The organism is Pseudomonas nitroreducens (genome assembly GCF_010994165.1).
GTDB classification, from domain to species: domain Bacteria; phylum Pseudomonadota; class Gammaproteobacteria; order Pseudomonadales; family Pseudomonadaceae; genus Pseudomonas; species Pseudomonas nitroreducens.
In genome coordinates this window covers 787,735-843,773 of the sequence record NZ_WMBX01000001.1, presented here as the reverse complement: position 1 = coordinate 843,773, position 56,039 = coordinate 787,735, and the positions used below count along the sequence as shown (strand labels likewise).

General features: G+C 65.2%; 55 protein-coding genes (2 of these 55 only partly in view). 3 read left to right on the top strand and 52 right to left on the bottom strand.

Annotated elements, in window-relative coordinates:
* The 16 genes from flhA to GJV37_RS03945 form a co-directional block, all read right to left on the bottom strand.
* Positions 1 to 86: the 5' end (the start) of a flagellar biosynthesis protein FlhA gene (gene flhA, locus GJV37_RS04020; RefSeq protein ID WP_084357438.1), read on the bottom strand. Its footprint begins 2,038 nt before the window's first position; 86 of the gene's 2,124 nt are visible here — the first part of the coding sequence; its start codon is at positions 84 to 86; the stop codon falls past the left edge of the window.
* A 141-nt stretch (positions 87 to 227) separates the two neighbouring features.
* Complete coding sequence (locus GJV37_RS04015; protein WP_193452162.1) at positions 228 to 1,502, bottom strand: TPM domain-containing protein; 1,275 nt, start codon at positions 1,500 to 1,502, stop codon at positions 228 to 230.
* Positions 1,502 to 1,933 (bottom strand): hypothetical protein, encoded by a 432-nt coding sequence (locus GJV37_RS04010; RefSeq protein WP_193452161.1) that lies wholly within the window; start codon positions 1,931 to 1,933, stop codon positions 1,502 to 1,504. Before GJV37_RS04010 ends, GJV37_RS04015 begins: the two co-directional genes overlap by 1 nt.
* Before the next feature lie 81 nt (positions 1,934 to 2,014).
* The gene (locus GJV37_RS04005) at positions 2,015 to 3,226 is read right to left on the bottom strand and encodes a TPM domain-containing protein (RefSeq protein WP_193452160.1); all 1,212 of its coding nucleotides are present in this window, start codon (positions 3,224 to 3,226) and stop codon (positions 2,015 to 2,017) included.
* 105 nt (positions 3,227 to 3,331) lie between these two features.
* On the bottom strand, positions 3,332 to 4,468 hold the full coding sequence (gene flhB, locus GJV37_RS04000; RefSeq protein ID WP_024764965.1) for a flagellar biosynthesis protein FlhB: 1,137 nt from the start codon (positions 4,466 to 4,468) through the stop codon (positions 3,332 to 3,334).
* Positions 4,468 to 5,244 (bottom strand): flagellar biosynthetic protein FliR, encoded by a 777-nt coding sequence (gene fliR / locus GJV37_RS03995; protein WP_024764964.1) that lies wholly within the window; start codon positions 5,242 to 5,244, stop codon positions 4,468 to 4,470. The genes flhB and fliR overlap by 1 nt, the downstream gene beginning before the upstream one ends.
* Complete coding sequence (fliQ, locus tag GJV37_RS03990) at positions 5,244 to 5,513, bottom strand: flagellar biosynthesis protein FliQ (RefSeq protein WP_024764963.1); 270 nt, start codon at positions 5,511 to 5,513, stop codon at positions 5,244 to 5,246. The genes fliR and fliQ overlap by 1 nt, the downstream gene beginning before the upstream one ends.
* 34 nt (positions 5,514 to 5,547) lie before the next feature.
* Positions 5,548 to 6,315 carry a flagellar type III secretion system pore protein FliP gene (gene fliP / locus GJV37_RS03985; protein WP_371914056.1) on the bottom strand — a complete coding sequence of 256 codons (768 nt, stop codon included), beginning with the start codon at positions 6,313 to 6,315 and terminating at the stop codon, positions 5,548 to 5,550.
* A gap of 20 nt (positions 6,316 to 6,335) precedes the next feature.
* Positions 6,336 to 6,815 carry a flagellar biosynthetic protein FliO gene (gene fliO, locus GJV37_RS03980; protein ID WP_193452159.1) on the bottom strand — a complete coding sequence of 160 codons (480 nt, stop codon included), beginning with the start codon at positions 6,813 to 6,815 and terminating at the stop codon, positions 6,336 to 6,338.
* A gap of 1 nt (position 6,816) precedes the next feature.
* On the bottom strand, positions 6,817 to 7,284 hold the full coding sequence (fliN, locus tag GJV37_RS03975) for a flagellar motor switch protein FliN (protein WP_024764960.1): 468 nt from the start codon (positions 7,282 to 7,284) through the stop codon (positions 6,817 to 6,819).
* Positions 7,285 to 7,306: 22 nt separating this feature from the next.
* The gene (gene fliM, locus GJV37_RS03970) at positions 7,307 to 8,278 is read right to left on the bottom strand and encodes a flagellar motor switch protein FliM (RefSeq protein ID WP_024764959.1); all 972 of its coding nucleotides are present in this window, start codon (positions 8,276 to 8,278) and stop codon (positions 7,307 to 7,309) included.
* Positions 8,279 to 8,287: 9 nt separating this feature from the next.
* The gene (gene fliL / locus GJV37_RS03965; protein WP_024764958.1) at positions 8,288 to 8,806 is read right to left on the bottom strand and encodes a flagellar basal body-associated protein FliL; all 519 of its coding nucleotides are present in this window, start codon (positions 8,804 to 8,806) and stop codon (positions 8,288 to 8,290) included.
* A gap of 368 nt (positions 8,807 to 9,174) precedes the next feature.
* Positions 9,175 to 10,482, bottom strand: a complete 1,308-nt coding sequence (locus GJV37_RS03960; protein WP_170858314.1) for a flagellar hook-length control protein FliK — start codon at positions 10,480 to 10,482, stop codon at positions 9,175 to 9,177.
* 65 nt (positions 10,483 to 10,547) lie between these two features.
* Entirely contained in the window at positions 10,548 to 10,889 is a 342-nt protein-coding gene (locus tag GJV37_RS03955) for an Hpt domain-containing protein (protein WP_170858313.1), read from the bottom strand.
* Positions 10,890 to 10,944: 55 nt separating this feature from the next.
* A complete protein-coding gene (locus GJV37_RS03950; RefSeq protein ID WP_065086100.1) occupies positions 10,945 to 12,642 on the bottom strand; it encodes a SpoIIE family protein phosphatase in 1,698 nt (565 codons plus the stop codon).
* Positions 12,643 to 12,670: 28 nt separating this feature from the next.
* A complete protein-coding gene (locus tag GJV37_RS03945; RefSeq protein ID WP_024764954.1) occupies positions 12,671 to 12,976 on the bottom strand; it encodes an STAS domain-containing protein in 306 nt (101 codons plus the stop codon).
* A 249-nt stretch (positions 12,977 to 13,225) separates the two neighbouring features.
* On the opposite strand from GJV37_RS03945, the gene GJV37_RS03940 reads away from it, so the two are divergent.
* From GJV37_RS03940 to GJV37_RS03930, 3 genes are all read left to right on the top strand, one after another.
* On the top strand, positions 13,226 to 13,942 hold the full coding sequence (locus tag GJV37_RS03940) for a TorF family putative porin (RefSeq protein WP_170858312.1): 717 nt from the start codon (positions 13,226 to 13,228) through the stop codon (positions 13,940 to 13,942).
* 305 nt (positions 13,943 to 14,247) lie between these two features.
* Entirely contained in the window at positions 14,248 to 15,051 is an 804-nt protein-coding gene (locus GJV37_RS03935; RefSeq protein ID WP_170858311.1) for an AraC family transcriptional regulator, read from the top strand.
* Positions 15,052 to 15,100: 49 nt separating this feature from the next.
* Positions 15,101 to 15,721 carry a LysE family translocator gene (locus GJV37_RS03930; RefSeq protein WP_193452158.1) on the top strand — a complete coding sequence of 207 codons (621 nt, stop codon included), beginning with the start codon at positions 15,101 to 15,103 and terminating at the stop codon, positions 15,719 to 15,721.
* Here the strand turns inward: GJV37_RS03930 and GJV37_RS03925 are convergent.
* The 36 genes from GJV37_RS03925 to rfbG form a co-directional block, all read right to left on the bottom strand.
* Positions 15,718 to 16,371 (bottom strand): DUF1345 domain-containing protein, encoded by a 654-nt coding sequence (locus GJV37_RS03925; protein WP_196912671.1) that lies wholly within the window; start codon positions 16,369 to 16,371, stop codon positions 15,718 to 15,720. The two genes, GJV37_RS03930 and GJV37_RS03925, sit on opposite strands and share 4 nt — an antisense overlap.
* Complete coding sequence (locus GJV37_RS03920; protein ID WP_193452157.1) at positions 16,359 to 17,195, bottom strand: aminoglycoside phosphotransferase family protein; 837 nt, start codon at positions 17,193 to 17,195, stop codon at positions 16,359 to 16,361. The genes GJV37_RS03925 and GJV37_RS03920 overlap by 13 nt, the downstream gene beginning before the upstream one ends.
* Positions 17,196 to 17,241: 46 nt before the next feature.
* Entirely contained in the window at positions 17,242 to 17,577 is a 336-nt protein-coding gene (locus GJV37_RS03915) for a Rieske (2Fe-2S) protein (protein ID WP_024764949.1), read from the bottom strand.
* Positions 17,574 to 17,888, bottom strand: coding sequence for a YciI family protein (locus tag GJV37_RS03910; protein ID WP_024764948.1), 315 nt, complete (start codon positions 17,886 to 17,888; stop codon positions 17,574 to 17,576). Before GJV37_RS03910 ends, GJV37_RS03915 begins: the two co-directional genes overlap by 4 nt.
* The gene (locus tag GJV37_RS03905; RefSeq protein WP_024764947.1) at positions 17,885 to 18,757 is read right to left on the bottom strand and encodes a dioxygenase family protein; all 873 of its coding nucleotides are present in this window, start codon (positions 18,755 to 18,757) and stop codon (positions 17,885 to 17,887) included. Before GJV37_RS03905 ends, GJV37_RS03910 begins: the two co-directional genes overlap by 4 nt.
* 39 nt (positions 18,758 to 18,796) lie before the next feature.
* On the bottom strand, positions 18,797 to 19,864 hold the full coding sequence (locus tag GJV37_RS03900; RefSeq protein ID WP_024764946.1) for a maleylacetate reductase: 1,068 nt from the start codon (positions 19,862 to 19,864) through the stop codon (positions 18,797 to 18,799).
* 8 nt (positions 19,865 to 19,872) lie between these two features.
* On the bottom strand, positions 19,873 to 21,336 hold the full coding sequence (locus tag GJV37_RS03895) for an aldehyde dehydrogenase family protein (RefSeq protein WP_024764945.1): 1,464 nt from the start codon (positions 21,334 to 21,336) through the stop codon (positions 19,873 to 19,875).
* 99 nt (positions 21,337 to 21,435) lie between these two features.
* Complete coding sequence (locus GJV37_RS03890; protein WP_193452156.1) at positions 21,436 to 22,455, bottom strand: hydroxyquinol 1,2-dioxygenase; 1,020 nt, start codon at positions 22,453 to 22,455, stop codon at positions 21,436 to 21,438.
* Between the two features lie 41 nt (positions 22,456 to 22,496).
* Positions 22,497 to 22,991, bottom strand: coding sequence for a cupin domain-containing protein (locus GJV37_RS03885; RefSeq protein ID WP_193452155.1), 495 nt, complete (start codon positions 22,989 to 22,991; stop codon positions 22,497 to 22,499).
* A 134-nt stretch (positions 22,992 to 23,125) separates the two neighbouring features.
* On the bottom strand, positions 23,126 to 24,064 hold the full coding sequence (locus tag GJV37_RS03880; RefSeq protein ID WP_084357447.1) for a LysR family transcriptional regulator: 939 nt from the start codon (positions 24,062 to 24,064) through the stop codon (positions 23,126 to 23,128).
* A gap of 264 nt (positions 24,065 to 24,328) precedes the next feature.
* The gene (locus tag GJV37_RS03875; protein WP_193452154.1) at positions 24,329 to 25,666 is read right to left on the bottom strand and encodes an outer membrane beta-barrel protein; all 1,338 of its coding nucleotides are present in this window, start codon (positions 25,664 to 25,666) and stop codon (positions 24,329 to 24,331) included.
* A 192-nt stretch (positions 25,667 to 25,858) separates the two neighbouring features.
* Complete coding sequence (gene fliJ / locus GJV37_RS03870) at positions 25,859 to 26,302, bottom strand: flagellar export protein FliJ (RefSeq protein ID WP_084357449.1); 444 nt, start codon at positions 26,300 to 26,302, stop codon at positions 25,859 to 25,861.
* A 136-nt stretch (positions 26,303 to 26,438) separates the two neighbouring features.
* A complete protein-coding gene (gene fliI / locus GJV37_RS03865) occupies positions 26,439 to 27,794 on the bottom strand; it encodes a flagellar protein export ATPase FliI (RefSeq protein WP_024764939.1) in 1,356 nt (451 codons plus the stop codon).
* Positions 27,784 to 28,572 carry a flagellar assembly protein FliH gene (gene fliH, locus GJV37_RS03860; RefSeq protein ID WP_024764938.1) on the bottom strand — a complete coding sequence of 263 codons (789 nt, stop codon included), beginning with the start codon at positions 28,570 to 28,572 and terminating at the stop codon, positions 27,784 to 27,786. The genes fliI and fliH overlap by 11 nt, the downstream gene beginning before the upstream one ends.
* Before the next feature lies 1 nt (position 28,573).
* Complete coding sequence (gene fliG, locus GJV37_RS03855; RefSeq protein WP_193452153.1) at positions 28,574 to 29,590, bottom strand: flagellar motor switch protein FliG; 1,017 nt, start codon at positions 29,588 to 29,590, stop codon at positions 28,574 to 28,576.
* The gene (gene fliF / locus GJV37_RS03850; RefSeq protein ID WP_193452152.1) at positions 29,583 to 31,373 is read right to left on the bottom strand and encodes a flagellar basal-body MS-ring/collar protein FliF; all 1,791 of its coding nucleotides are present in this window, start codon (positions 31,371 to 31,373) and stop codon (positions 29,583 to 29,585) included. Before fliF ends, fliG begins: the two co-directional genes overlap by 8 nt.
* Before the next feature lie 19 nt (positions 31,374 to 31,392).
* Positions 31,393 to 31,725, bottom strand: a complete 333-nt coding sequence (gene fliE, locus GJV37_RS03845; protein WP_024764936.1) for a flagellar hook-basal body complex protein FliE — start codon at positions 31,723 to 31,725, stop codon at positions 31,393 to 31,395.
* Between the two features lie 341 nt (positions 31,726 to 32,066).
* Complete coding sequence (locus GJV37_RS03840) at positions 32,067 to 32,399, bottom strand: endonuclease domain-containing protein (RefSeq protein ID WP_193452151.1); 333 nt, start codon at positions 32,397 to 32,399, stop codon at positions 32,067 to 32,069.
* Between the two features lie 147 nt (positions 32,400 to 32,546).
* Positions 32,547 to 33,962, bottom strand: a complete 1,416-nt coding sequence (fleR, locus tag GJV37_RS03835) for a sigma-54-dependent response regulator transcription factor FleR (RefSeq protein ID WP_193452150.1) — start codon at positions 33,960 to 33,962, stop codon at positions 32,547 to 32,549.
* A 5-nt stretch (positions 33,963 to 33,967) separates the two neighbouring features.
* A complete protein-coding gene (locus GJV37_RS03830) occupies positions 33,968 to 35,188 on the bottom strand; it encodes a sensor histidine kinase (RefSeq protein WP_193452149.1) in 1,221 nt (406 codons plus the stop codon).
* A 122-nt stretch (positions 35,189 to 35,310) separates the two neighbouring features.
* Positions 35,311 to 36,786 (bottom strand): sigma-54 dependent transcriptional regulator, encoded by a 1,476-nt coding sequence (locus tag GJV37_RS03825; protein WP_065086323.1) that lies wholly within the window; start codon positions 36,784 to 36,786, stop codon positions 35,311 to 35,313.
* Between the two features lie 269 nt (positions 36,787 to 37,055).
* Positions 37,056 to 37,352: a flagellar protein FliT gene (fliT, locus tag GJV37_RS03820; protein WP_024764931.1), complete on the bottom strand. Its 297-nt coding sequence runs from the start codon at positions 37,350 to 37,352 to the stop codon at positions 37,056 to 37,058.
* Between the two features lie 26 nt (positions 37,353 to 37,378).
* Positions 37,379 to 37,759, bottom strand: coding sequence for a flagellar export chaperone FliS (gene fliS / locus GJV37_RS03815; protein WP_065086324.1), 381 nt, complete (start codon positions 37,757 to 37,759; stop codon positions 37,379 to 37,381).
* Between the two features lie 137 nt (positions 37,760 to 37,896).
* Positions 37,897 to 39,303, bottom strand: coding sequence for a flagellar filament capping protein FliD (gene fliD / locus GJV37_RS03810; RefSeq protein WP_170858304.1), 1,407 nt, complete (start codon positions 39,301 to 39,303; stop codon positions 37,897 to 37,899).
* A gap of 85 nt (positions 39,304 to 39,388) precedes the next feature.
* Complete coding sequence (locus tag GJV37_RS03805) at positions 39,389 to 39,727, bottom strand: flagellar protein FlaG (RefSeq protein ID WP_170858303.1); 339 nt, start codon at positions 39,725 to 39,727, stop codon at positions 39,389 to 39,391.
* 78 nt (positions 39,728 to 39,805) lie between these two features.
* Positions 39,806 to 40,939 carry a flagellin N-terminal helical domain-containing protein gene (locus tag GJV37_RS03800; RefSeq protein ID WP_170858302.1) on the bottom strand — a complete coding sequence of 378 codons (1,134 nt, stop codon included), beginning with the start codon at positions 40,937 to 40,939 and terminating at the stop codon, positions 39,806 to 39,808.
* 284 nt (positions 40,940 to 41,223) lie between these two features.
* On the bottom strand, positions 41,224 to 45,519 hold the full coding sequence (locus GJV37_RS03795) for a glycosyltransferase (protein WP_170858301.1): 4,296 nt from the start codon (positions 45,517 to 45,519) through the stop codon (positions 41,224 to 41,226).
* 56 nt (positions 45,520 to 45,575) lie between these two features.
* Positions 45,576 to 46,619, bottom strand: coding sequence for an NAD-dependent epimerase/dehydratase family protein (locus tag GJV37_RS03790; RefSeq protein ID WP_240967215.1), 1,044 nt, complete (start codon positions 46,617 to 46,619; stop codon positions 45,576 to 45,578).
* A 48-nt stretch (positions 46,620 to 46,667) separates the two neighbouring features.
* On the bottom strand, positions 46,668 to 47,315 hold the full coding sequence (locus GJV37_RS03785) for an HAD family hydrolase (RefSeq protein WP_193452148.1): 648 nt from the start codon (positions 47,313 to 47,315) through the stop codon (positions 46,668 to 46,670).
* Between the two features lie 33 nt (positions 47,316 to 47,348).
* Positions 47,349 to 48,395, bottom strand: a complete 1,047-nt coding sequence (locus GJV37_RS03780) for a glycosyltransferase family 2 protein (protein ID WP_170858299.1) — start codon at positions 48,393 to 48,395, stop codon at positions 47,349 to 47,351.
* Between the two features lie 30 nt (positions 48,396 to 48,425).
* Positions 48,426 to 49,292, bottom strand: coding sequence for a class I SAM-dependent methyltransferase (locus GJV37_RS03775; RefSeq protein ID WP_170858298.1), 867 nt, complete (start codon positions 49,290 to 49,292; stop codon positions 48,426 to 48,428).
* Between the two features lie 81 nt (positions 49,293 to 49,373).
* Complete coding sequence (locus GJV37_RS03770; RefSeq protein WP_246228243.1) at positions 49,374 to 50,414, bottom strand: class I SAM-dependent methyltransferase; 1,041 nt, start codon at positions 50,412 to 50,414, stop codon at positions 49,374 to 49,376.
* 3 nt (positions 50,415 to 50,417) lie between these two features.
* Positions 50,418 to 52,241, bottom strand: coding sequence for a thiamine pyrophosphate-binding protein (locus tag GJV37_RS03765; protein WP_170858297.1), 1,824 nt, complete (start codon positions 52,239 to 52,241; stop codon positions 50,418 to 50,420).
* A gap of 1 nt (position 52,242) precedes the next feature.
* Positions 52,243 to 53,775 (bottom strand): N-acetylneuraminate synthase family protein, encoded by a 1,533-nt coding sequence (locus tag GJV37_RS03760; protein WP_170858296.1) that lies wholly within the window; start codon positions 53,773 to 53,775, stop codon positions 52,243 to 52,245.
* The gene (gene rfbH / locus GJV37_RS03755) at positions 53,775 to 55,100 is read right to left on the bottom strand and encodes a lipopolysaccharide biosynthesis protein RfbH (RefSeq protein WP_170858295.1); all 1,326 of its coding nucleotides are present in this window, start codon (positions 55,098 to 55,100) and stop codon (positions 53,775 to 53,777) included. The genes GJV37_RS03760 and rfbH overlap by 1 nt, the downstream gene beginning before the upstream one ends.
* Positions 55,097 to 56,039, bottom strand: partial view of a CDP-glucose 4,6-dehydratase gene (gene rfbG / locus GJV37_RS03750; RefSeq protein ID WP_170858294.1) — the 3' portion only. Its footprint extends 122 nt past the window's final position; only the last 943 of its 1,065 coding nucleotides appear in the window; its start codon lies off the right edge, out of view; the stop codon is at positions 55,097 to 55,099. Before rfbG ends, rfbH begins: the two co-directional genes overlap by 4 nt.

Below are 56,039 nucleotides of genomic sequence, written 5' to 3'. Positions count from 1 at the left end.
AGCAGCAGCAGCGGCACGCCGAGGTTGCCTCGGCTGAGCCCTACCAGGTTGCTGCGAACAGTGCCGATCAGTTGCGTACGATCCACCCGAATTTCCCCTGCGCGTGGGTGGCCGAGGCAGCCACCGGATCAAACTTTTGACGCCGAGACCGGCGTCCGCACAGGGTTTTGCAGGAAGCGTTCCAACTTCTTCGAACCGCGATAAATGCCCGACTCAGAGCGGCCGGATCACCAGCTTCCGGAAGCGCCGCCACCGCCGCTGGAACCGCCACCGCCGGAGTAACTGCTGCCGCCGCTGGACGACGAACTGCTGCCGCCGGAGCTTGAATCCGAGCCGGACCCGGAACCGGAGCTGCCGCCGGCCAGGAAGGCGACCAGCATCGGCACGTACAGCATCGGAATCAGCGCCAGCGAATCGGGAAGCACCCAGGGCCACAGCGGAACTCCCGTCGCATAGACCACGAACCCGGTGATGCCGCCGGCCAGCGCCAGGCGAATGCAGAATTCCAGACGACTGCGCTTCCAGGTGCCGTAGGCGAGGAAGAACGGCAGGCACAGGAAGATCAGCGCGACGGTCCCACCAATGGGAGCCGCCAGGCCGTAGAGCGCGACGTCTCCCCCGTCGAAATGCGAGGCGAGCAGCATCAGCGCCAGCAGGTAACCGATGATCCCGCACACCACCCAGGCTGCCTTGCGCGAAGAGGCAGCCAGGGCGCCGATGCCGCCACCGGTGAACAGGCAGAACGGCAGGACGAAGAGCAGCATCGGCGCGGCGTCCAGGCCGGAGCTGAACGCCAGCAGCAGCGCCAGGCACGTGGACGCAAGCAGCACGGCGCGAACGCTGAACCAGCGCCGGCGCAAGGCAATGCCCGCTACGGCGCCGGCGCCCAGGCCGATCAGCAGCAGCCAGCCCTCGAGCGTCAGGCCGCCCTGCTGGCGTTCCTCCGGCAGTGTCTCGCCATCGATCAGACGCTCCAGGACCTCGACCGCCCGCTGGATGCCGCCGGCGAAGTCACCGTCGCGGAAAGACGGAACCATGTATTCCCGGATGATCCGCGCGGCACTCACATCCGGAATCGCGCCTTCCAGCCCATAGCCGACCTCGATGCGCATAGTCCGGTCGTCCTTGGCCACCAGCACCAGCACGCCATCATCCACCCCCTGCCGCCCCAGGCGCCATTGCTCGAAGACGCGGGTGGCGTACTGCTCGATGCTGTCCTCGCCGGTGCTGGGTAGCATCAGAATGGCGATCTGCGAGCCCTTGCGCTGCTGCAGCGCCAGCAGGCGCTGACGCATCGAGGCGACCCAGTCGCTATCCAGCGTGCCGGTGAGGTCGGTGACCGGGCTTGCCAGCCGAGGCACGGCCACCGCGGCAGGCGCTTGCTCCTGCAGCGCATCGGCGACATCTACGCTGGCCGCAGCCCTATCAGCCTGGACAGCCTGCGTGAGCGGCACGCCCGACAGGAGGAACAGGCACAGGAAGCCGAGAATCCAGGTTCTCATCAGGCAGCCGCCCTCGGCCATCCGCGCAGGGCCTGCAGAATCCCCATGGACAGCTTCGGATCGTGCAACTGGCCGCGCCAGGCGCGAACGACGCTGAAGGCAGAGCTGACGAGGACGTATCCCGTGATCAGCAGACTGAACACAAGCACCAGCACGGACTTGATCTGAGGCCAGAGCTTGATCTCGCCATCGTTGGCAACCACGCCCAGCGAACCGATCAACAACACGACAGCCACGAAGATCAGCGCCAGGGACAAGTACAGGTCCAGCACTCGCAGCGTCACTTCGCGGACCAGCGGCGGAGCCCTGCGCCCCAGCAACAGATAGCCCAGCACCAGCACGGGGATGAACCACAGCGAAACGTAGATCACCGGTAGCGTGACAAGGGGTATGGCGGCAGCAATGCGGCGGTCGCGAACGGTGCTGTCCATGGCGTGCTCGGTGCCTCCTGGCAAATGGGTGTCGAGATGCTAGTTGAATGCGCTCAACGCGCAAAGCCGCGGGGCGCTGCGCTACCAGCTGCCGGACGCCCCGCCGCCGCCGCTCGACCCGCCACCGCCGGAGAACCCGCCACCGCTGGAACCGCCACGGGACGAGCCGCTGCCCGAGCCGGACCCGCCAGTCCCCTTGCCCGAACCGAATATCAGCAGCCCGGGGAGCGCCATGAACGGCAGCACCGCCAGCCAATTCAGCGGCACGGCCGGTGCGTCCGCGAAGAACGCCACCACCAGGTAGAGCCCCGCCAGGATCAGCAAGCGCAGGTAGAAGCCCTGGCGACCCTTGCGCCAGGCATCGCGCATCATCGAGATAACCAGCCACCAGAGGCCAAGCACGAACAGCAGGCCCACCGGCGCGGCCAGCGCATAAATCCACAGCACGCCGCCAAAACGCGGCGTCAGGAAGCCGAGCAGGATGCAGTAGACGATCAGCCCGAGCACCCCGTAGAGAACCACGCGAACCGTCCACAGCGCGCCGAAGGTAGCGCCACCCATCAGCAAGCAGAGCGGCGAAATCGCCACGGTCACCAGGGCATCGGTGCCGCTGGCGAGTGCCGCCACCAGCGCAACGATTGCGGCGCCGATCGTCAGGGCACCACGCCAGCGCAGGCGATGGGCGGCCAGCAATACACCGCCAATCCCACCCGCCACGAAGGCCACCAGCAGCAGCCAGGCTTCCAGCGGCACCCGCAACGGGGCGGGCGCGGCCAGCGGTTCGCCGTCGATCAGTCCGATCAGCGCATCCACCGCCGCGTCGAGACCGCCGGCGTAATCCCCTTCGCGGAACGCCGGCGCCATGCGCTCGCGGATGATGCGCCCGGCCAGCACATCGGGAATCGTCCCTTCCAGGCCGTAGCCCACCTCGATGCGCATCAGGTGGTCGTCCTTGGCCACCACCACCAGCACGCCATCGTCGATGTCCTTGCGACCGAGCTTCCACAGGTTGAACAGTTTGTTGGAAAACGCCTCGATGCCCATCTTGCCGACCGAGGGCAGCATCACCACGGCGATCTGCGCACCGCGCCGCTCCTCCAGAGCCGAGAGCTTGTCGATCAGGCGGGCCTTGACGGAGGGGTCGAGCGCGCCGGTGACGTCGACCACGCGTTCGCCCAGCGGCAGCAGGACGCCGCCTTCGGCATCCGGAGCCGCCCAGGCGAACTGGGAACAGAACAGGCAGAGCAGAAACCAGAGCGTCGAGCGCCAGCCGGCGGAGAATCCATGAAGCATCGAAGTGTCCCTTCGCGATCCTTGCAGCCGGAGCATGCAGCCCCGGCCATGAACCCCCATGCTACTGCGGTCGGAAGGGCGAGATATAGCGGACGCGGTCCTGCATCACTCGTCGCGGCGCAGATCCGGCGGAATCGGCAGGTCCGGCATCGGCCCCGGGCGTTTGCCCTTGCCGGCGCGGTACTGCTTGAGCTGGTAGACGTAGGCCAGCACCTGGGCGACCGCCAGGTAGAGGCCGGCGGGAATCTCGTGATCGAGTTCGGTGGAGTAGTACACCGCCCGCGCCAGCGCCGGGGATTCGAGCACGGTGACCTTGTGCTCCTGGGCGATCTCGCGAATCTTCAGGGCCATGAAGTCGTTGCCCTTGGCCAGCAGGCGCGGTGCGCCGCCCTTCTCGGCGTCGTACTGCAGGGCCACGGCGAAGTGGGTCGGGTTGGTGATCACCACGTCGGCCTGGGGCACCGCCTGCATCATGCGTCGGTTGGCCATCTCGCGCTGCATCTGGCGGACCTTGGCCTTGACCTCCGGCTTGCCCTCGGAGTCCTTGTACTCGTCCTTGACCTCCTGCTTGGTCATCATCAGCTTCTTGCGGTTGTCCCAGAGCTGGAACGGAACGTCCGCGGCGGCGATGAAGATGATGCTGCAGGCCAGCCAGAAGGCGCTCCAGCCCACGACCTTGGCGCTGTGCACCATGGCCTGCTCCAGCGGCTCGTGGGACATCGCCAGCAGGTCGTCCTGGTCGGACTTGAGCACCAGTATCGCCACGATCAGCACCAGCACGAACTTGGCCAGCGCCTTGAGCAACTCGGTCAGCGAGCGCAAGGAGAACATGCGCTTGAGTCCCGCCAGCGGGTTCATCCGGCTGAACTTGGGCGCCAGCGCCTCGGCGGAAAACAGCCAGCCGCCCAGGGCCACCGGCCCGATCAGCGCAGCCACCAGCAACACGGCGAGGATCGGCCAGACGCCGTCGGCGCCGATCTTCGCACCGGCGATCAGCAGGTTGAGCATGCTTTCGCTGTTCATCGCCGTGGCGCGGTCGAACTCGAAGCTGCCGCGCATCAGGCGCAGCAGCGCATCGGCGAGGCTGGCGCCGAACATCAGCAGACCACCGGCGCCGGCGAGCAGCACGGCCAGGGTGTTCAGCTCCTTGGACCTGGGTAGCTGCCCTTTCTCGCGCGCGTCGCGGCGCCGTTTCTCTGTAGGTTCCTCTGTCTTGTCTTCGCTACTGTCGTTCTCGGCCATCAGCGGGCCCCCACGAGTTCGCGAAGCAGGCGCAGGCCTTCACTGGCCAGTGCCTGGTACTGAGTCAGAATGTCGGCACTGCCAATCCAGACAATGACGAACCCCATGACCAGGGTCAGGGGGAAACCGATGGAGAAGATATTCAGCTGCGGCGCGGCGCGCGTCATGGCGCCGAACGCGAGGTTGACCACCAGCAGCGCGGTGATCGCCGGCAAGGCGATCATCAGGCCGGCCCCCAGGACCCAGCCGAGCTTCCCGGCCACGGTGATGAAATGGTTGCTCGACAGCCCCTCGCCCACCGGCAGCGTGTTGAAGCTTTCCGCCAGCACCTCGAACACCACCAGGTGGCCGTTCATGGAGAGGAACAGCAGCGTCACCAGCATGGTGAAGAACTGCCCCAGCACCGGCACGGAAATGCCGTTGGTGGGGTCGACCATGGAGGCGAAACCCAGGCCCATCTGCATGGAGATGATCTGCCCGGAGATGACGAAGGCATGGAACATCAACTGCAGGACGAAGCCGAGCATGGCGCCGACGAGGATTTCCTGGGCGATGTAGACCATCGCCTTGAGGCTCAGCGCGTCCACCTGCGGCATCGGCGGCAGGTTCGGCACCAGGGCCACGGCGATCGCCACGGACAGGTAGAGGCGCACGCGGGTGGGCACCAGCTGGGTGCCGATGATCGGCATCACCATCAACATCGCGGCGATGCGGAACAGCGGGAACAGGAAGGCCCCGATCCAGCCGCCGATCTGCGCGTTGCTGAGCTCGAGCATCAGCCGATCAGCGTCGGGATGCTGGTGATCAGCGACTGGGTGTACTCCATCAACTGCCGCAGCAGCCAGGGCCCCAGCACGATCAGGGTCATCAATACCACCAGCAGGCGCGGCAGGAAGCTCAGGGTCTGCTCGTTGATCTGAGTGGCGGCCTGGAACATCGCCACGATCAGGCCCACCAGCAGACTGGGCAACACCAGAACGCCGACGATCACGGCGGTCAGCCAGAGCGCTTCACGGAACAGGTCGACGGCGACTTCGGGGGTCATGGCTGCTCCTGTGGTTCAGCAGAGAGGTTCATCGCTAGACCGTCCCGAAACTGCCGGCGAGCGTACCGATGATCAGTGCCCAGCCGTCCACCAGGACGAACAGCATGATCTTGAACGGCAACGAGATGATCAGCGGCGAGAGCATCATCATGCCCATCGCCATCAGTACGCTGGACACCACCAGGTCGATGATCAGGAACGGAATGAAGATCATGAAACCGATCTGGAAGGCCGTCTTCAACTCCGAAGTGACGAACGCCGGCACCAGGATGGTTAGGGGCGTGGCGTCGGCGCTGGCGATGTCGGTGCGCTTGGACAGCCGCACGAACAGCTCCAGATCCGATTGCCGGGTCTGCGCCAGCATGAAGGCCTTGAGCGGCACCTCGGCGCGGGTGATCGCTTCCTGTGCCGGGATCTGCTCGTTCAGATAGGGCTGCAGCGCGGTGCTGTTGATCTTGTCGAACACCGGCGCCATCACGAACAGCGTCAGGAACATGGCCAGGCCGATCAGCACCTGGTTCGACGGCGTGCTCTGCAGGCCCAGCGCCTGGCGCAGGATGGAGAAGACGATGATGATCCGCGTAAAGCTGGTCATCAGCATGACGAACGCCGGGATGAAGCTCAGCGCGGTCATGATCAGCAGGATCTGCAGGCTGACCGAATACTCCTGCTGCCCCTGCGGGTTGGTGGTCACGGTGATCGCCGTCAGCTGCGTCGGATCAGCGGCGAAGGCCTGGGGCGCGGCCAGCGCCAGCAGGGCCAGGAGCAGCGGCGCGAAACGCTTGAGCGCGCCGATCAGCACGGAAGAAGTCGGCGAACGGGTCACTGCGGGCGGCCCTTGTCCTTGTTCAGCAATTCCAGCAGGCGCTGGGCGAATTCCGGCTGCGCGGGCTCCGTCTCGGCGGCATGCACCGGCTGGCGCATGACGTGCAGCGCAGTAATGCGGCCCGGCGTCAGGCCCAGCAGCACCTGCTCCTCGCCCACCTGCACCAGCACCAGGCGATCGCGCGGGCCGAGCGCCTGGCTGGAAATCAGGCGGATCGACTGATTGCCGCGCGGCACCACCTGCTGCACGCGGCGCACCAGCCAGGCGAGCAGGAAGATCAGGCCGACCACCAGCACCAGGCCCAGCAACAGCTGCATCAGCTGGGCGCCGGCGCTGCCGGTGATCAGGCTCGGCGTGGAGCTGGCGTGGACAATGGCCGGGTTGGATGCCGGAACCTTGCCGGCCTCGTCGGCCATCGCCAGGAGGGACAGCCCCGCCAGCGGCAGGACGGACAGTTTCGCGAGCAGGCGGGCCATGTCAGCGCAGCTTCTTGATGCGTTCGCTGGGGCTGATCACGTCGGTGAGGCGGATGCCGAACTTCTCGTTCACCACCACCACTTCGCCGTGGGCGATCAGCGTGCCGTTGACCAGCACGTCCAGCGGCTCGCCGGCCAGGCGATCGAGTTCGATCACCGAGCCCTGGTTGAGCTGCAGCAGGTTGCGGATGCTGATGTCGGTGTGGCCGACCTCCATGGAAATGGTCACCGGAATATCCAGGATCACATCCAGGTTGGGGCCTTCGAGGCCGGCAATGGTCGGCGCCTTGGGCGCCATGCCGAACTCTTCCATCGGCGCGCGCGGCGCGGCGGGCACGGCCGGAGCGGCGGCGCCGGCCATCATCGCATCGATGTCGTCCTGGTTGGCGTCACCCGATTCGGAGAGCGCCGCAGCCCATTCGTCGGCCAGTGCCTGTTCTTCGGGAGTCACGTTTTCTTCGTCTGACATGGTGGGTCCTCTTGGGATTCGCTCAGCGCGGGCGCACGAGCGGATCGAGAATCTGCAAGGCCAGGTTGCCCTTGTGCGAACCCAGCTTGACCTTGAAGGAAGGCACGCCGTTGGCGCGCATGATCATGTGCTCGGGCAGTTCCACCGGGATCACATCACCCGGCTGCATGTGCAGGATGTCCCGCAGCTTGAGCTGGCGGCGCACGACGGTGGCACCCAGCGGCACGTTGACGTCGAGGATGTCCTCGCGCAGGGCGTTGATCCAGCGCTCGTCCTGGTCGTCCACGTCGGACTGGAAGCCGGCGTCGAGCATCTCGCGGATCGGCTCGATCATTGCGTACGGCAAAGTGATGTGCAGGTCGCCTCCGCCGCCGTCCAGTTCGATGTGGAAGGTGGAGACCACCACCACTTCGCTGGGGCTGACGATGTTGGCCATCGCCGGGTTCACCTCGGAGTTCACGTACTCGAAGGTGATCGGCATCACCGCTTGCCAGGCTTCGGCGAGATCGACGAAGGCCTGCTCGATGACCATCCGCACCACGCGCAGCTCGGTGGGGGTGAACTCGCGGCCCTCGATCTTGGCGTGGCGCCCGTCGCCGCCGAAGAAGTTGTCCACCAGCTTGAACACCAGCTTGGCGTCGAGGATGAACAGCGCGGTGCCGCGCAGGGGTTTCATCTTCACCAGGTTGAGGCTGGTGGGCACGTACAGCGAATGCACGTACTCGCCGAATTTCATCACCTGCACGCCGCCCACGGCGACGTCCGCCGAGCGGCGCAGCAGGTTGAACATGCTGATGCGGGTGTAGCGGGCGAACCGCTCGTTGATCATCTCCAGGGTCGGCATGCGGCCCCGGACGATGCGGTCCTGACTGGTCAGGTCGTAGGACTTGATCGCCCCCGGCTCGACGTCGGACTCGGTTTCCACCAGGCCATCGTCCACGCCGTGCAACAGCGCGTCGATCTCGTCCTGGGAAAGTAGATCCTGCATGGCCATGGCGGGTACCTACTGCAATACGAAGTTGGTGAAAAGCACTTGCTCCACGGTCAACTGACCGGTCGCCTTCTTCGCCAGTTCCTGAAGACTGGAAGTCGCCTGCTGACGCAGCATTTCCTTGCCCACCGGCGTCACCAGCGTGTCGAAATTCTGACTGGAGAACAGCATCACCAGCTGGTTGCGCACCAGCGGCATCTGCTCGCGCAGCGCGTCCATCTGCGCCTGGTCGCGGCCCATCAGGGCGACGGCCACCTGCAGATAGCGCTGGCGACCGTTCTGATTGAAGTTGACCACGAAGGCCGGCGCGAGAATCTCGTAGACCGCCTGCTTCTTGGTCGGCTCCGCGTGCTCGGCGCTCTTGGCTTCGGCTTCCTCGGGCTTGGCGCTCTTGTGCAGGAAGAACCAGGTGCCGCCCACCGAGGCACCGACCGCCAACAGAAAGGCCAGTACGATGATGATGATGAGTTTCAGCTTGCCCTTGGCGGGCGCTTGTCCATCGGGAAGCGGAGGCTGTTCTTTCTTGGCCATGCCAAATATCCGTCACTATTCCGGCGCAATGCGCTGATACAGGGGGTATCAGCAAGGGCTGTGCCAGTTCGACTGGCGCCGCCGCGGATATTACAGGCTAGACGGAGGATGTCACGGGGAGCGTAAGAATTTTCCTGTGCACCATGAAGATCAGGCGTTGGGGCGACTAACAGGGAAACTCACTGCTCGGGCAATTCCCTCACCCCAGCCCTCTCCCAGAGGGAGAGGGGGCCTCCCGTACCTTTAACAGCGAAGGTGCTTGCCGGATGGCTGCGGACTGCCCAACCCTCAGGACAGTCCCCTCTCCCCTCGGGAGAGGGTGAGGGCGCTCTCAGGCGCGCCGCGCTGCCCCGCAAGCCACACAGGAATCACGCGTAGTAATCCACCAATCCCCTGCCCTGCGCCGTCGATGCCGGGCGAATCTCCGATACGCCGCTGATCATCGGCTCGTCGTCGCCACTGTCGGAACCGGCCACGCGCCGCGAACCGCCGCGCTCATCACCCTGCTGTTGCTGCTGCCAGCCACGGGCGGACTGGTCCGAGACGTTGACGTCCAGCTGGCCCATGCCCTGCTGGCTGAACATTTCGCGCAAGCGGTGCTGCTGGCTGTCCAGCGCTTCACGCACGCCGGCGTTGGCGCTGACGAAGTTCACCTGGGTCTGGTCGGCGGTCATGTGGATGCGCACCTCCAGGCGACCGAGGTCGGCCGGGTCCATCTGGATCTCGGCGGACTTGAGGTTCTGCGAGGACATCCACATCACCCGGTCCACCACCTGGTCGGTCCAGCCATTCTGCTGCATCGACACCGCCTGGCCGGGCACCAGCGGGTTCACCGGGCGAGTGGTCATGGCCTGTGGCGTGTTCAGCGCCTGGGTCAGGGACTCCAGACGCGCAGCGAAGGTCTCGTTGCGCGGCATCTCCGGCTTGGCGTCGGTCTGCACATCCGCCAATTGCTGGGTCAGGTCGGGAGCATCCTTCAGCGCGCCTTCGGCGAGCTTCGCTTCACCGCCCTTGGTGGCCGAATCCGGGTTCAGCGCGGCCAGGGCAGCGGACAGGTCGTTCTTCGCGTCGACGTTCGCCTTGCCGTCGGCCTTGGCTGCCAGGTGGCCGGCCAGCTGCGTCTGCTGAACCTGTGGTGCCTGATCCTCGCCACCCAACCCCAGGGTCAGGCTCACGCCAGGGATCTCGTTGAGCTTCTGCAAGTCGCCATCGCTGCTGGCATCCGTCAGCTGGCTGGCCCCGCTGCTGACCACCAACGGTGGCGCCTCGGGCTCCGGCAGTTGCCCGGTCATGCCCAGCATCAGCAGCGGGTCGAGGGTCGCATCGGTCTTGGCTTCGGTATCGGCTGCCGTGCTGTCCTGCGCCTTGCTGGCGCCATCGGCCGGCAAGGCCTTGCCGTCCTCGGCAACCTTTGGCTGGTCGGCGGCAGCCGGCGCTGCAGAATCCTTGCTCGCGGTGCCCTTGTCGGCAGTGTCCCGAGGCTTGTCGGTCTTCGCCTTGACGGGCTTGTCCGGGCGCTCGCTGGCCGCCGGACGCTGCTCCTTGGCATAGACGTCGGCGAAGCTGGAACCCTTGTCGTTGCTGCTGTTCGACGAATTCTGGGCAGACTTGGAGAGCGCCGCCTTGGGCCTGGTGTCAGGCGTCGACGTCAATAACATATCCGGGGCGACAGCCATCGGAGTTCTCCGTTGATGTGAATATCCAACACGGAGATAGCAAGGCGCGGGCCAACTCGGAAAACTCAGGGGCGACCGGGCACCAGCAGGGTACGGACGATGGAGAATTCGTGCTCGACCTTGCCGATTAGACTCTGGGCGCTGGCCAGGTCATTCTGCCGTGCGGCCTCTTCCAGGCGCTTGCACAGGCTGCTCAGTACGGAAGCGCCCATGTTGCCGCAGCTGCCCTTGAAGCTGTGCGCAGCGTGGCACAGGGCTGGCGCATCGCTGACGGCGGATGCCTCGCGGATGCTGCGCAGGCGCTCTTCGGAGTCGCTGAGGAAGGTCTCCACCAGGAGCGGGTACTCGTCTTCCATGATCGACAGCAAATTGCTCAGCACGGCGCCATCGAGATGCGGCTCGGACATGGGGCACTCCCTGGAGGACGGCTCGCCACCCTGCGGGGGGACAAGAAGGCCCCGATTATGCCTGAGCCGACCAGAAGAACTCCACGGCCACGGTCTTGCCGTCGCTCGACCACTGGCAGCGGTCGGCCAGTTGCCGGACCAGCGTGAGGCCGCGCCCGCAGAGACTGCCGGCAGCCTGCTGCGAAGCGAGCACCGCGCCGACGTCGAAACCCTCGCCGCTGTCCTCCACCCGCATCAGCAACCGCCCGCCATCGCCGTGGGGCGCGAGGTCGAGGTGGAAGCGCACGAAGCCGTCGTGCAGTTCGTGGAGACGCTGGCTGCGCTCCTGGTAATAGCGGGCGAAGCCGGCGGCATCGCACTTGAGCGTGGAGTCCAGGCCCATGACGCCGTGCTCCAGGGCGTTGGAGTACAGCTCGGCGAGTACGGTGTAGAGCGCGCCGCCGCGCGGGCGCAGGTCGTGCACTTCCATCAGCAACTGCAGCAGGAAAGGCAGGGGATTGAAATTGCGCAGGGTCGGCGCGCGGAACTCGAAACTGGCGGACCAGTCCAGCGGGCTGCTCAGGCCATTGTCGGAGAACGCCAGCGGCGGGCGCTGCAGCGAGTCCTCGGGGACCAGCGCGACCTCCAGCATGCTGACGTCATCCTGGGCCTCGCCGCGGAAGCGCGCCAGGGCGGCCTGGATACCATCGAACAGGCGCGCGGAGCTTGGCTCGCTGTCGTAGACCTCGCGCAGGCGCTGCTCCCCGAACACTTCGCCGGCGGCATTGCGCGCTTCCAGCACCCCGTCGGAGAAGAGAAACACTCGGTCGCCCTCCTCCATGGCGTAGACCTCGCAGTGGTCGCTGAAGGCGGACGCCTCGAGTATCCCCAACGGCAAGTGCCGCGAAACCAGCGGAACAATCTCGCGCGGCTGCTGGCGCAGCAGGTAGCCATTGGGCAGGCCGCCGTTCCACACCTCCACCAGGCCGCGCTGGAAACTCAGGTTGAGCACCGCGGCGCAGCAGAACACCCCTACCGGGAGGATGCGCTTGAGCTTGGCATTCATCTCCCGAAGGATGTCCGCCATCGGGTAGCCCTTGGCGGTCATGCCGTAGAACACCTCGGCCAGCGGCATGGCACCGATGGCCGCCGGCAAGCCATGGCCGGTGAAGTCACCGAGCAGCACGTGCATGCCGCCGGAAGGCTTGAAGGCCGCCAGCAGCAGGTCGCCGTTGAACAAGGCAAAGGGTGATTGCAGATAGCGGATATTCGCCGCATTCAGGCAACCCGAATGCGCCACCTTGTCGAACACCGCCTTGGCCACCCGCTGCTCGTTGAGCAGGTGTTCGTTGTGCCGGGCGATCAGGTCGCGCTGCTCCAGCACCATCCGCTGCAGGTGATGCAGGCGCCCCATGGCGCGGATCTTGGCTTCGAGGATGATGCGGTTGTAGGGCTTGGAGAGGAAGTCGTCGCCGCCCGCCTCCAGGCTCTGCACCAGCGCCTCGGGCTCGCTCAGCGAGGTGAGGAAGATGATCGGCACCAGCTCTTCGCCGGCCTGCCGGCGAATCCGCCGCGCCGCCTCGAAGCCGTCCATCACCGGCATCAGTGCATCCATCAGCACCAGCTGCGGGCGCTCCTGGGCGAACAGCGCCAGGGCTTCCAGCCCATTGGCGGCGGTGAGCACGCGATGACCCTGGCGGCTGACGATGGTCGACAGCAGCAGACGGTCGGCGGCGTTGTCGTCGGCGATCAGTACCGTGAGGAGTTCGGACATGGCCGTTGCCACTGCGGACCGGGCCGCGTCAGCTGATCTTGAACAGCTGCTCGAAGTTGGAAATGGCCAGCACCTTGCGCACATCGGGGTTGCAGTGCACCAGGCTGACCTGCGCGCTCTCGCCACCGGCATGGTCGCGCAGCAGCAGGAGCATCCCCAGCGCCGAGCTGTCCAGATAGGTGGCGCCCTTCAGGTCCACCACGTAGCGCTTGGGAGTGGTCTCGACGCGCTCGTAGGCGTTGCGGAACTCCTGGTGTGCGCCGAAATCGAAACGCCCCTGGACCACGATGGTGAGCTCCTGCCCGTCAGCGGAGGGAACGGAAGTGATGGCCATGGGATTCTCCTTATCGATCGATGGTCGCGCACGAGCTTGAAGATGTAGCAGTTAGCGATGACAGCGGCAACCTCGGCGAGCGATGGGAAACCGCCGGGCCAGGCCCGTCTGGCCCTCGCCGCGCGAGTCGATTAATGGACCGCCGGTCGACACAGGCATGGCGAATGCCTTTACCCTTTTACGCGTGCGACGCGGGGTGAAGGCTCGCAAGAAGCCTTGTAAGGGTCGCAGCCGCAAGAAGGGGGGAGCATGACCAAGTCCATTCTCATCGCGGCCTGCATGTTGTGTGCAGCGCCGTATGCAGCCGCCCAGGTGATGCAGCGCGAGCTGGGTGACTTCGAACTCAAGTTCGCCAACTCGCCGACGCGCAGCATGGCCCAGGGGCTGGTCCAGCCGGGCCAGGCCAGCAGCGCCCAGGGTGGCCTCGACATCACCCACGACAGTGGGTGGTATGTGGGCAGCTGGACATCGAACCTGGAGCAGGAGAAGCCCCTGGAGATCGACAGCTACGCCGGCTTCAAGCATCCGCTGGGTGATGGCAAGCTGGGCTACGAAGTAGGCACCCTGCGCTACAGCCGCCCGGAGCAACCCGACTACGACAGCCAGGCGCTCTACGGTGGCCTCTCGGTGTTCGGCAGCCGCCTTGGCGCGGCCTACAGTGCCCAGGCCGGGCGCAGCACCGCGACGCTGTTCACCGACCTGGGCGTACAGTCCGACCTCGGCTTCGACGTGACCTTCAAGTACTCCGCCTACAGCCTCGCCTCCCCCGTGAGCCTGAGCAGCGGCGGCAGCGTCAGCGAGTACGGCGACTGGGCGTTGAACTTCAGCCGACCGTGGAAAGGCATCGACCTGAACTTCTCCTACAGCGGCAGCAGCCTCACCGGCGGCGACTGCAGTGCCTACTCCGGGCACAACGCCTATTGCGACTCGGCATTCATGTTCAAGGCGTCGCGGCCGTTCTTCTGAGCCTGGACATTCTCAGTCCCCGGAGCCCCCTCACCCCAGCCTTGGCTGCGCGCCCCGCTCCTGAGGGAGAGGGGGTAGCCCGTGCCTGGGCTGAATCCACCGTTTTTCCTGCGCCATCGCTTCCCGCTGAGACCGGCCCGCCCGCCTACACCGAACGGCCCCCTCTCCCTCGGGAGAGGGTGGGGGTGAGGGGCAAACCGAGTACCGATGGTCGGCAGCGGCGAAAGAGTCAATTTCATTCAAGAGCACCGCTGCACAAGGGGCTACTCTGCCAGTCACCACCCCACGCCCGCAGGCTCTGACCCATGCTTCACCGAGTGAACTGCACTTCCACTGCCCTGCCCGGCCTGCGCACCGTCGAGATCCTCACCCAGCGCAGCTTCCCGCGTCATGCCCACGACGAGTACGGCATCGGCGTGATGCTGGAGGGCGGCCATCGTTCGTGGAGCGGCCGCGGCCAGGTCGAGGCCGGGCCGAGCGACATCATCACCGTGAGCCCCAATGAACTGCACGACGGCATTCCCCTGCGCAGTGCGCCCCGCCGCTGGTGGATGCTGTACGTCGAGCCGACGCTGATTGCACGACTGGCCGGCCGAGAGATGGCAGGCCGGGAGTTTCCCCTGCCGACGCTGGCCGACCCGCGACTCGCCCGACGCATCGCCAGCCTGTTGCAGCGCCTGCCGGACGCTTGCGCCGATGAAGCCAGCGAAGGCCTGCTCGACCTGTTCGGCGATCTGCTCGACCGGCGTATCGCCGCGACAGCGGCCGCCCTGCCCTCCCGGAGCGTGGCGCGCATGCTCGAACGGATTCAGGATGACCCACGCCACGCTCCCACACTGGCCGAGCTCGCCGGCCTGGCCGGGCTGACACCCTTTGCAGCCCTGCGCCGCTTCCGCCGCGAACTGGGCACCACGCCCCACGCGTACCTGCTGCAGTACCGCGTGCGAGTGGCCCACAAGGCCATCGGCGAGGGCCGCTCGCTGGCCGAAGCGAGCCTGCTCGCCGGGTTCGCCGACCAGTCCCACATGACCCGCGCCTTCGCCCGCCAGCTCGGGCCGACGCCAGGACAATGGCGCTCCTCGCTCAGGGCACCACTACCAGCCCCCTGAGTTCGCCGGCCTCACGGCCTAACTTCTTGCAGACAGGAAACCCACGGGAATGAACGCAGAATTCCTGCTGACGGCGTTCGTCGTCGTTTTGCTGCCCGGCACCGGTGTGCTCTACACGCTGGCCGTCGGCCTCGGTCTCGGTGCCCGCGCGGCCACCCTTGCGGCACTGGGCTGCACACTGGGCATGGTCCCGCAATTGCTGCTCGCGACCTTCGGCCTGTCGCTGATCCTGCAGGCCAGCGCGGCCAGCTTCCAGGTCATCAGATGGCTGGGCACCGCCTACCTGCTGTTCATCGCCTGGCAGGTATTGCGCGGCAACGGCGCCCTGGCGCTGGACTCGGCCGGCAGCCCGCGCAGCACCACCCAACTGGTGGGCACCGGGCTCTGGCTCAACCTGCTCAACCCCAAGCTCGGGCTGTTCTTCCTGGCCTTCCTGCCGCAGTTCGTGCCGGCCGGCAGCGCGGACGCCAAGGCCCTGTTCCTGGTGCTCGGCCTGGCATTCGCACTGATGACCTTCGTCGTCTTCATCGGCTATGGGCTGCTGGCTGCCCGGGTGCGCGACCACGTGATCGGCCGACCCGCCGTGATGAAAGGGATTCGCTGGGGCTTCTCGCTGGCCTTCGTCGTGCTTGCGCTGCGCCTGGCCGCCGAGACGCTGCCGCCCACCTAGCCGACCAAGCCGGCGCCCATGTTGATCGCCAGCCCCAGGATCGCGGTATTGAACAGGAAGCCGATCACCGAGTGCGCCAGCACCACCTTGCGCATCGAACGCGAGGCGACTTCCACATCGGAGGTCTGCACCGCCACGCTGAGGGTGAAGGAGAAGTAGAGGAAGTCCCACAGGTCCGGATGCTGTTCGCCTTCGGGAAAGCGCAGCACCGGCTTGCTCTCGTGGGCGGCATAGAACATCCGCGCGTAATGCATGCTGAACATGGTGCCGATGAGGAACCAGGAACCGAGCACGGTGCTGGCCGTGAAGGCATAACGCACCAGCTTCTCGCGGTCACCGGCGTGGGATGCGGTGGCCAATTCGACGATGATCGCCCCCAGGCTCGCCAGCGCCGCCACGATGATCAACACCAGCACTGCTTCGGCATTCTCATCCTCGATGCTCGCCACGCGCTTCACCTGAGCGGCATCGGCGCGCCAGGCCAGCCAGCCGATCAGCAGCACGTACAACCAGGCCATGCCGTTCCACCCCACCAGCACCCGCGTCATGGGTGACAGCCAGTAGCAGGCCAGCCCCGCCAGAACGCCGAACAACCCGGCCCCCAGCAGGCGTGGATGCGCTCGCAACAACGTGCGATTCACGCGCAGCATGCGCTGCGGTCCAGTTCGGCGGCCGCCAGTTGCGCGACGGTGAGATCGCTCTCTGCGGCCATGCCGTCGTCGAGGAACCAGGCGGCGGAAAGACCGGCGAAAGCCAGCACCCACTCCAGCAGGCGCCGCCGATCGACACGGGCGTGCTCGACGATCACATCCAGCTGGCGGAGAAATCGCGCGCGCTCGCGAGAGGTGGGCAGGTCCGGGTTGCACAGCAGGTTGGCGTAGTCGAACAGATGCTCGCCATACAGACGCTTGGGATCGATGGCGCGCCAGCCGCGCTCGCCGAAATCCAGGATGTTGTCGTGATGGACGTCGCCGTGCAGCACACCCCGATCATGCTCGCTGGCGAGCAACGCTTCGGCGGTTTCCAGGCAGCGCGGGAACAGGCCGCCGTAACGCGCCGCCGCCGGCGCGAGGTCACGGAACCATTCGCGCAGCCCCAGCAGTGGCGGCAGCGGTTGTTCCTGCGGCCAGTGCAGGCGGCGCACGACATCACAAACGATGCGGCTGGCCTGGTCGTCCTCGCCGTTGAGCACCATGTGCATCAGCGATCGAGTGCCCTCGGCACGCTCCATCAGGAGGGTGTCACCGTCAAAGGCGTAGACCAGCGCGGCGCCCTCGCCATTCCACCAGTTCATCACCTGCGCGCCGACCTGCTCGTCGATGTCCAGCGCACGCTTGACCATCGCTGCCCGGCCGCGCCAGCGCACCGGCAACAGGTGGCTGCTGGGCGTGATAATGGGCTCGCCTTCGGGAGTGAGCTGCCACAGGTCCAGGACACGGTCGAAATCCACAGGCACAGGCGCAGGCAACGGCATGGAGAGATTCCACTGGTGGGGGCTGCCTGGAGGCTAGCACGCGATATCAGCCCTGTAGATAGACCCCGCCCGCTTCCATGCGCATCGCCAGCGCCTCCAATTGCCGCCCCTTGCACGGCCCTTCGACGCAAACACCGTCGTCGAAGCGGAACATGGCACTGTGGTGCGCGCACATCAGCACCTCGCCGCGGTAGGTGCTGAAGGTCCCCGGATAGACATCGAGCTTCACGGAAAAATGCGGGCAGCGGTTACGGTACAACCAGACCCGGTCGCCCCTGCGTACCGCTACCACGGCCAGGGGCTTGCCATCGAGCTCCACCTCGAACCCCCGTCCGCCACCGTCCACCAGATCGCCCAGCCGGCACAACTGCAATTCGCTCATGATGCCGCCTCCTGCACAGGCTGGCCCAGGCCCCACAGCCAGGGACGCACCTCCAGGTGGGCAAACAGATCATTGCGAATGTACGGATCATCCTGAAGGAACGCCTCCACCTCGGTCCGGGACGCCGCCTGTACCACCAGCAAGGTGCCGTTCATCCGCTGGCCCTCGCTATCCAGCGTCGGACCGCCGAGGCATACCCGCACACCATGCGGCTGCGGGCAACGCAGATACTCGCGATGGGCCGGACGCAGGCGCTCGCGCCTTTCATCCATGCCGGGCCGGTCGGTAGCGAACACGACGAAATAGCTCATGCCGGCTCCAGGACGAAGTCATAGTCCGCCATGCGGAAGGCCGTGTCGAAGCCAAACCGGGCCGCCAGTGGATCGTCCGCGGCGCAGGATCGGTAAGCGACGCGCAGGGCGTCCTTGACACCGAATACCGCATCCGAATCCAGATACGGATCCCCCTCATTGAACAGGTGCGTGACCAGCCGCCGATGGCCCGGCGCATCGATCATGAAGTGCAGGTGCGCGGGACGCCACGGATGGCGAGCGGTAGCGTTCAGCAGCCGCCCCACCGGCCCATCGGTGGGAATCGGATAGCTCACCGGCAACGTCGAGCGAATGGCATAACACCCCTGTTCGTCGGTGTGATAGCGACCGCGCAGGTTGCCCTCGGCCTGTCCGATATCCTGCCCCGAATACATGCCATTGGCGGCGCACTGCCAGACATCCAGGCAGGCACCGACCAGCGGCCGCCCCAGCGTATCGAACACCTTCCCCCGCACCAGTATGGGTTCACCGGATGTCAGGGCCATGTTTTCGCCGTAGGCCCGCTCCGGCATGCCGGCGATGTAGAAAGGGCCGAACACCGTGGTCGCAGTGGCCTCCTGGGAGTATCGGTGGTTGATCGCATCCACCAGCATCGATACACCCAGCACGTCGGACAGCAGGATGAACTCCTGACGGATTCGCCCATCGCACTTCTGTCCCGTCTCGGTGAGGAAACGAATACCTTCGAACCACTCCTCCTCGCTCAGCTCGACCTCGCTGACGAACGCGTGCATGTGCCGCACCAGCGCCTGCACCAGGTGTCGCAGGCGCCGATCGGGTGTGGCCTCAAGGCTGTGTAGCACCTGCCCGGTGATCGTCGCTTCGTCGATGTCGCTATGACTGTTCATTGGCGCACCTCATGGATTCTTGTTTTGGTTTGCCGGCACTCAGGCCGGCGGCATGCCGGCGCGGGCGCGCTCGAGCAGCGCTTGGATGGCGTCGGCCTCGAAGGGACGCGGGTTGTAGTACGGATTGGAGCAAGCGATGCGCGCGGTTTCCGCCGGCCCTTCGGGTGGGAAGCCGATCTCGGCGAGGGACGTTGGAACGCCGATCCGCCGGTTCAGCGCATACAGCAGGCCGCCGACTTCCTCCGCCTGACTGCCGCCCAGCGCTCGCGCGGCCCGTTCCAGTGCCGGCCGTGCCGCGTCGCGGTTGTAGTTCACCGAGTACGGCAGCAGTACCGCATGGCTTTGCGCATGCGGCAGGTTGAAGGTGCCGCCCAGCGTGTGGCAGAGCTTGTGATGGATGGCCATGCCTACCGATCCCAGGCAGATACCCGCCAACCAGGCGCCATACAGCGCACGGCCACGGGCCTGGCGATCCTGCGGATCGTCGACGATCGTCGGCAAGGCCTCGGCCAGCGCACGGATCGAGTCTTCAGCCATCAGGCTGACGATGGGGTTGGCGTCTTCGGCATAGAGCGCCTCGATGGCGTGGGCCATGGCGTTCATCCCCGAGCAGGCGGAGATGTCCGCGGGCAGGCTGAGGCTGAACTGCGGATCGTAGATCACCGTCCTGGGCAGCACGCGGACATCGCGTCCGGTCCTCTTCAAGCGATTCTCGGTAAGGCCGTAGATCGGCGTCATCTCGGAGCCGGCATAAGTGGTCGGAATCGCCAGAATCGGCAGGCCGAACTCCAGCGCGATGGCCTTGCCCAGGCCGATGGTCGAGCCGCCGCCGACCGCCACGCAGCAATCCGCGCCCAGCCGCTTGGCTTCCTCGCAGGCCGCCTGGGCAACCTCCACCGGTACATGCATCACTGCCTGCGGATAGACGCCCGCCGAACGCTCACCCAGCAGCCCGGCGATCCGTTCGCCCAGCTCGCGCTGCTCCGGCGTGGTGAGGATCAGCGCGCGTCTTGCGCCCAGCCGCTCGATCTCTTCGGCCAGCGCATCAATCCTGTTCCAGCCAAAGATCACGCGGATCGGCAGGCTCTGGTAAACGAAAGCATCCATGGTGCGCCTCAACGTTTGAAATGCGGGGGAATGCGAGCATCGACGTTGACCCACACCGAATGCGCCTCGGTGTAATCGTGGATCGCCTCGAAGCCCATTTCGCGGCCGTAGCCCGACTGGCCAACGCCACCGAAGGGGCTGCCGGGGCTGACACGCTTGTAGCAGTTGATCCAGCACATGCCGGCGCGGATACCTGCGGCCATGCGGTGCGCCCGCTGCAGGTCACGCGTCCACAGGCCGCTGCCCAGGCCGTAGGGCGTGGCATTGGCAATCGCCAGCGCCTCTTCGTCGGTACGGAAGCGCAGCACGGTGACGAAGGGACCGAAAACCTCCTCCTGGGCCACGCGGTCGTCCACCTTGGCCTCGACCACGGTCGGTTCGACGTAGTACCCATTGGCGAGACTCGGCGCACTGGGTGCCTTGCCGCCGGTCAGCACCCTGCCGCCCTGCTGGCGAGCAATATCGACGTAGGCCAGCACGCGGTCACGGTGCAGCGCCGAGGTCAGGGGGCCCATCTCGGTCTGCGGGTCGCTCGGATTGCCCAGGCGGATGGAGCGCGCCAACGCAATGAAACGCTCGAGGAAGGCATCGGCGATGTCCTCGTGCAGCACCAGGCGCGAACCGGCGATGCAGGCCTGCCCCTGGTTGTGGAAGATGGCCCAGGCCGCCCCGTTGATGGCGGCTTCCAGGTCAGCATCGGCGAAGACGATATTGGCGCCCTTGCCGCCCAGTTCCAGTTGTACGCGCTTGAGGTTGCCCTGGGACGCTTCGACGATGCGCCGGCCAATGGCGGTGGAGCCGGTGAAGGCGATCTTGCCCACATCGGGATGCTCGGCCAGGCGCTGGCCGGCAGTGTGGCCATAGCCGGGCACCACGTTGACCACCCCGGCAGGGAAACCGACCTCGTGCATCAGTTCGGCAATGCGCAAGGTCGACAGCGGCGTGATCTCCGACGGCTTGATCACCACGGTATTGCCGGCGGCCAGTGCCGGGCCCATTTTCCAGCTGGTGAACATCAGCGGGAAGTTCCACGGCACGATCTGCCCGACCACGCCGATGGGCTTGCGCTGCACGTAGTTGAGGAAGCCAGCCTCCACCGGGATTACCGAGCCCTCGATCTTGTCCGCCATGCCGCCGAAGTAGCGGAAACAGGCGGCAGTGCGCGGGACATCCAGGCCACGGCAATCGCGGATCGGATGCCCGGTATCCAGCGACTCCAGCTGAGCCAGTTCGTCGGCGACGGCCTCGATGCGATCGGCCAGCTTCAGCAGCAGGCGCCCCCGCTCCGCGGCCCCCAGCGCAGCCCAGGCAGGAAAGGCTCGGTGCGCGGCGGCTACGGCGAGGTCGACATCCGCCACCTCGGCGGCGGCGATCGAGGTGATCAGTGAGCCATCGTGGGGGGACAGGACATCCAGGGTGCCTCCGTTGATCGCCGGAACGAAACGGCCATCGATGAACAGCTGATTTTGCATAGGGGTACTCCTCACGGCGCTGTGGCGCCATGACAGAACGGAAAGCGGTGCGGAAGTACCGGCCCCGGTGGCGCAAACCACCGGAGGACCGGTCAGGTGTCAGAACTCGACCGGATAGGGCGCCAGCTCGCCACGGGCGTAGCGCTGCGGCAGGTCCGGCGTGGCGTTCTCCCACACCAGCAGCATCGAGCGTTTGGTCGAATAGCCCTGGTGCTGGATGTCGGCCGGCATCGCCGCGATATCGCCCGCCTTCATCACCACGCGCGCCATGGGTTCGCCGGTGTCCTTGTTGGCGATCTCCCAGTCGATCTGGTCGGAAAGCTGGAGGAACCACTCGACCCGGTCGTTACCGTGGAAGATCGGCAGGATGTACTCCTCGGTGGTCGGGCAGAACAGGCTGCCCTTGCACACCGAGGTCACCGACGGATTCCAGGTGACGTCCGAACGAGACAGATACTTGAACAGGTTGAAGGCATGCAGTTGCCCTTCGAAGCCCGGCTCGGCATGCACCATCGGCTCGTCCTGCGACACATCGGCGAAGTGACGGTTCACCGGCAGGTCGTCGCGCAGCGGCGAGTCACCGGGGATGCCCGGCATGCGGTCGGTGCCAACCCGGTAGCGGTCGATCGCCTCGATGTTGTCACCGGCCTTGCGGCCGAAGGCGCTGCCGGTTTCCTGGGGCGCGGCAAAGGGGTCGAACTCGGCGTTGGTCCAGTCGGCCAGGATGGCCTTGAAGGTCGCCATGATCAGCGGCGTTTGGAAGCGCTCGGTGTAGTTGACGCCCGAAGCCTTGAGCACGCCGTTGAAGGTGCCGGCGTAGAGGTCGACGCTGCCGTAGTGGTTCTGCGTGCCGATCACCGTGTCGAAGTTCACCCAGCCGTAGAAGAACCCCCAGGCCACATCGCGCATCAGCGCGCGCAGGAAGGCATCGGCCGACATCAGGTGGGAGTGGGTCTCGCCCTTGGCGGGCCAGGAAATCTTGGCGAAATACTCGTCGCGGCTGAAGCTGAAGGCGCCCAGCGTGAAGCGGCGATAACCGGTGATGGGGTCCTTGTCGCTGGCCTGGACAAGGTCGGCGGCGAAGCTGGCAGATTTGGCTTTTTCTTGAGTCATGGCCATGGTCGAAATCCTCGAAAATGCTCGAACGCGGGTCGAATGGGTTACTTCAGGCAAATGTCCGCCCACTTCTGTACCGACAGCGGGCCGAGGATGGTCTGCAGCAACAGCACACCGGGCTTGGCGCTTTCGAAGCGATAGGCGCAGCCAACCGGCAACAGGCACTGGTGGCCACGCTTGAGCAGCACATAACCCATCGGCTTGCCCTTGGGCGACTCACCGGCCAGGAGGGTGCCCTCGCCTTCTACCAGCGGTGTATCGAGCTTGAGGAAATCGACGCGGATGTCGCCGTCCATGGAGATGGCGAACTCGTCGTGGGCACAGGTGAACCAGGGGGAGCGCCCTTCGGCGCGGAGGGTTTCGATGACGTAGTCGAGATTCTTGCCGACTACCACCTTCTCATAGGGCGCCGAACGCTCGGCGACCTCGAATACGTTGGAGAACACGTAATGGCTGGCCTTGCCCTTGACGATTTCGACCGAGCCTTTCTGGTAGTTGTCCAACGAACCGAAGACGGTCTTGAAAGCAGTTGAAGTCATTGCCGATCACCGTTGTCTGATTGTTGTTGTGCGAGTGGGTGAGGCACACGTTACGAGCCCATTCGGGGTCGCCACAATCCAACATCGGCCGACAACAGTGTTCGCGGAACACGAACACTTGTCTTGAAAATCAGCTAATCAGCCAGCTTTAGCCAACCCTTTTCGAACAATGGCCGATCCCATACCGGTTCGCCACCGATGCCGTCGAGCAGAAAATCCACCAGTGTGCGCACCTTCAACGCCTGCCGCTGGGTAGCGGGATAGACCGCGGAAAAGTCGAACGACGACAACGCATAGTCGGTCAGCACCGGCACCAGCCGCCCCGCCAGCAGGTCGTCGCTGGAAACCAGGGTTGGCAGGCAGACCACGCCGCCGGCATCCAGGGCGTAGTCGCGCAGCAAATGCACAGAGTTCGAACGCAACTGGCCATGCAGGCTGAGCTCCATCAGTTCGTCTTCGCCGTGGAACTGCCAGCGATTGCGCGAGGGATAGCCTTCATAGAGGCCAATCTTGTGCTGCAAAAGGTCCCGCGGATGTTCCGGCATGCCATGGCGCTCCAGGTAGCCGGGGGCCGCGCAGAACAATCGCCGCACTCGGAACAGACGTCTCTCGATCAGCGTCTCCGCCTGCGGCGGAAACATCTGGAAGGCCACGTCGAAGCCTTCCTCGATAGGATCGACCACGCGGTCGTTGACCACCACGTCAATCTCGATGTCCGGGTAGCGATGGGTGAAGTCCGCCAGCAAGGCGCCGAAATGACCGATGGCGAAACCAGGCAACATCTGCATCCGCAGCTTGCCGGTGGGCTGGGTGCGCATGTCCTGCATCTGCTCGGTCAGCGCATGGAAGCTGGCCACCATCTCCGCGCATTCCTTGTAATAGGTCTCGCCGACCTCGGACAGGCGGACATGACGGGTGCTGCGGTGGAACAGCGGCGCGCGGATCAGCTCTTCCAGTTGCTGTATCCGGTGAGTGATGACCGAGCGCGTCACCCCCAATTGCTGCGAAGCCTTTGAGAAGTTGCCGGTCTCGGCGACCCGGACGAAGGCTTCAAGGCTCAATAGACGGTCCATCACGGCTCCTCATAGTCGGCATCGCTCGCCCATTACGGCGAGGGGCACTCGCCAGCCACACTCAAGGTACCCAGACCAGGCGCCAACATGCCATTCCCAGCGTGGTCGTGTCCCGGAGTTCCTGGGCGCCGTGAACTGCGACGCTACAGAGAGAGTCCTGTAGCGGCCGGGCCACTGTGCTTTTTCTCGTTCATGGCTTTCTCCAGCCCGAACGCTCCCGCCGCCGCTCTGCGGAGCGCGGTGGCGCGGACGGGCAAACGGGGGTCAGAAGTAGAAGGTGACGTCGACCGAGGTCAGCAACTGGCGCTCAGAACGACCGTCGCCATAGGCCTTGCGGCCATCGCCGTCATGGATGTCGTAGCGCAGTTCCGGACGCAGGCGCACGTTGGCCACCGGCGTATAGACCAGGTTGGTGGTGAAGCCGTAGAAGCTGCCCCAACTGGGATCGGGAATGCCGGTGGCCGGGTCGATGTACGCCATCACCACGTGGACCGGCGCGTCGGTGTAGAACCATTCGGCGCGGCTGTTCCACATCAGCTTCTCGCCCAGGCGGTGGTACCAGTTGAGGTTGCTGCCGTACCAGGTGCCGTCCTGCTTGCCGGCGAATCCGGCCAGCGCCGCATCCTTCTGCCGTCCCCAACCGGTTTCCAGGGCCAGGCGGTTGTCGCCGTTCAGCGCATGGGAAACGGTCAGGTAGGTTTCATAGCGCATCTGCCGGTCGTGCGCGTTGCCCGTGGTCGGCATCGGCGAGCCGCAGGCGCATTCGGCGAAGCTGTCGTCCGCGCCGTTGCCATAGATGTTTTCCCAGTCCACCCAGGTGCGGAAATCCGCCGAGCGCCAGCGCAGGTTGGCCATCAGGTGCGGATCGTGGTTTTCCGACTGCAGGTTGTTCCAGCCTTGCACCAGCCCCAGCTCGAAGCCGAGCATGGACTCGTCCTTGGCGCTGGGCAGCTTGAACGAATAGAGCGCGCCGGCATGCTTGGCCGGACCGTGCATGAACGAATAGGTATGGGTGTAGAAGTCCGCCGGAGCGGGCGTCGGCAAGGGGAAGCCGATCTCGTTCTCCAGCGGCGTGTGGAAGATCCCCAGCATCAGGTCGGAACCGCCCAGCACCGGGAAGTAGAAGTCCAGGTAAGCCTGCGCAATGTTGAAGTTCTCGTCCTCGGGGCCGGCGGCGCGGTTGACGCCCAGGTCCTCGTCCCAGCCGTAGGTCTTGAAGAAGCGCGCATCCTTGCCATAGAGCGCGGTGACGTTGAAGCCCCAGTCGGCCTCCTGCGGCATCGTTCCAGGGAAGGGGCCGACCCGGCCGATCACGTTGCTCCCGGGCTGGCGCTCCACCGCCAGGGCGAACTGATTGAGGTTGAAGCCCTCGCGGGAGTTGAAGAAGCCCTGGCCGGCGACATCGCGGCTGCCGTTGTCGTTATACATCAGCCCGGCTTGCGCCCAGCCGCCGACACGGATGCCGTAGTCATCCTCCAGTTGCGGGCCGAACAGGTTCCGCGCCAGCGAGCCAATGGGGCCGTCGGCGGCATTGCCTGCCAGCGGCACAACGGACAGGGGCGCCAACAGCGAGGTGCAGAACAGCAATGGACGAAGGTTCATGCCGCAGTCCTTTTATTGTTATTGGATGGCGTTGAACCGACGGCGGAAAAGCGGAACATTCCCTCTCCCGCCTCGACACACACAGCGGCGTGCCCGGCGGGGGTGGACGTTACGCAGCGGGAATTGTTGCAACAATCGCCATTTAAGCGACTTCAGTGTTCGTGCATGCAGAACAATGCGTTAAGCGACGGGCTAGGGAGTAGGAGGTCGCAAACGCTGGGCGAACTCATCGAGTTGCTTCTGCTCGTATTTGTCGGCGGCCAGGCGCGCTTCCTCGCGGTAGCGCTCCACCAGTTTGCGCAGGCCTTCCAGGCGCGCGTACTTCTCCTGCCAGACGGCCCGCGCCTTGTCGGCGGTGTCCTGGTGCCAGCTCACGGAGCGGTTCTGCTGCTCCACCGCGCCTTCGAGCTGGGAGAGGAAGCGCTGGTAGTTGATCAGCCACTGGCCACTGACGCCCTGCTGGCCATTGCGGATCCACTGCTGCTGGTAGTCGAAGCGGTAGCGTTCCAGCTCGGCAAGTTTGCGCTGCGCCTGCTGTAGCTGACCCTGCACCACACCGAGCTGGCGCGCGGCTTCGCGCTCGGCCTTGAGCGCCATCTCGACCACCGGAGCCAGGCGTTCGGCGCGGCGGTTCACAAGCGCTTCTCCCGCTGCGTTTTCCGTGGGATGGGTGCAGAGCAGCGATACCCATGCTGCGATTCGCCGCAAGCTGAAAGACGATGGGTATCGCAAGCTCCCCCCATCCTACGAACAGTTTCGTGGAGACCTGGCATCAGCCGGCCTTGCCGCTGACCACGGCGTCCAGCAGCAGGCGGCTGTCGTCGAGGTTCTGGCTTTCGTCCAGCCCCTGGCGGAGGAACTGGCGCATGATCGGGAAGCGCTGGATCGCCAGATCGGTTTCCGGATCGCCACCGGCCACGTAGGCGCCAACGCTGATCAGGTCGCGGCTCTGCTGGTAGCGCGACCACAGTTGCTTGAAGCGCTGGGCATCGCGCAGGTGCTCCGGCGAGGTGACCTGCGGCATCACCCGGCTGATGGAGGCTTCGATGTCGATGGCCGGGTAATGGCCTTCCTCGGCCAGCCGGCGCGACAGCACGAAGTGGCCGTCGAGCACACCCCGCGCGGCGTCGGCGATCGGGTCCTGCTGGTCGTCGCCTTCGCTGAGCACGGTGTAGAACGCGGTGATCGAACCGCCGCCCTTTTCACCATTGCCGGCGCGCTCAACGAGACGCGGCAGCTTGGCGAACACCGACGGCGGATAGCCCTTGGTCGCCGGCGGCTCGCCGATGGCCAGGGCGATCTCGCGCTGGGCCTGGGCGTAACGGGTCAGGGAATCCATCAGCAACAGGACGTTCTTGCCCTTGTCGCGGAAGTACTCGGCGATACGGGTGCAATACTGCGCGGCGCGCAGGCGCATCAGCGGCGCATCGTCCGCCGGCGAGGCGACGACCACGGAACGCTTGAGGCCTTCCTCGCCGAGGATGTGCTCGATGAACTCCTTCACCTCGCGGCCCCGTTCACCGATCAGCCCGACCACGATGATGTCGGCCTTGGTGAACTTGGTCATCATGCCCAGCAGCACGGATTTACCGACGCCGGTACCGGCGAACAGGCCCAGGCGCTGGCCGCGGCCGACGGTAAGCAGCGAGTTGATCGAACGGATGCCGACGTCCATCGGTTCATGGATCGGGTCGCGCGCCAGCGGGTTGATGATCGGGCCATCCATCGGCACCCAGTCCTCGGCGCGCATGCCGCCCTTGCCGTCCAGCGCACGGCCGACGCCGTCGAGCACGCGGCCGAGCATCGACATGCCCATGGGCAGACGGCCGGAATCCGGCAGCGGCACCACGCGGGCGCCGGGGGCGATGCCGACGAGGCTGCCCACCGGCATCAGGTAGATCTTGCTGCCGGCAAAGCCCATGACTTCGGCCTCCACCTGCACGGGGTGATAGCCGCCGTCGTTGATCACCTGGCAGCGGCTGCCAACGGCGGCCTGCAGGCCTTCGGCCTCCAGCGTCAGGCCGACCATGCGCAGCAGGCGGCCCTCCACCACCGGCTGGGTCGGCAGGCTCACGGCATCGCTATAGCCTTGCAGGCGGCGGGCGAAGCTGACGCGATCAAGGCGCATCGAGGTCGCCCTGGCCAGCGTCGAGGTCCACATGCAGGTCAGGCTCCAGCGCGTGGGTCGCCTGGTCGCGCTGCTGCTCGAAGAGTTGCTTAACGGCCTGGGCCAGGCGCGTCTCGACAGAGGCGTCGATGCGCGAATGTTCGGTCTCGATACGACAACCGCCGGGCAGCAGGCCGTCGTCCTCGATGATCTTCCAGCTTTCCTCGTGGCGATCGCGCAGCGCCTTCACCAGTTCGAAGTCCTGCGGGTTGACCTGGATACGGATGTTGCTGGCGCCCATGGGCAGCAGCTTGAGTGCCTCGCGCAGCACCAGGCGGATCTGGCTGGAATCGGTGGCCAGTTCGCGCTGCACCACCTGGCGCACCACGTGGGTCACCAGGTTGAGCATGCCTTGTTCGAGCATCTGGTCCTGCTCGGCGATGGGCTCGAGCAGGTGCGACATCAGGGTTTCGAGATTCTGCAGGCGCGGTTGCAGAGCCGCGTCGGCTTCCTGGCGCGCCTTCAGCTGGCCGGCGTGGAAACCGTCCTTCTCGCCGGTGGAAAAGCCCTCGTTGTACGCCTCCTGGCGAATCGCCTCGAGCTCGTCCAGCGTCAGTGGCTTGACCTCTTCCTCCGGCACCTCTTCGATCTGCGGTTGTTCGTCGAGCACCGGCTCGGGTTCGGGCTCGGGTTCCGGGGCCGGCCGGGCCGGGTCGAAACTGGGCAGCGACCAACGATCGAATCCCACGGTATCGCGGGCCCGGATCAGCTCGCTGAGCTTGTCCTCGTCCTTGACCAACTTAGATCATCTCCTCGCCGCCCTTGCCGCCGAGCACGATCTCGCCGGACTCGGCCATACGCCGGGCAATGGTGAGGATTTCCTTCTGCGCGCCTTCCACTTCGCTGACGCGCACCGGGCCCTTGGCCTCCAGGTCGTCGCGCAGCAGCTCGGCGGCACGCTTGGACATGTTGCGGAAGATCTTCTCGCGGATCGACTCGTCCGAGCCCTTGAGGGCCAGCACCAGCACGTCCGAGGAGACCTCGCGCAGCAGCGCCTGGATGCCGCGGTCGTCGACGTCGGCGAGGTTGTCGAAGACGAACATCAGGTCTTCGATCTGGCCCGACAGGTCCTCGTCGACTTCGCGGATGGCGTCCATCAGCGCGCCTTCGACCGAGCTGTCGAGGTAGTTCATGATGTCTGCCGCGCGCTTCACGCCACCCATGGTGGTGCGGGTGGAGTTGGCGTTGCCGGCGAACTGTTTCTCCAGGATCAGGTTCAGTTCCTTGAGCGCGGACGGCTGCACGGTGTTGAGCGAGGACACGCGCAGGATGATGTCCAGGCGCACCTTGTGGTCGAAGTGGCTGAGCACTTCGCCGGCCTGGTCCGGGTCGAGGTAGGCGACCACGATGGCCTGGATCTGCGGGTGCTCGTAGCGGATCACGTCGGCCACGGCACGCGGCTCCATCCACTTCAGGCTGTCCAGGCCGCTGGTATTGCCGCCCAGCAGGATGCGGTCGATGAGATTGTTCGCCTTGTCCTCGCCCAGGGCCTGGGTGAGCATCTTGCGGATGTAGCTGTCGGCGCCCACGCCCAGGCTGGTCTGGTCGCCGACGATCTCGACGAACTCGCCCATCACCTGCTCGACCTGCTCGCGGTGCACATTGCGCATCTGCGCCATGGCCACGCCGACCTTCTGCACTTCCTTCGGGCCCATGTGGCGCAGCACCTGCGCGGCATCGGTCTCACCCAGGGAGAGCAGGAGGATGGCAGCCTTGTCGACCTTGTTCAGTTTGGCGCTCATGCGGGCTTCACTCATCGGAATTGATCCAGTCCTTCACTACCTGGGCTACGCGCCCCGGGTCCTGGGCGACCAGACTCTTGATCGCATTCAATTGTGCATCGTACCCCTCGGAGGGGCTCGGCAGCAGGATGCTGGCCGGGCCGCCGAGGCTCACGCGGTCTTCGGACAACTCGCCCTCCAGACCACCCAGCTCGCCCAGGCCGCCTTCGCCTGCGCCGCCGGCCACCAGAGCCTTGCTCTTGTTGCCCGACAGGTTGTTCAACACCGGGCGCAGCACGCCCAGCACCAGCACCAGGATGAAGACGATGCCCAGCACCTGCTTGACCACATCCCAGAACCAGGGCTGCGAGTAGAACGGCGGCGAGGCAATTTCATCACCCAGTTCCGGGGCGAACGGCGCGTTGATCACGCTGACGCTGTCGCCACGGCTGGCGTCGTAGCCTACCGCGTCCTGCACCAGACGGGTGAAGCGCCCCAGTTCGTCGGCGGTCCAGGGCTGGTGGCTGACTTCGCCGGTTTTCGGATCGGCGATCACGCGGTCATCCAGCACCACCGCGACGGAAAGCCGGCGCAGGCGACCCTGCTGCTGCTTGGTGTAGCTCACCGAGCGGTCCAGCTCGTAGTTGCGTGTGTTCTGCTGGCGCTTGTCGGTCGGGTACGGAGCCAGTTCCGGCTTGCCGGTCTTCGGATCGATGATCGTCTGGCCGTTGGCGTCCTTGAGCGGTTGACCCGGAGCGACGAAATCCGCGCCGGCGTTCTGACCGGTGGTCTGGGGCGCGCTGGCCGGGTTCGGCGGCTGGTTCGACAGCGCACCCGGCACGCCCTGCGGGCCGTTGCTGTTCTGCCGTTCCTCGTTGTTCACCTGTTCGCTGCGCAGGGCCGGCTGGTCCGGGTTGAACGACTCGGAGGTGGATTCCACCGCGCTGAAGTCGACGTCGGCGGACACCTCGGCCTTGTAGCGGCCATTGCCCAGGACCGGCGCGAGGATGCTGTGCACGCGCTGGGTGAAGTTGCTTTCCATACGGCGGGTGAAGTCGAACTGCTTGCCGGCCATGGTCAGCTCGGAGAGCTCCTGCTGGTCGGAAAGCAGATTGCCCTTCTGGTCGACCACGGTGACCTGGGACTTGTCCAGTTCCGGCACGCTGGTGGCGACCAGGTTGACGATGGCCAGCACCTGGCTTGGCTCCAGGCTGCGGCCCGGGTACAGCTCGACCAGCACCGAGGCGCTGGGCTTGCGGTCGTCACGGACGAACACCGAGCTCTTCGGGATCGCCAGGTGCACGCGGGCACCCTTGACGTTGTTCAGGCTGGCGACGGTGCGCGCCAGCTCGCCTTCCAGGCCGCGACGGTAGTTGGTCGCCTCCATGAACTGGCTGGTGCCCAGCGCCTGCTCCTTGTCGAGGATCTCGAAGCCGACGTTGCTGTCGGTCGGCGCCAGGCCCGCGCCGGCCACTTTCATGCGCGCACGGCCGAGGTCATCGGCTTTCACCAGCAGCGCGCCGGAGTTGGGCTCGATCTTGTAGCCGATATCGGCGGCGGACAGCGCTTCGACCACCTTGTTGGCGTCGACGCCATTGAGGCTGCCGTAGAGCGGCTTGTATTCCGGCTGCTGCGACCACAGGACCATGCCGAAGCCGACGGCGATGCTCGCGGCGAGGCCGACCAGCAGACCGACCTGGCGCAACACCGGCATGTCCGCGAGGTTCTCGAGGAAGGCCAGGCCCAGCAGCGGCTTTTTCGGCGCGTCGGCGCCGACCTTGGCCGGAATCTGGCTATCAACAACGGAGGCTTGGGACATTACCTACGATCCTCGCCGATCAAACCGGCATCTGCATGATGTCCTGGTACGCCTGCACGAGCTTGTTGCGTACCTGGGTCATCGCCTGGAAAGAAACACTGGCCTTCTGCGAGGCGATCATCACGTCGGTGAGATCGACCCCTTTCTGCCCCATCTCGAAGGCGGAGGCCATGTCGGAGGCGGCCTGCTGGGTACCGTTCACCTTGTCCACGGCCTGGCCGAGCATCTGCGAGAAGCTCGGCGCCCCCGCTTCGACCGGCGCCGCCTGCGTCGTCTTCGCCTTGGCCATGGCCTCCATTTGCATGGAGCGCATTTCCAGCAGCAGACGATTGAACTCGATACCCTGACTCATCACTTACCCCTCCGACCGGCCGCGGTTTTTTGACACTGCGCGGCGCTTTGCAGAGGTGATTGCAACTTGGGTGCCAGGTTTTCGGGGCGTAGGAAAAATGCGAGAGATGGCTCTGGAATGGGGACTGCAGGCTGAGTGACCGGGTGTTGCGGGCAGAGGTACTGGCGTACGATCAAGGGCCCCTCACCCCGGCCCTCTCCCAGAGGGAGAGGGGGCAGGTCGGCGTGGCCGGTTGGCAGGCATTCAGCGGGACATTGCGCTACAGCAGAACGGACGCCAATTTTCCAACCGGCAGAGGACATCCCCCTCTCCCTCTGGGAGAGGGTTGGAGGTGAGGGTAATCATCCCGCACCGGATTCGACCGCCAATCGAAGCGCTTCCAGCACAGTCCCCACCAAGACATCGTGATTCCAACAGCGCAAAACGCGAATCCCCTGCCCTGCCAGCCAGACGTCACGCTCTCGATCATGCGCAGACTCCAGATGCTGCCCACCATCCAGTTCCACCGCCAGCCGCAGCGCATGGCAATAGAAATCCAGCACATAGCGCCCGCACGGCACCTGCCGGCGAAACTTCAGGCCAAGAAAACGCCTATCTCTTAACGCTGCCCACAAGCTCCGCTCAGCGTCGGTTTGCCGCCGCCGTAGCTGCCGCGCAAATGCCACCTCGTCCATGGTTCGCTCCCAGGTCGATCAACCTGGGAGAAAGGTCCGACATTCCCGGCAGCCAGACGAGAACACCAGCGCTCCACAGAAACCACCGAGCCCAACCAAGAAAAGGCCCGCACGAATGCGGGCCAAGAGGGGTTGTCCATTCGCCATTCAACTGGCGTAGAGATAAGCCTCCACATCCATGCCGGCGTCGCGCATCTGCGCGAGCTTGTAGCGCAGGGTGCGCGGGCTGATGCCCAGGCGCTCGGCGGCTTCCTTGCGGCGGCCGCGCTCGCTGCGCAGGGTGTCGATGATCATCTGGAACTCGCGGCGCTTGAGGTCTTCGCCCAGCTGCCCGGCCTCGGTGGAGGCGACTGACGGAATGTCGACGCAGGCAGAAACCGGAGGCGGCGCCGATGCCGGCACTGCCGACAACACCGGGCGCGGCGCCAGGCCGATGGGCGAGGTCAGGCACAGATCAGCGGCCAGCACCTGGCCGCCCTGCTGCAGGATCAGCGAGCGCTGGATGGCGTTGTCCAGTTCGCGCACGTTGCCCGGCCAGGGGTGCGTCAGCAAAGCGGCGCGGGCGCAATCGGCCAGGGTGACGGGTGCGTGGTTCATCTTGCGCGCGTACTTGGCCAGCAAGCGTTCGGCCAGCGGCAGGATATCGGCGGGACGCTCGCGCAGCGGGCGCCACGCCAACGGGAATACCGACAGGCGATAGTAGAGGTCCTCGCGGAATCGGCCGGCAGCCACCTCGCCGAGCAGGTCGCGGTTGGTGGTGGCGAGCACGCGGATATCCAGGCTGATCGGCTTGCGCGCGCCGACACGCTCCACCTCGCGCTCCTGCAGCACGCGCAGCAGCTTGGCTTGCAAGGCCAACGGCATCTCGGAAATTTCGTCGAGCAGGATGGTGCCCCCGTCAGCCAGTTCGAACTTGCCCGGCTGGGCAGCGATGGCCCCGGTGAAGGCCCCCTTCTCGTGGCCGAACAGGGTGGCCTCGAGCATGTTGTCCGGAATCGCCGCGCAGTTGATTGCAACGAACGGCTTGCCGACGCGGGGCGACTGCTGGTGGATGTACTGCGCCAGCACCTCCTTGCCGGTACCGGACTCGCCGGAGATCAGCACGGTGGAATCGCTCCGTGCAACACGGGCAGCCAGCTCCAGCAATTGCTGGCTGGCGGGCTCCAGGGCTACCGGGCCTTCGCCGGCACTGGCCGATACGGCCCCGAGCGCGTGGCGGGCCACCAGCTCCAGCAGCGCACGCGGCTCGAACGGTTTGACCAGGTAGTCGGCAGCGCCCTGGCGCATGGCATCCACGGCGCGGTCGACGGCGCCATAGGCGGTCATCAGCAGCACCGGCAATTGCGGGTAGCGCTTGCGGATCAGGCCGAGCAACTGGTGCCCGTCCATGCCCGGCATGTTGACGTCGCTGATCACCAGGCTGAAGGCATCCTTCTCCAGCGCTGGCAGCGCCGCTTCGGCGCAATCGACGGCAATGAAGTCGTGCCCGCCGAGCGACAGGGTGTCGCAGAGGGCTTCACGAAGGGCGCGGTCGTCTTCGACCAGCAGGACTTTGGCGGCCATGGAAATCACTCCTCGTGGACGGCGGGTTGAGCCAGGATCAGCGGCAGGACCAGGGTGGCGCAGGTACCGAGACCCGGCCGCGAGCGCAGAAGCAGTTCACCCTGGTGAGCCTTGGCGACAGCTTTCACCACCGCGAGGCCGAGGCCGGTGCCGGTGGTCTTGGTGGTGAAGAAGGGTTCGCCGAGACGCGCCAGGGTTTCGGCGCTCATCCCCGGACCGTTGTCGCTGACGCTCAGGCGCAGGCTGTTGCCGCGCTGGTAGAGGTGCACCTTCAGGCGCACTTCGCGGCCAGCGGCCTGGATGGCGTTCTCCATCAGGTTGAGTACGGTGCCGACCAGCGTGTCGCGGTTGCACAACAACTCGCCCACGCGAGCATCGCACTGCCAACGCAGATTGAGTCCAACGACGTGGGATTCGGCCGCCGCGCGAAGGCTGCTGAACAGTTGGTTGGGGGCGAGGCGGTCCGGCAATGGCAGCTCGCCGCGGGCGAATACCAGCATGTCGCGCACCTGGCTTTCCAGCTCGTGCAGGCGCTCCTTGATGCGGCCGGCAAAGCGTTGCTGCTGCTCGACCGGCAGCTCGCCTTCGCTCAGGTGGCCGGCGTAAAGCATGGCGGCGGACAGCGGGGTACGGATCTGGTGAGCCAGGGAAGCGACCATGCGGCCGAGGGCGGACAGGCGCTCGTGACGGGCAAGCTGGTCCTGCAGACGACGGGTTTCCGTCAGGTCGTTGAGCAGGATGAGCTGGCCGGGTTCGCCGTTCAGCGGGCGGATGGCGATGGACACACGGCGACCATCGCGCAGGGAAACTTCGTGGCCGTCGTCGGCACGCGGGGCGAAGCTACGGGAGATGACCTCGCGCCAGAGCATGCCCACCAGCGGCTTGCCGAGCAGGGCGACCGCCACCGGATTGGCGTCGCGTACCACGCCTTGACCGTCGATCATGATGACGCCGCCGGGCAATACGTCGAGCAGGCTCTGCAGGCGGTTGGCCTGGCGTTCCTTCTCCGCCAGCTCCTGCATGCGCTGCGCGCTGACCAGGGCCAGTTCGCCCTTGAGCTCGGTGACGCGGGCTTCCAGCAGGCTGTAGGACTGGTTGAGCTGGCTGGACATCTGGCTGAACAGCTCGAAGGTCTGCTCCAGATGGGCGCGGCTCTGCTGCTCCACCGGCACCTGCTCGGAGGGCCGGGAAGCGAGTTCAGTCTGGCGATGGGTGGCGGGCATCATGCGGTTTTTCCTCATCCGTCCGACGGCGTGAATCTGTCGGTCGGATGAGTCTTAGCAAACCGCGTGCCTAAAAATTACTCTTTATATTTCAATGACTTGAAAAAACGAGTGTGACGGAGGCGTCAATCCTCCGCCATTTCCTCTTCGCGGCGGCTCATGCCGTACTTGCGCATTTTCTCCACCAGGGTGGTCCGGCGGATGCGCAGGCGTTCGGCGGCTCGGGCGACGACACCACTGGCGTCGTCCAGCGCCTGCTGGATCAACCCCTGCTCCAGGTTGGCCAGGTAGTCCTTCAGGTCGATGCCCTCGGCCGGCAGCATGGCCGGCGAGTCCAGGCCCGGCAGGCCGGCGGTGATCGCCGCGCGCTCTTCCAGTTCCTCGCGCAGGCTGGTCGCCAGTTGCTCGTCCTCGTCGTCGACGTGACGGAATTTCTTCGGCAGCTCGCCCACTCCGATCACGCCGTAGGGATGCATGATCGCCAGACGCTCGACGAGGTTGGCCAGCTCGCGCACGTTGCCCGGCCAGTCGTGACGGCAGAGCGACATGATGGCGGCCGAGTTGAAGCGGATCGAACCGCGCTTCTCGTGCTCCATGCGCGAGATGAGTTCGTTCATCAGCAGCGGGATGTCCTCGACGCGCTCGCGCAGCGGGGCCATCTCGATGGGGAAGACGTTGAGGCGGTAGTACAGGTCCTCGCGGAAGCTGCCGTCCTCGATCATCTTCTCGAGGTTCTTGTGGGTCGCAGCGATGATGCGCACGTCGACGTTCTGCGTCTTGTTGCTGCCCACGCGCTCGAAGGTGCGCTCCTGCAGCACGCGCAGCAGCTTGACCTGCATCGGCAGCGGCATGTCGCCGATCTCGTCGAGGAACAGCGTGCCGCCGTTGGCCAGCTCGAAGCGGCCCGCACGCGTGGTGATGGCGCCGGTGAACGCGCCCTTCTCGTGGCCGAACAGTTCGCTTTCCAGCAACTCCGCCGGAATCGCGCCGCAGTTGACCGGCACGAATGGCGCATCACGACGCTTGGAGTGGTAGTGCAGGTTGCGCGCCACCACCTCCTTGCCGGTGCCGGATTCGCCGAGGATCAGCACGCTGGCATCGGTATCGGCGACCTGCTGCATCATCTGCCGCACTTGCTGGATGGCACGGCTGGTGCCCACCAGGCTGCGGAACAGGTTGGGTTCGCGCTGGCGACCACGCTCGCGGGCCTGGTCGTACATCTCACGGTAGACCTGGGCGCGGTGCAGGGAGTCGAGCAGCTTGTTGTAGCTGGGCGGCATCTCCAGGCTGGCCAGCACGCGGCGGCGCAGTTCCTCGGGCCATTCGTTGGGCACCGGCTCGCCCATCAGCAGCACGGGCAGGTATTCGTCCCAGGCAGCGAGCTGCTTGAGCAGCTCAAGCGCCCCGCCCTTGCTTTCCACAGCGCCGACCAGCACGCAGAGCACGTCGCGGCTGCCATTGGGCAGCGGGTCGACGATCTGCCGCCAGTCGCGGCTGTTGCAGGAGAGCTGGTCTTCACCCAGGAAGCTGATGATCACCGAGAGGTCCCGGCAACGGTCCTGGTTGTCATCGATCACGAGGATTTTGGTTTCGCGCCACATCTTAGCTTGTCATCCCGGGCTTGAAGGCCGTACTACGGCGGCTGACACGATCTGGCCACAGCACAAATTCCTCATGCTAGCCAGCATTTGGCCACTAGTTAAGTCAAAATTGTGGCTAGAGTCAAATTTATGGCGTGTTTTTTTTGATGAAGTCCGACGAAGGGTGTTGATCCTTGTCATGGCAATCGAACTGGAGGGTAGTTCGAAGCGCGGAAGGCGGCCAACGGTACCTGACCGATCACCGCCCGAAGAGAGCCGATCCGAATGGATCAGCCGAACATCTGGTAAACCTTGGCGCCCTGGTGGGAGCGATTGACGCGGACGATTTCGCCTGCCACCTCTTCGCGCTGCCGGGTGACAGCCTGGACCAGTTCGCGGTAGAGCACCAGCAATCCTTCCAGGCTGCGCTTGAGTTCGCTGTCATCGTCCATCGGCTCGACCATCGCGGCATCGACGTGCTCGCGACACTGAAGGTCGAGCTGGGCGACCGCTTCCCAGTCTTCCTGGGCCAGTGCGGCCCCGAGAGCGAGGCGGGTCTGTTCGATCTGCTGGACGGCGAGAGTCATGTTCGGTATCTCCTGGCAGGCCGCAATCACGGAGCGATAGCGTCCCAGCCTTCCTTGAGGGTGCGCAGCAGACCCGAGACTTCGTCGAGCACCTGCACTTCGTTGCTGCGGTTGGCGTCGCCCAGGCGACGGCTCATGTAGTCGTAAAGGTTGGCATAGTTTTCCGCCACCTCGCCACCCGCCTCGAAGTTCAGCGCTTCGCGCAGGCCGGCGATGATCGCGGTGGCCTTGGCGATCAGCATGCCCTTCTGCGCGAACTGCTCGCGCTCCATCGAGCCGCGCGCCTGGGCGATGCGGCTCAGGCCACCTTCCATCAGCATCTGGATAAGACGATGGGGAGAGGCGTCGTGCACCTGCGACTGGTTGTTCACATTCTGGTACTGGCGCAGCGCTGCCGAAGCGTTCATCTGATTTCCCCTTGATTCGCTGAACGATCAAATCGTCGATATTCAAAGTATCGGCGCAGGCGGGAAAACCTTTAGGCAAAAATCAGCACGGGCGTACGGCTGAGCAACTCGCCGCAGAGCGGCGGGCCGCTCAGGAATCAGTTGTCCGAGCTGCTGGTCTTGTTCAGCGCGTTGAGCGTGGTCAGCACGCTGGACTTGGTCGCGTTGAGCTGGGCAACCAGGGTGTCCATGGCGGTGTACTTGGCCATGAGCGTTTCGGTCAGCTTGGTCATGCGGGTATCCAGCTTGGTGGACTGGTCCGCCAGGTCGCTCAGGGTATCGTTGAGCGCGCTTTTTCGCTGATCAAGCAGACCATTGGACTTGGTGTAGACATCCATGCTGCTGCTCAGGCGCGAGAGCAGGCCGCCGTTGCCGGTAAAGAAGCCCTGAACCGAGGAGAAATTCTGCTCCAGGGCCTTGTCCAGCTTGGTATCGTCGATCGACAGGGTCCCGTCGTTCTTCGTCGAAATGCCCAACTGCGATAACAGCTTGATCGAGCCGCCATCGGTGGAGGAACCAACCAGCTGGGTCCGCAGCGTATTGAGCAGGTTGCGGGTCATCGAGTCACTGGCCAGCGAGGCGGCCGTGGTGGTCGGGTTACCGCTGGAGTCCGTGGTGTTGGTGACCTTTGTCAGCGAGTTGATGCTGGTCATCAGCGCGTTGTAGGCGTTGACGAAGGACTGCACCGAGGTCTTCAAGCCATCGGTGTTGGCGTCGACAGTGACCGTCGATTTACCTTCGGCTACCAGATCGAGTTCCACACCGCTGATGGCGCTGGAAATCTTGTTGACCGAGCTGCTCATCTCCAGGCCGTCGATGGTGTAGCTGGCGTTGGCCGCCGGCTTGTCCACATACCCGCCCGCCGTGGCGGAAGCCTGGGTGCCGGCACCGTCGATCTTGAGCACATCGAGGCTGGAGTCACCACTGGCGGATACGCTGATGTCGCTGCCCGCACCGGTGACGCTGGAGCCCAGGACCAGGCGAGGACCGTTGGCATCGGTGATGATGTTGGCGGTGAAGCCTTTGTCCTTGAGCTGAGTATTGATGCTGTCGCGGATGTCCGACAGGCTCGCCCCCGCCTTGACAGTGACGTTGTAGGTACTGCTGCCCTGGCTGAGCGTCAGGGTGCCGGCACCGAAGCTGGCCGCCTTGTCGACGTACTGGGTGGCCACCTTGGAACTGGTCGCCAGGCTTTTCACATCGATCTTGTAAGTGCCGGCGGCGGCACCGGTGCCCAGTGACGCGGTAACCGCATCCGTGTTGGACGATTTGATCGCCAGGCCGGCAAAGGAGTTGGAGCTGGAATCGTTGAGCTTGCCCAGGGCCGTCTGGAAGGTATCCAGGGCGCTCTGCAGCGAGCCGATACCGGACAGCGTGGTATTGGTCGCGGTCTTCTGGGTGCTGATCTGGTTCGATTTCGGCGCCTTCTGCGCATTCACCAAAGCAGTCACGATGGAGTCGATGTCGTATCCCGACCCTACACCGTTGATTGAAGTCCCGGCCATTTGCCTACCCTCCTGTCCAAATTTCTGGCGGTTTTCTGATTGCCGCCTGCGTCGTATGACGCTTCATTCAAGAATCACGCCAGGCTTACGCGCGTTCGCTGAATAGCAGGTTACCCGCTTCCTTCAGACTTTCTGCCAACTTGAGCGCAACTTCCGACGGAATTTGCCGGATCACCTCGCCTGTATCGGCGGCCACGACCTTTACGACGGTTTCGCCACTGGCGTCATCCACCGAAAACTCAAGGTTGCGTTGCACCGACTGGGCCTGTTCACGCAGCCGGCTGACGGCTTCGTTCAGGCTGCGAGCCTTGCTGGCCGGCGATTCCTTGGCGCTCTGCGGCAAGCTGTTGCCGCTGGCCGGCTTGCTCCCTGCGGCGGCGCTGTCGACCGGGCGCAGGTTGTTGATTCCGAGGCTGGTATCCATCAGGTATTACCCTCCACACGCAAAGCAAGGAAGGGCGCTGGGCGCCCTTCCTTCCGTTTATTGCCTTTCGGCGATCCCTTACTGGAGCAGCTTCAGGACAGCGGAGGGCAGCTGGTTGGCCTGGGCCAGCACCGCAGTAGCGGCCTGTTGCAGGGTCTGCTGCTTGGTCATCTCCGCGGTTTCTGCGGCGAAGTCCACGTCCTGGATGGTGCTGCGTGCAGCGGTGGCGTTCTCGGCCACGTTCTGCAGGTTGGAGATGGTGCTGTCCAGACGGTTCTGGATGGCACCCAGCGAGGAACGCTGGCTGTCGATCTGTTTCAGGGCAGCGTCGATCACCTGGGTGGCCGACTGCGAGCTGGCAGCGGTGCTGATGTCCAGCGACTGCACGGTACCCGAAGTGGTGGTCACGGTGCCGGTAGCTGCGGTCACGGCGGTGCCGCCGGTGCCGGAGTAGGTGATTTCCGAAGCCGAGCTCAGCGAGATGGTGCCGTCATCGTTGGCAACCGCTGCCACACCGCTGACGTTGGTGTTGATCGCGCTGACGATGTCGTTGACCGATGCACCCGAAGCGATGGACACATCGGTGCCGTTCACAGTGATGGAGCCGCTGGAGGTGGCAACGTCGGTGTTGCTGGTGAAACCGGAGATCGAGATCGAACCGGTAGCCAGCGACGAAGTACCCTTGAGCGAAGAGGCGCCCATGTCGTTCAGGGTGAAGCTGACAGTTTCGTTGGCGTTGGCGCCGACCTGGAAGGTCAGGGTGCCGTTGGTGCCGGCGGAGCCGTCGAGAAGCTTGATACCGGAAGTACCGCCGCCGAAGGTGGTGGTCTTGGAGATACGGGTCAGTTCAGCGGTCAGCGACTTGAACTCCTGGTTCAGGGAAGTCTGGTCTTCGCTGCTGTTGGAGCCGTTGGCGGACTGCAGGGACAGTTCACGCATACGCTGCAGGATGTTGGTGGACTCCTGCAGGGCGCCTTCGGCAGCCTGGGCGATGGAGTTGGCGTCCTGGGCGTTCTTGACCGCAACGTTCAGACCGTTGACCTGGCTGGTCAGACGGTTGGAGATCTGCGAACCGGCGGCGTCGTCCTTGGCGCTGTTGATGCGCAGGCCGGTCGACAGGCGGGTCATGGAGGTGGTCAGCGAGTTGGAGGCCTTGGTCAGGTTCTTTTGAACCGACAGCGAGGCGATGTTGGTGTTGACGGTAAGAGCCATGACGAATTCCTCGTAGTTGGGCTATTGGGTAGCTCCTTGCCCCGGTGAGTTCCGATATGGCGTGGAGAACCTTCGTTAGGGTTATCGTCGTGGCAGGGAATTGCTTTAGGACTTTTATTGATTTTTTTTCGGAGAGGCTTGCAAAGCCTGTAAATACGCGCATTAGCGCAGGGTCGAACGGTGCAGCGAACCGCGTCGGCCGGCCGGGTCTGCCAGTCGGGTGTTCGCCCGACTATTGCAGGCGAGGGCCCCGTGAGGCCCTCCCTTGGCAGGCAGCAGTCCCCTCAATCCGGCAGCCAGACCGCCGCCCAGCGTTGGGCATGCACCTCGTCGAGCATCCAGTCACGCAGCACTGCTTCACGCAGAGTGTCGCCGGCGCGCGCCAGGGCCTGGGGATCGGCCAACTGCTCGCGGATGGCGCTGACCCACACGCGAGCCTGGTTGGGCAGGCGGGTGACCGGCAGGCCGTCGCGGTAGCAGAGAATGTCGCTGCAGATCACCGGATAACCCAGCGCACCGTATTCCAGCAGGCGCAAGTTGCTCTTGCACTCGTTGAAACGGTTGGGCTCCAGCGGTGCCAGAGCCAGGTCCAGGTTGAGCGCGGCGAGTGCTGCCGGATAGCGGTCGATGGACACGCCCGGGTGGAACTCCACGAATGGCTTCAGCGGCTCCGGGCACATACCCATGAAGACCCACTCCACCTCGCTGGCCAGGGTCTTGACCACTTCAATGATCAGCTCCAGGTCACCGCCATGACTGGAACCACCGGCCCAGCCCACGCGTGGCTTGCAGCCCGCGTTGCGCTCGCCGCGCAGGTTGCTCCACCAGTGCCCGGGCAGGCGGTTGGGCACTACGCGGATGTCCGGATGCAAGCCGGCAAAGGCTTCGGCCAGCGGTTCGGTGGATACCACGAAGCGGTCGCAGTAGCCCAGCGCAGTTGTCATCGAGCGGGCTATGTCCTTGGGCATGCTCGCGTGGTGCGCGCTCTTCACCGGCAGTTCGAATAGATAGTCGTCCACCTCGTAGACCTTGAAGACCTCCGAGCAACGGTCGAGCAATTCGATGGCCTGCAATTGCGGCGGTGTGATCTGGCGTTGCAGCACCACACTGGTCGGCGCCAGGCGCTCGAACTCCACCAGCGGCAACAGGCGCTCGGCGACTGCTCCGTCGATACTGCCGGTCGCGATGCAGGCAGCCAGTGGCTGGCGGATGCGGTAATGGCCGCAGCCGAAAGCGTCTGCCGGGTGGCACAGGACGAACGGCAGGCGCCGCTCGGCAAAGGGCTGCCAACCGGTGTCGCCGCGATGGTCGAGAGCAAAGCCACGGCCTTCCAGCGCCAGGTTGCGGTTGTAGGCGGCATCGTGAACCATCTGCGGCAGCCAGCGCTGGTACATCGCCTGCTGCTCGCTGCGAAAGCGCTGCACTTTGGCTTCGAATGTGGCCAGGTCGACCTTGCGCTGGCTGACGCTGCCTTCGTGCATCAGCACGGCGTAGGGAGTCCACACCACCAGGTAGCCGGCGCGACCGACTTTCAGGCAGAAATCGACGTCGTTGAACGAAACAGCGAAATCGCTTTCGTCCAGACCGTTCACCTCGTGGTACAGACTGGCGCGCACCATCAGGCAGGCGGCCGTGACCACACTGTAGTTCTGGTCGACCTGCAACCGATGCATGTAGCCATTACCATCGATGGCGTCGCCGATGAACGCATGTTCGGCCACACCGCGCAGTCCCATCACCACTCCGGCGTGCTGGACGCTGCCGTCGAGGAAGTGCAGCTTGGCACCCACAACACCGACCTCGGGGCGCTGTGCATGGTTGAGCAGCGCATCGAGCCAGTGGCCGTCGGTGATGCCGGTATCGTTGTTGAGCAGCACCAGGTACTCGCCACGCGCCTGGCGCGCGGCGCAGTTGTTGATCGCCGAATAGTTGAACGGGTGCGGATAGCGCAACACGCGCAGGCGCGCGTCGCCGAGCTTCTCAATGCCCTCGAACCAGGCCAGCGCCTCGGGCGTCTCACTGTTGTTGTCAACGATCAGCACTTCATAGTGCGCGTAGCGGGTGCGCTCCAGCAGGCTGTCGACGCAGCGTAGCAAGGTCGGCAACTGGTCCTTGGTCGGAATGATGATCGACACAAGCGGACGCGTATCGAAGCTGTAGTGCACCCGATTGATCATCGGCAGCGCACCCGGCTCGATGCGGTGCGGCAGGTTAAGGCGGGTCAGATGCGCGTCCACCAACGGCGCCACCTGCGCCACCACTGCGGGGCTGGCGAGCCAGCCGCCCAGGTGTTCGGGCGTGTGCAGCAGCAGCGTATCGAGGTGGCCGATGCTTTCCAGCCCCGCAACTTCGATCAGGCGGAACAGCACATCATGTGGCGCCAGTTCGCCGAACGCGGTATCCAGCCCGCCCAGTTCCAGCACGCTCTGCCGCTCGAACGCCAGCGCGCGGCCGACGTAGGGATAGCTGCGCAGCATGTCGAGGTTGAGGTCCGGCTTGAATACCGGGTCGCGGTTCACGCCCTCGTAATGCTGGTCCTCGTCCATATAGCAGCAACGCAGCGCCGGTTGGCTGACCAGGCGCTCGGCGAGCAGCAGCAAGGCGTGCTCTTCCAGGGTGTCGCCGCTGCGCAGGAGGAGGAACCAGTCGACCTCGATCTGCTCCAGCAAGGCATTGATCTGCTGTGCCGGCACCGCGTCACGCGGCAGCCAGACCAGGTTTTCGCGCGCTTCGATGCCCACCGGTTCAGCATTGGACAGCACCACCACCGCACCGGCAGCGTAGCTCTGCGCATCCAGTGCGGCCAGGCTGCGCGCCACGCCGGCAACATCGCCACTCGGGTCCTCGAGCACCACCAGCAGGCTGGGCGTGGCCGGCCATTGGGCGACGCGCTCGGGCAGGTTGCGGGTTTCGTTGGCGCTCAGTTGACGGGTAGCCAGCCACTCGCGGTAGAGCACATTGCGATCGATCGGGTGGCGCAGCTGCAGGAAGGCATTCACGAACAGCTCGAAGGCATGGGCAAAGCCCGCACCCTGAGAGCTACCGGCGGTGCCAAAGTCCTCGGCGCCCAGGCCCAGTTCCAGCAGATCGGCCAGAGCCTCGACACGGGCGAAGAACATGTTGCCGGCGAAGTATTCGCCGCTGGCGATGCGCTTGATGTCCACACTGCCACGCTCGGCCAGTCGCTCGACCTGCTCGCGCCGCTCGCCTTCCAGCGACTGCCCTACCGGCAGGCGGTACTCATCGGCGCCAATCAGTGGCTCCTTGTCGCCGCGGGTCAGGCTGGCCACGGCGCTGTCGAAGGTATTTTCGAACAGCAGGGTGGAGAACAGCTGGCGGATCAGCTCACCGGCCACATCGGACTTGAGGTAGCGCGCCTTGTGCGTATGCAGCTTGAGCAGCACCTGCATGCCGTCTTCGCGCAGGGTCGGCAGCAGCTCGATGAACGGCAGCACGTCCTGGCCGATGCCGTCGACCTGGAACAAGCGGAACGCCAGGCCACTGGCCTCAAGCGCCTGCCGTACGGCGTTGATCTGCCCCGCCGCCGCGCTCACGTACAGGCGAATCGGCGCATGCAGTCCCTGCAGCTGGCGCAGGCCTTCCTCGAATAGCGGCAGGTCGCCAACGTGCAGCACCACCGCGGTGGGCTGGCCTTGGGCATCGCTGCCCGGCGCCAGCGCCTGCACCACACGGGGCGCCACATGGTCGGTGGCGCTGGGCAGACGCGCCACGGCGTCCTGGGTCTGGGCGATGAAGCGGTCCAGCTCGGGCCAGAAGGCCGCACGATGCTCTTCCAGCAGTTGGCGAATACCGGGCATCCTGCTGCGTGCACGTTCGATCTCGTCGGCCTCCAGACCGAAGGCAGTGAACGACTGCGGGTCGGGATGCACCGAGCTCCAGTCGCGACTCACCAGCACCGGCGTGCAGCCGCACAGCGCCGCCTCGTAAGCCAGCCCGGAGGCCTCGCCCAGGTAGAGGTATTCGCAGCGCTGGAAGATGTCGGCCAGGCCCTCCCAGGAGTCCGGGTAGTTCAGGGTGATCTCGATGGCGTCAGCCGGCAGCAGGCTCGGATCCAGGCGCGCGTGACGCTTGTGGCCCAGGTAGTAGCAGACGCTACCGGGGCAGCGCCGCGCCGGATCGTCGGCGGGGCGGAAGATGTTCGAATCGATGGCCGGCAGGAACAGATGCTGCTCGGGGCTCATGCCTTCGAGCATGAAGTCGCTCTTGTAGGCGAAGTACAGGTCGTTCTCGCCGTAGGCGCCGGAGCCGCCGATGAAGCCTGGCTTGTTCAGCAGGTAGCGCACCACCACGCTGCCCTGCAGCGGGTTGCCATCGATCACCTCGGGGTACACGGCAATCGGCCGCACGCCCAGGTCACGATGATGCTGGATCACCTGGTCGGTCAGGCGCGGGGTCATCAGGTCGGGGCTGAACACTTCCGCCAGCACGTAGGCCTCGTAGCCAGAGCGAATCAACGCATCGCACAGCATGTGCATGACGCGGATGCCCGCCGAGCTGCGCCGGTAATCGAAACCGAAGATGTAATAAGGGCTCGGGCGCGGGGCGAACAGTGAACGCATGAAAACCTCGATGGCAAAAGTGAACCAGGGCTGCCGCCATGGCAGCGGGCGCGTCTTCAGTAGCTGGCGCTCTCCGTACACCAGCGCGCGGTGCGCAGCAAGGCCTCGTCGAGCGACGTCCAGACATCCAGACCCAGTGCGCGGGCGCGCTGGATATCCGGCACGTAGCGCGAGCGCTGGGTGCCGGGCGACGCCGATGGGATCTCCAGCGGTTTGTCCGGCGCGAGCAAAAAGCCGGTACGGCGCGCCAAGTCGGCAATCGACAAGGCCTGATCGGAACCGACGTTATAGACCGTGCCGCCCTCTCCCCGGGCCAACAGGGTCAGCAGCCAGCCAGCAAGATCCGCGCCATACAGGTAGCTGCGCAGAGCCAGGCCGGCCGAGGCAAGCACGATGCCTTCGCGGTAGAGCGCGTCGCGTATGAAGTTGCCTACTGCGAAGTGGGCATCCAGGGGCAGGCCGGGACCGACGAAGGCGAAGCCGCGGGTATGTATCACGTCAAAAGCATGACGCTCGGCGTACAGCGCGCCGAGCATCTCCGCCACTCGCTTGCCCTCGCCATAGACGTGACGCGCATCGAAGCTGGTGCAGGCGCGCGTGTCATCTTCACGCCAGCCGCCCTCCTCCAGGCCATCGCCGTACTGCGCGCCGGAGCCGGTCAGCAGTACCCGGCGCACACCACTGCGGGCGGCCAGTTCCAGCGCTTCACGGGTACCCTGGTAAAGCGTATCGAACAGCGCCAGGCGATCAGCCTGCCCCGCCACCGAACTGTCGGTGGCGGCATGCAGCAGGTGATCGGCGCGCATTTGTATGCCGGACAGGTCGCGGATGTCCGCCACCCGCCAGTTCAGCCAAGAGCGCGTGCGGTAATGCGGCTCGCTGTCGAGAAAGCGCTGCGGGTCACGGGAGATTACTGTGACGCGCAGGTTCCAGCCCTGCTCGTTGAGTCCGTCGCACAGCACCAGCAGCCACTTGCCGAAGAAGCCGGTACCACCCGTAATCAGCAGATGTGCCTCCTTGAGCGCGTCGAGCCGATCCAGGCGCGCCAGGACTCTCTGCACATCCTCGCGAATCAAGGGATGGGCCAGACTCATCGACATGCTGCTTCCCCTTGTCTGGGCGTCACCAGAAGGCGCCGCCGGTGAAACTCAACGGGCTGGACCCGCCGCTAGACGCACGACCATGGCCTGTGGCGTGGCCAGGGGCTGCAACTCGTCGGCGAAGCTCCCGTAACCCCAGGCCACCGGCCAGAAGTCCACGGCGTTGGCGGCAGCGGCGCGGCCGTCCTGCTCGGTATCGCCCAGGTAGATCGCGTTGCCGGGCAAGATACCCAGCGCGCTCATCAACACGCCGATCATGCCGGCCTTGTCGGTGTACAGACCCGGGTGCGAGTCGCTGGCGTAAACCGCACTGAAGTATTTCTCCCAGCCTTGTGCTTGGAGAATGCGCTGAGTCGGCAGCAGGCGCTTGTTGGTGGCGATGGCCAGTACAAGTCCACGCTCGCACAGCGTCTCGAGTACCTCTGGCCAGCCCGGGTAGGCAGGGGTAGTGAGACACACCTGGCCGTCGTAGATCTCGCGGAAGCTGGCACTCAGCGCATCCAGCAGCGCCGGATCACTCTGCCCGCTCAAGGCTTCAAGGGTCGGTCGCAGGGGCGGCCCGATGAGTCTGCTGTCGATAACACGACGTGGCTGCAATTGATGCGCCTCGAGCACCTGGGTGAAGGTAGCGAGGATGGCCGGGGCCGAGTCCACGAGCGTGCCATCGAAGTCGAAAAGTACGTGAGTCTTTTTCATGGGCGTTTCGGGTAGGAAGTCACTCGTTGAGTCTTAGAAGTACTGTTGCGCCCACTGGTCGTAAGGCAGATCGACCAGCTCCTTGAGGCGAGCGAGGTTCTTGCGCTTGTCCAGCGTCCCCTCCCCTGTCAGCTCGGCATCGGGCAGGTCCAGCGGCATGCGCGGCACGCACTCGATCAGCCAGCGCAGGATATCGCGCCGGGCGTCGCCCAGTAGTGTGGCGGTGCGAGGGTTGCGTACATAGTTGAAGGCGGTGCGCGCCAGCCCTGCGGAGGTCAGGATGCGTCCGGTCTGGTTGATTTTGGCCAGGTAGCGCGCGGCGTCGGGAAACAGATCGTTGTCGAAATAGATCACGTCATAGAGCAGCGCCACCTCCTCGATCAGGCTATTGCCCATCGAAGCGGTATCGCTGTTGTCATGCACGCGATAGATCCCCAGCCGATCGCTGACGACGAAGGCCGGATGGCGGGCGGCCATACGCGCCACCAGATAGTGGTCGCCCATGCTGCCCTTGCGCAGCGAATACGCGCGGTTGAAGGTTTCCAGGCTGCGGCGTACGCCACCGACGCGGTCGAAGCGCTCGCGGTCGATGACGCAGAACGAGGGGAAGATCCAGTTGCTCAGGCACAGGTACGGCAGGATCGCATGGACGCCGGTTTCCAGGCGCGGCAGCGCAATGCCGGTGTGTTCGATCACCTGCTCGCCGAGCAGGCGGCTGGCGTTACTGTAAGCGAAGCCGCATTCGGGGTGTTCGAGCAGCCCGCGCTGTACGCAGGCTTCGAGGAAGGCCGGCTGCCAGCAGTCGTCGGCGCAGAGCATCACCCAATAGCGCGCAGTGGTCATCTCGTAAGCCTTGAGCACCGAATGCGATGGGCCGATGTTGGTCGCGTTGCGCACATAGCGGATGCGCGCATCGCGCTGGCAGTAATCGGCCATCAGCGCCTGAGTGTTGTCCTCCGAGGCATTGTCGATGACCAGCACCCCGAAATCGGTGTAGGTCTGCGCCAGGATCGAATCCAGGCAGCGCCCGAGAAAGCGTCCGTAGTTGTAGGTTGGAACGATGATATCGACGCTGTGCATGAGAGAGCTCACCGAAGAGAGAAACGCCAATCAGGCCGTCGCCAGGCGGCATACCAGGGAAAACACCCGCACCGGCCCATTGCCCACATCCACCTCCAGGCTGCCCAGGCGCTCGACTACCAGTCCCGCACGCGCCACCAGTGCCCGTAGCGACGCCTCTGCATAGAAATTGATGTGCTCGTGCCAATGGCGCTTGTCCTGCCAGTGCGCATTGCCGGCGGCAATTTGCTGCACCAGCCCCTCATAGGGCACCTCGATGTACAGCAAGCTGTCAGAGGCGAGTACGCCGGTCACCGCATCGAGCAGCGCCAGCGGCTCGGGTACATGTTCCAGCACCTGGCTGAGTACCACCAACTGGTAGTGATGCTCACGCGCCTGGTGTGCGTCGACGCGCTGCGCACCATCCACCAGCGGGCGATCGGAAATCTCTAGCACATGGTGCTGCGAGAGGCGCCCGCGGAAGGGTGTATTGATGCCACTGTCGCCGCCCCAGTCGAGTACGCGCTGCGGCGCCGGCAGTAGCGGCGCGAGGAAAGCTTCGACCTGCGCGGCGTAGCCACCTCCTTGCAGCAGATGCTGGTTGCGCCGCGCGTAGCCCGGCTCGTAGTGATCGCGCAACTGCGTGTATCCGTCGCCGCGATAGTCGTGGTACAGGCGTCCGAGCTCTTCACCGTCGAAGCGCAGATCGAGGAAGGTCAGGTCGCACGCCGGGCAGTGCAGCGTGTTGCACAACGCATAGGCGTGCCCCGGTGCCAGGTCACGCAGGCCCCAGGCTTCGGTGATTTCTACAGGCGTCCAGCCGAACACCCGGTGCGCCACGAAGGGCATGAGGATCGCCGGAGAGCGCTCCAGCGCGGTCGCGCCGCAACAGACGCAGGCTTGGGCGATGACCGCCATCAGAAACTCCTTGCCGAATGGGCCGCCGCTGCGGCGCGAATAAGGTGATGCGGGGCCTGCCCGGCTGCAGCGTCGGTGGCCTCAGGTGGCATCGAAGAGACTCTCCAGCGCGACCAGCCGCTCGGCGGCAATGCCCTGGGCCAGCAATTGCCGGCGGATGGAGTTGCCGTAGCGCAGCGAGCAGATGAGGATCGGCAGAGCGTCATGCGCCACCGGGTCGTAAGCCGTGATGCTGAAGGCACCGACCTGTTGACCGGACTTTTCCGCTGCGGAATCCACCAGCGCACGTATCGGCAGTGCATCTGCCAGAGGCGCAACGTAATTGAGATAGTCGCCGCCGATGCCGTAGGCGATGAACGGCCCGCCCAGGCGCTGTTCGAAACGCTGAAGCAAACGCTGGCGGCGTTGCGCAGGGGTCGGCTCCGGGCGGGCGATCACCTGGATCGAGTCGCAATACAGCGGGGATTCGTAGTGCCCGCTGCTCAACTCGCGGCAAGTGAAACCGCAACTGGCCAGGAGGATCGCCAGCGACGCAGGCGTGAACTGGTGCAGGTGCTCCTGGTTCAGGTCATTGCTCAACCAGGGATGCCCCGCGCGATTGGGCACCTCGATCAACAGTGCGCCCTGCTCCGCCAGCAAACGGCGCCAGGCGAGCAGTTCCGTGGTCAGATCGGCGATGTGCTCCAGCACATGGAAGGACACGATCAGATCGTAAGGCGCGGCATGCACCTGCGCCGCCGGCTGGCGGAACACTTGGTCCAATCGCGTCGCAGCGAGCACGCTGTCCTGGGATAACTCGATACCGTCGTAGGTGACGGCCGAGCGCGCCTTGACCGCTGCGCCCAGGCCACCCTCGGCGCAGCCGACTTCCAGCACGCGGGCAGTCGCGGGCTCGATCAACGCCAGGATGGCAGCCAACCGAGCATCGATCTTGCGCGAGAACCACGGCGCCTGCTCGTCATTGCGCGCCACCAATTCAGCGTAATAGCCAGCGCTGGCCGAGGCCTCTGGCGCGTTGCGCCAGCGGTGGCCACAACGCGGGCAGCCAGCGTCGTGCGGATGATCGGCCAGCGGCTCGGCCGGCGCGGCGCAGCACGGACACAACGATTCCGGCAAAGTCACGCCTCAGCCGCCCCGCGCCTTGCGCGATACCGGGCTGATGCGGCCGCCCATTTCGCGTTCGAGTACGTCCAGCGGCAGCAGCGGGCTCATGTCTTCCAGCGGCATCGAGGTCATCGAGCCATCGGGCTGCGGTACGGCGGCGACTTTCGGACTCAGCGCTTCGTCGCTCATCAGCATCACTTCGACAATCATCGGTCTCGGCTGACTGACGGCCTCGGCGAGCCCCTGCGCCAGTTCAGCAGCATCGCGGATGCGCCTGAACGGCAGATGGTAGGCACGCGCCAATTCCTCCAGGTCGGGCATCCACAACCCGGCTTCCGGGCCGGTGCCGACATAGCGCGCCTCAAAGTAGTTGCGCTGAGTGTTGCGAATGGAGGCATAGCCGCCATTGTTCATCACTACCAGGCAGATCGGCAGGTTGAAGCCACGCAGCGTGGCCAGTTCCTGCAGGTTCAGTTGCAGGCTACCGTCGCTCTCCACCGCCACCATCGGCTTGCGGCCGTTGGCGAAGCAGGCGCCGATGGCGGCCGGCAGGCCGTAGCCCATGGCGCCAAGGCCGGAGGTCAGGAATACGCGCTGGCCGGGACGGTTGCGGAACACGGTGTAGAACACTTCCACCGCCAGGCCCGAGCTGCCGGTACTCACCAAGGTATCGGCCGGCACGGCGTCGGACAGCGCATCGGCGAACTGGAAGTGGCTGATCGGGCCGCTGGCCGGGAACGGCTGGCCATCGTTGACGCCGTAGAGTGCCTTCCAGTCCGCGCAGCGTTCCAGCCACTGCGGGCGCCGGAACGCGACACCGGTGGTAGCAGCAGCCAGCGCGGCGACGAAGGCATCGGCACTGCTGGTCACGGCCACATCGATGGGCATGTCGAGCTTGGCAATTTCATTGGCATCGACGTCGACCACCACCTTGCGCGCGCCACGGGCGAAGTCACGCGGTGCATAGGCGGTGATGATGTTGTCCAGGCGGCTGCCGATGGCGATCAGCAGGTCGGCGTTCTGGATCGCGAAGTTCGGCGCACGCAGGGCCACCACACCGGGCCGGCCAACGTACAGCGGATGCTCGTAGGGCAGCAGGTCCATGGCGTTCCAGGTGGTCACCACCGGTACGCCCAGGGCTTCGACCAGCTCGCGGAAAGCCGTAGCCGCACCACTCAGGCGAACACCATGGCCGGCGAGGATCAACGGACGCTCGGCACCTTCGAGCAGCGCGCGAACCTGATCGAGCAACGCCGCGTCGACGTCTGCGGCCGGCTGCACGTCATTGCCCCAGCCCACCAGGCTGGCCGGATCGATGGGCGCGCCCTGGACGTCCAGCGGCACGTCGATCCACACCGGGCCGGCACGGCCGTCACGGGCAATGAAGGAGGCACGTTCCAGTTCGCGGCGGATGTCTTCCGGGCGCTCGACGGTCACCGCGTACTTGGTGATCGGCTTGACCACGCTGACGATGTCGACTTCCTGCACGCCCTTCTGCCGCAGCGGCGCGCCGCGCAGCAGGTCGGCGCGCTTGACCTGGCCTGAAATCAGCAACAGCGGGACAGACTCGATCCAGGCACCCGCTACGGCAGTTACCGCATTGGTCGCGCCGGGACCAGTGGTGACCATGGCCACGCCGAGGTTCTCATTGATCCGGCAATAGGCTTCGGCGGCGATGGCGGCAGCCTGTTCGTGGTGGCAGGCGACGACCTCCAGCTGCGGGTGCTTGCCCACTGCGTCGTTGAGGTGCATGGCGCCGCCGCCGGGCAGCAGGAACACATGTCCGACACCCTGCTCTGCAATGAAGTCGGCGATGTAGTCGGCAACACGATAGGGGGTCGGCACGTCAGTCCATCCAGTAGCTCAAGAGGGTTTTACGGTCCCGATTGGCGTTGATCGCCTCGTCGGTATAGAACGAATCGTTGGTGAAGTGGGTCGAGGACAACTCCTCAATGATTGCCCCGTTCACGCTGCTGAAGGCATGTCGTACGCCCGGCTCGACAGTGACCACGTCGCCCGGCCGACAGACTCGTTCGACGCCGTCCAGGCGCAGAACCAGCTCGCCGTGCAGCACATGGAAGGTCTCTTCCTTGCGCTGGTGGTACTGCTCGGGGTGTTCCTGGCCAGGCAGCAGCATCAGCAGCTTCTTGCAGTAGCCGCGGTTGACCACGGTGAGCATGGTCAGGCCGACCTCGTCGAAGCGATCCAGCCCGTAGTGGTGGGAAATCTCCAGGTCCACCCGTCCCGGCACCACCACATGGCTGTCGCGCAGTTGCGCGCGAACCTGCTGGACGATGGCCCAGACCTTGTCGCGCACATCGCGGCGGGTGGCGTTGCTCGGCGCCAGCGCGGCGTCCACCGGAATATCGGCCTGGGCGGTGAAGGTGGCGTACTTGCTCCAGTCGTTGGCGGTGAACTGCTCGTCCTGCGGCGGGAAAGCGAAGTACACGTCATCGGCATGCACCACCTCGCCGGCGGCGATCGGCCGCTTGGCGAATACGCCGCGGCGCAGCGAGCGAAGACTGGCGCGCTCGGCTTCGTTGACCGGCAGGCGCTGTTCGCCTTCGCCGCACAGCAGCAGGGCGTACTGCGCAGCCTCCAGCCAGCGGCGAACCTGATCGGGAGTGGCCGAGTAGGCGTTGATGGGGTACTGCTCGGTCGGCAGGCCGACGTGCTTTTCGAAGATGCGCGCGCCCTTGGCCAGGGCGATCTTGACGATGTCGGTGTTATCCGGATTCTCGTGGGTCGAGAAGCCCACGCGCACGCCGGGGTAGCGGCGGCGCAGGAAGTCCACCTGCGACAGGTGCATGTTCGCGTCGGGCGTCGGGTACTCGCCCACGCAGTGCAGGATGGCGAAGTCCTTCTCGCGATGGGTGAGGAAGCTCACCAGGCGATCGAGTTCTTCCAGGGTGGAGCCGGCGGTGGAAACGATCAGCGGGCGCTCGGTCTGCACCACGCGCTCGAGCAGCGGCCAGTCGCTCATCGAGCAACTGGCGACCTTGATCGCATCCAGGCCCTGGGCCTCGATCACCGCCACGGAAGCCTCGTCGAACGGGGTGGAGAGGCAGAGCAAACCGTTGGCTCGGATTTCCTCGACCAGCGTGTCGAATTGCTCGCGGGACAGGCGCGTTTCGCTGAAGCGCTTGATGTACTTGATGTCGTCGCGGCCCTGCATGGACGGGTGGATGAAGCTGTCCAGGTCGCGGTACTGCAACTTGAAGGCGAAACGGTAAGGGAAGTCGCGGCAGACCTCGGCGAAGGCGCGGATCAACGCAACGCCGTGGGCCACGTCGCCCATGTGGTTGTTGGCCATCTCGAGGATGAACAGCGGGCGGTCGAACAGTTCGCCGGCGGCGTGTGCGGTAGTGGCAGTGCTCATCAGTAGGCTCCTCGGCCGAACCAGGCCTCGATCCGGCGTGCGACGTGTTCCAGGTGCTCTTCGCCGAGCCCTGGCCATACGCCGACCCAGAAGGTGTCTCGCATTATCCGGTCGGTCACCGGCAGTTCGCCGACGACCCGGTAGTTCTGTCCCTGCATGTAGGGCTGGCGCGTGAGGTTGCCGGCAAACAGCAGGCGCGTGCCGATGCGATCAGCATCCAGGTGGCGCAGCAGTTCGACACGAGCGTGGGCCTGACCGTCTCGCAGGGTCAACGGGAAGCCGAACCAGGACGGGTCGCTGTTGGGTGTCGCCTCGGGCAGTACCAGCACATCCTCGCAGCTGCGCAGGCGCTGCTTGAGCCAGGCGAAGTTGTGCCGGCGCGCGGCGATGAAGCCTTCCACCCGGTCCATCTGCGCCAGTGCGCAGGCGGCCTGCATGTCGGTGATCTTCAGGTTGTAGCCCAGATGCGAGTAGATGTACTTGTGGTCATAGCCGGCCGGCAGGTCGCCGAGTTGCCAGTCGAATCGCTTGCCGCAGGTATTGTCCTGGCCTGGCGGGCAGTAGCAGTCGCGGCCCCAGTCGCGGAAGGACTCGATGATTCGCGAAAGCTTCGGGCTCTGGGTGAACACTGCCCCGCCCTCGCCCATGGTGATGTGGTGCGCCGGGTAGAAGCTCAGTGTGCCGATGTCGCCAAAGCTGCCGACCAGCCTGCCATCGTAGGTCGAGCCCAGCGCGTCGCAGCAGTCCTCGATCAGCCACAGGCCGTACTTGTCGCACAACGCGCGCACGGCAGCGAGGTCGAAGGGATTGCCCAGCGTGTGGGCGAGCATGATGGCTTTGGTCTTCGGCCCGATGGCCGCTTCGATCAGCGCCGGGTCGATGTTGTAGGTGCCCATTTCCACATCGACGAACACCGGGACTGCACCAAACTGCAGGATCGGGTTGACCGTGGTCGGGAAGCCGGCGGCCACGCCGATCACCTCGTCACCGGGGCGGATCGCCCGGTCGCCCAGGCGCGGCGAAGTCAGCGCGGAGAAAGCCAGAAGGTTGGCTGAAGAACCGGAGTTGGTGGTCAGCACGCAGCGCTGACCAAGGAATTTTGCCAGGCGGCGCTCGAACTGCTCGTTGAAGCGGCCAGTGGTCAGCCAGCCGTCGAGCACGGCCTCGGTCATCTGCTGCAGCTCGCCGCCACCGATCACCTTGCCGGACGGCGGAACGCTGCTCTGTCCCGGGACGAACACGCGCGGCGCGAACTCCAGTTCGGCATAGCGGGCCACCAGTTCGGAAATCTGTTGGCGCAGGGCCTGCGCCGTTTCTGTAGTCATAGAGCTTCGCTTGAATACCGCTCGATCTGTTGAAGGGTGAAGGCGCGCATGTCCTGGCCAGTCTGCCAGGCACGCTGCCAATCCACCGTGTGGGCCAGCGCCTGTTCCAGGCTCCAGCGCGGCTGCCAGCCCAGGCGATTGCGCGCCTGCGAGGAATCCAGCGCCAGCATCCCGGCTTCGTGTAGCTGGCCGGCCGACTCGACACGCCAGCGACTGGGCTGCGGCCACAAGCCGGCCAGGCGCGAGACCACGCTCTGCACGCTGACCACGCTGTCAGGCCCCGGCCCGAAGTTCCAGGCACCGCCAAATTCCTGGCTGTTTTCCAGCAGGCCCTGGGTCAGTTGCAAATAGCCGGCCAACGGCTCCAGCACATGCTGCCAGGGCCGGGTTGCCTGCGGATAGCGCAACACCACTTCTTCGCCAGCGCCCCAGGCGCGGAAGACATCGGGCAGCAGGCGGTCGGTGGAAAAATCGCCGCCGCCGATCACATTCCCGGCGCGGGCGCTGGCCAGGGCTACGCCGGCGTCTTCAAGGAAGGCACGGCGGTAGCTGGCGCAGACCAGCTCGGCGCAGGCCTTGCTGGCGCTATAGGGATCGTGGCCGCCAAGCGGGTCGTTTTCCCGATAGGGCCACAGCCATTCACGGTTCTCGTAGCACTTGTCGGTGGTCACCACCAGCACCGCACGGACCGATGGCGCCTGGCGCACCGCTTCCAGCAGGTTCACGGTGCCCATCACGTTGGTCGCGTAGGTTTGCGCAGGATTTCGGTAGGACTCGCGCACCAGCGGCTGTGCCGCCAGGTGCAACACCACCTCGGGGGCAAACCCGGTTAACGCGGCGGCCAGGCACTGGGCATCGCGGATATCGGCGAACTCACCAGCGATCACCTCCTCCAGGCGGGCAGCCTGCCACAAGGTCGGTTCGGCCGGCGGTGCCAGC

What these genes read in the sequence shown, in the direction of transcription:
- GJV37_RS03825 (WP_065086323.1), bottom strand. Translation starts at nt 36,786, where the DNA reads ATGTGGCGCGAAACCAAAATCCTCGTGATCGATGACAACCAGGACCGT.
- GJV37_RS03800 (WP_170858302.1), bottom strand. Translation starts at nt 40,939, where the DNA reads ATGGCTCTTACCGTCAACACCAACATCGCCTCGCTGTCGGTTCAAAAG.
- GJV37_RS03905 (WP_024764947.1), bottom strand. Translation starts at nt 18,757, where the DNA reads ATGAACAGTCATAGCGACATCGACGAAGCGACGATCACCGGGCAGGTG.
- GJV37_RS03785 (WP_193452148.1), bottom strand. Translation starts at nt 47,315, where the DNA reads ATGAAAAAGACTCACGTACTTTTCGACTTCGATGGCACGCTCGTGGAC.
- GJV37_RS03900 (WP_024764946.1), bottom strand. Translation starts at nt 19,864, where the DNA reads ATGGATGCTTTCGTTTACCAGAGCCTGCCGATCCGCGTGATCTTTGGC.
- GJV37_RS03875 (WP_193452154.1), bottom strand. Translation starts at nt 25,666, where the DNA reads ATGAACCTTCGTCCATTGCTGTTCTGCACCTCGCTGTTGGCGCCCCTG.
- GJV37_RS03925 (WP_196912671.1), bottom strand. Translation starts at nt 16,371, where the DNA reads ATGCTGCGCGTGAATCGCACGTTGTTGCGAGCGCATCCACGCCTGCTG.
- fliT (WP_024764931.1), bottom strand. Translation starts at nt 37,352, where the DNA reads ATGACTCTCGCCGTCCAGCAGATCGAACAGACCCGCCTCGCTCTCGGG.
- GJV37_RS03950 (WP_065086100.1), bottom strand. Translation starts at nt 12,642, where the DNA reads ATGTCCGAACTCCTCACGGTACTGATCGCCGACGACAACGCCGCCGAC.
- GJV37_RS03915 (WP_024764949.1), bottom strand. Translation starts at nt 17,577, where the DNA reads ATGAGCGAATTGCAGTTGTGCCGGCTGGGCGATCTGGTGGACGGTGGC.
- fliR (WP_024764964.1), bottom strand. Translation starts at nt 5,244, where the DNA reads ATGCTCGAGCTCAGCAACGCGCAGATCGGCGGCTGGATCGGGGCCTTC.
- GJV37_RS03890 (WP_193452156.1), bottom strand. Translation starts at nt 22,455, where the DNA reads ATGGCCATGACTCAAGAAAAAGCCAAATCTGCCAGCTTCGCCGCCGAC.
- GJV37_RS03830 (WP_193452149.1), bottom strand. Translation starts at nt 35,188, where the DNA reads ATGATGCCCGCCACCCATCGCCAGACTGAACTCGCTTCCCGGCCCTCC.
- flhB (WP_024764965.1), bottom strand. Translation starts at nt 4,468, where the DNA reads ATGGCCGAGAACGACAGTAGCGAAGACAAGACAGAGGAACCTACAGAG.
- fliG (WP_193452153.1), bottom strand. Translation starts at nt 29,590, where the DNA reads ATGAGTGAAGCCCGCATGAGCGCCAAACTGAACAAGGTCGACAAGGCT.
- GJV37_RS04015 (WP_193452162.1), bottom strand. Translation starts at nt 1,502, where the DNA reads ATGAGAACCTGGATTCTCGGCTTCCTGTGCCTGTTCCTCCTGTCGGGC.
- fliO (WP_193452159.1), bottom strand. Translation starts at nt 6,815, where the DNA reads ATGGCCCGCCTGCTCGCGAAACTGTCCGTCCTGCCGCTGGCGGGGCTG.
- GJV37_RS03760 (WP_170858296.1), bottom strand. Translation starts at nt 53,775, where the DNA reads ATGAGCACTGCCACTACCGCACACGCCGCCGGCGAACTGTTCGACCGC.
- GJV37_RS03840 (WP_193452151.1), bottom strand. Translation starts at nt 32,399, where the DNA reads ATGGACGAGGTGGCATTTGCGCGGCAGCTACGGCGGCGGCAAACCGAC.
- rfbH (WP_170858295.1), bottom strand. Translation starts at nt 55,100, where the DNA reads ATGACTACAGAAACGGCGCAGGCCCTGCGCCAACAGATTTCCGAACTG.
- GJV37_RS03895 (WP_024764945.1), bottom strand. Translation starts at nt 21,336, where the DNA reads ATGCAAAATCAGCTGTTCATCGATGGCCGTTTCGTTCCGGCGATCAAC.
- GJV37_RS03795 (WP_170858301.1), bottom strand. Translation starts at nt 45,519, where the DNA reads ATGCGTTCACTGTTCGCCCCGCGCCCGAGCCCTTATTACATCTTCGGT.
- fliI (WP_024764939.1), bottom strand. Translation starts at nt 27,794, where the DNA reads ATGCGCCTTGATCGCGTCAGCTTCGCCCGCCGCCTGCAAGGCTATAGC.
- GJV37_RS03910 (WP_024764948.1), bottom strand. Translation starts at nt 17,888, where the DNA reads ATGAGCTATTTCGTCGTGTTCGCTACCGACCGGCCCGGCATGGATGAA.
- GJV37_RS03955 (WP_170858313.1), bottom strand. Translation starts at nt 10,889, where the DNA reads ATGTCCGAGCCGCATCTCGATGGCGCCGTGCTGAGCAATTTGCTGTCG.
- fliL (WP_024764958.1), bottom strand. Translation starts at nt 8,806, where the DNA reads ATGGCCAAGAAAGAACAGCCTCCGCTTCCCGATGGACAAGCGCCCGCC.
- GJV37_RS03930 (WP_193452158.1), top strand. Translation starts at nt 15,101, where the DNA reads ATGAACGCAGAATTCCTGCTGACGGCGTTCGTCGTCGTTTTGCTGCCC.
- GJV37_RS03920 (WP_193452157.1), bottom strand. Translation starts at nt 17,195, where the DNA reads ATGCCGTTGCCTGCGCCTGTGCCTGTGGATTTCGACCGTGTCCTGGAC.
- GJV37_RS03935 (WP_170858311.1), top strand. Translation starts at nt 14,248, where the DNA reads ATGCTTCACCGAGTGAACTGCACTTCCACTGCCCTGCCCGGCCTGCGC.
- fliM (WP_024764959.1), bottom strand. Translation starts at nt 8,278, where the DNA reads ATGGCCATGCAGGATCTACTTTCCCAGGACGAGATCGACGCGCTGTTG.
- fliQ (WP_024764963.1), bottom strand. Translation starts at nt 5,513, where the DNA reads ATGACCCCCGAAGTCGCCGTCGACCTGTTCCGTGAAGCGCTCTGGCTG.
- GJV37_RS03780 (WP_170858299.1), bottom strand. Translation starts at nt 48,395, where the DNA reads ATGCACAGCGTCGATATCATCGTTCCAACCTACAACTACGGACGCTTT.
- GJV37_RS03805 (WP_170858303.1), bottom strand. Translation starts at nt 39,727, where the DNA reads ATGGATACCAGCCTCGGAATCAACAACCTGCGCCCGGTCGACAGCGCC.
- fliN (WP_024764960.1), bottom strand. Translation starts at nt 7,284, where the DNA reads ATGTCAGACGAAGAAAACGTGACTCCCGAAGAACAGGCACTGGCCGAC.
- GJV37_RS03940 (WP_170858312.1), top strand. Translation starts at nt 13,226, where the DNA reads ATGACCAAGTCCATTCTCATCGCGGCCTGCATGTTGTGTGCAGCGCCG.
- fleR (WP_193452150.1), bottom strand. Translation starts at nt 33,962, where the DNA reads ATGGCCGCCAAAGTCCTGCTGGTCGAAGACGACCGCGCCCTTCGTGAA.
- fliF (WP_193452152.1), bottom strand. Translation starts at nt 31,373, where the DNA reads ATGTCCCAAGCCTCCGTTGTTGATAGCCAGATTCCGGCCAAGGTCGGC.
- GJV37_RS03790 (WP_240967215.1), bottom strand. Translation starts at nt 46,619, where the DNA reads ATGTCGATGAGTCTGGCCCATCCCTTGATTCGCGAGGATGTGCAGAGA.
- GJV37_RS04010 (WP_193452161.1), bottom strand. Translation starts at nt 1,933, where the DNA reads ATGGACAGCACCGTTCGCGACCGCCGCATTGCTGCCGCCATACCCCTT.
- fliE (WP_024764936.1), bottom strand. Translation starts at nt 31,725, where the DNA reads ATGAGTCAGGGTATCGAGTTCAATCGTCTGCTGCTGGAAATGCGCTCC.
- fliD (WP_170858304.1), bottom strand. Translation starts at nt 39,303, where the DNA reads ATGGCCGGGACTTCAATCAACGGTGTAGGGTCGGGATACGACATCGAC.
- fliS (WP_065086324.1), bottom strand. Translation starts at nt 37,759, where the DNA reads ATGAACGCTTCGGCAGCGCTGCGCCAGTACCAGAATGTGAACAACCAG.
- GJV37_RS03960 (WP_170858314.1), bottom strand. Translation starts at nt 10,482, where the DNA reads ATGGCTGTCGCCCCGGATATGTTATTGACGTCGACGCCTGACACCAGG.
- GJV37_RS03885 (WP_193452155.1), bottom strand. Translation starts at nt 22,991, where the DNA reads ATGACTTCAACTGCTTTCAAGACCGTCTTCGGTTCGTTGGACAACTAC.
- GJV37_RS03775 (WP_170858298.1), bottom strand. Translation starts at nt 49,292, where the DNA reads ATGGCGGTCATCGCCCAAGCCTGCGTCTGTTGCGGCGCGACCGCGCTG.
- GJV37_RS03880 (WP_084357447.1), bottom strand. Translation starts at nt 24,064, where the DNA reads ATGGACCGTCTATTGAGCCTTGAAGCCTTCGTCCGGGTCGCCGAGACC.
- GJV37_RS03945 (WP_024764954.1), bottom strand. Translation starts at nt 12,976, where the DNA reads ATGGCCATCACTTCCGTTCCCTCCGCTGACGGGCAGGAGCTCACCATC.
- GJV37_RS04005 (WP_193452160.1), bottom strand. Translation starts at nt 3,226, where the DNA reads ATGCTTCATGGATTCTCCGCCGGCTGGCGCTCGACGCTCTGGTTTCTG.